The sequence below is a fragment of the Rhodopseudomonas sp. AAP120 genome (assembly GCF_001295845.1).
In the GTDB taxonomy this organism is placed as follows: Bacteria; Pseudomonadota; Alphaproteobacteria; order Rhizobiales; family Xanthobacteraceae; genus Rhodopseudomonas.
The window spans coordinates 1-57,671 of the sequence record NZ_LJIC01000016.1 but is presented as its reverse complement, the minus strand read 5'-3'; the positions used below and the strand labels follow the sequence as shown (position 1 = coordinate 57,671).

The 57,671-nt window shown below is 65.1% G+C and carries 48 protein-coding genes (1 of these 48 running past the window's edge); 27 read left to right on the top strand and 21 right to left on the bottom strand.

All coding sequences use genetic code 11. The features are described 5' to 3' along the window. From IP86_RS03405 to IP86_RS03390, 5 genes are all read left to right on the top strand, one after another. Nucleotides 1-981: the 3' portion of a heme lyase CcmF/NrfE family subunit gene (locus tag IP86_RS03405; RefSeq protein ID WP_054161111.1), read on the top strand. The gene continues 1,002 nt to the left of window position 1, outside the view; only the last 981 of its 1,983 coding nucleotides appear in the window; its start codon lies beyond the left edge, outside the window; its stop codon occupies nt 979-981. A gap of 4 nt (nt 982-985) precedes the next feature. Further along, on the top strand, nt 986-1,480 hold the full coding sequence (locus IP86_RS03400) for a cytochrome c-type biogenesis protein (RefSeq protein WP_054161110.1): 495 nt from the start codon (nt 986-988) through the stop codon (nt 1,478-1,480). Nucleotides 1,481-1,694: 214 nt separating this feature from the next. Then, nucleotides 1,695-1,955 (top strand): hypothetical protein, encoded by a 261-nt coding sequence (locus tag IP86_RS27930; protein ID WP_245290519.1) that lies wholly within the window; start codon nt 1,695-1,697, stop codon nt 1,953-1,955. Further along, nucleotides 1,942-2,481, top strand: coding sequence for a helix-turn-helix transcriptional regulator (locus tag IP86_RS03395; RefSeq protein ID WP_054161109.1), 540 nt, complete (start codon nt 1,942-1,944; stop codon nt 2,479-2,481). The genes IP86_RS27930 and IP86_RS03395 overlap by 14 nt, the downstream gene beginning before the upstream one ends. Before the next feature lie 149 nt (nt 2,482-2,630). After that, nucleotides 2,631-3,815, top strand: a complete 1,185-nt coding sequence (locus IP86_RS03390) for a YihY/virulence factor BrkB family protein (protein ID WP_245290518.1) — start codon at nt 2,631-2,633, stop codon at nt 3,813-3,815. Between the two features lie 12 nt (nt 3,816-3,827). Here the strand turns inward: IP86_RS03390 and cyoD are convergent, their stop codons facing one another. Genes cyoD through cyoA form a run of 4 tightly spaced genes read right to left on the bottom strand, consistent with a single transcriptional unit; the run spans nt 3,828 to nt 7,706 of the window. Beyond that, the gene (gene cyoD, locus IP86_RS03385) at nt 3,828-4,223 is read right to left on the bottom strand and encodes a cytochrome o ubiquinol oxidase subunit IV (RefSeq protein WP_054161108.1); all 396 of its coding nucleotides are present in this window, start codon (nt 4,221-4,223) and stop codon (nt 3,828-3,830) included. Beyond that, entirely contained in the window at nt 4,220-4,867 is a 648-nt protein-coding gene (locus tag IP86_RS03380; RefSeq protein ID WP_054161107.1) for a cytochrome (ubi)quinol oxidase subunit III, read from the bottom strand. Before IP86_RS03380 ends, cyoD begins: the two co-directional genes overlap by 4 nt. After that, a complete protein-coding gene (gene cyoB, locus IP86_RS03375) occupies nt 4,864-6,867 on the bottom strand; it encodes a cytochrome o ubiquinol oxidase subunit I (protein ID WP_054161106.1) in 2,004 nt (667 codons plus the stop codon). The genes IP86_RS03380 and cyoB overlap by 4 nt, the downstream gene beginning before the upstream one ends. After that, the gene (gene cyoA, locus IP86_RS03370; RefSeq protein ID WP_156332380.1) at nt 6,813-7,706 is read right to left on the bottom strand and encodes a ubiquinol oxidase subunit II; all 894 of its coding nucleotides are present in this window, start codon (nt 7,704-7,706) and stop codon (nt 6,813-6,815) included. The genes cyoB and cyoA overlap by 55 nt, the downstream gene beginning before the upstream one ends. Nucleotides 7,707-8,004: 298 nt before the next feature. On the opposite strand from cyoA, the gene IP86_RS03365 reads away from it, so the two are divergent. Continuing rightward, nucleotides 8,005-8,865 (top strand): hypothetical protein, encoded by an 861-nt coding sequence (locus IP86_RS03365; protein ID WP_054161105.1) that lies wholly within the window; start codon nt 8,005-8,007, stop codon nt 8,863-8,865. A gap of 49 nt (nt 8,866-8,914) precedes the next feature. Continuing rightward, the gene (locus IP86_RS03360) at nt 8,915-9,259 is read left to right on the top strand and encodes a hypothetical protein (RefSeq protein ID WP_054161104.1); all 345 of its coding nucleotides are present in this window, start codon (nt 8,915-8,917) and stop codon (nt 9,257-9,259) included. 102 nt (nt 9,260-9,361) lie between these two features. Here IP86_RS03360 and IP86_RS03355 read toward each other — a convergent pair whose 3' ends face one another. Then, nucleotides 9,362-9,850 carry a ferritin-like domain-containing protein gene (locus IP86_RS03355; RefSeq protein WP_054161103.1) on the bottom strand — a complete coding sequence of 163 codons (489 nt, stop codon included), beginning with the start codon at nt 9,848-9,850 and terminating at the stop codon, nt 9,362-9,364. A 67-nt stretch (nt 9,851-9,917) separates the two neighbouring features. After that, on the bottom strand, nt 9,918-10,838 hold the full coding sequence (locus tag IP86_RS03350; RefSeq protein WP_054161102.1) for a ferritin family protein: 921 nt from the start codon (nt 10,836-10,838) through the stop codon (nt 9,918-9,920). Between the two features lie 398 nt (nt 10,839-11,236). Between IP86_RS03350 and IP86_RS03345 the strand changes: the two genes are divergently transcribed. The 8 genes from IP86_RS03345 (at nt 11,237) to IP86_RS03310 (ending at nt 24,230) form a co-directional block, all read left to right on the top strand. Continuing rightward, complete coding sequence (locus IP86_RS03345) at nt 11,237-12,196, top strand: NAD-dependent epimerase/dehydratase family protein (protein WP_054161101.1); 960 nt, start codon at nt 11,237-11,239, stop codon at nt 12,194-12,196. Further along, the gene (locus IP86_RS03340; RefSeq protein WP_082363806.1) at nt 12,193-13,641 is read left to right on the top strand and encodes an FAD-dependent oxidoreductase; all 1,449 of its coding nucleotides are present in this window, start codon (nt 12,193-12,195) and stop codon (nt 13,639-13,641) included. Before IP86_RS03345 ends, IP86_RS03340 begins: the two co-directional genes overlap by 4 nt. Nucleotides 13,642-13,730: 89 nt before the next feature. Next, nucleotides 13,731-15,134, top strand: a complete 1,404-nt coding sequence (locus IP86_RS03335; protein ID WP_156332379.1) for a hypothetical protein — start codon at nt 13,731-13,733, stop codon at nt 15,132-15,134. A gap of 240 nt (nt 15,135-15,374) precedes the next feature. Continuing rightward, nucleotides 15,375-16,958, top strand: a complete 1,584-nt coding sequence (locus tag IP86_RS03330) for a Do family serine endopeptidase (RefSeq protein WP_054161098.1) — start codon at nt 15,375-15,377, stop codon at nt 16,956-16,958. Between the two features lie 272 nt (nt 16,959-17,230). Next, nucleotides 17,231-17,911 carry a response regulator transcription factor gene (locus tag IP86_RS03325; protein ID WP_082363811.1) on the top strand — a complete coding sequence of 227 codons (681 nt, stop codon included), beginning with the start codon at nt 17,231-17,233 and terminating at the stop codon, nt 17,909-17,911. 286 nt (nt 17,912-18,197) lie between these two features. Beyond that, nucleotides 18,198-19,484, top strand: coding sequence for a methyl-accepting chemotaxis protein (locus IP86_RS03320; RefSeq protein WP_054161096.1), 1,287 nt, complete (start codon nt 18,198-18,200; stop codon nt 19,482-19,484). Between the two features lie 307 nt (nt 19,485-19,791). After that, a complete protein-coding gene (locus IP86_RS03315) occupies nt 19,792-21,264 on the top strand; it encodes a sensor histidine kinase (protein ID WP_054161095.1) in 1,473 nt (490 codons plus the stop codon). Then, a complete protein-coding gene (locus IP86_RS03310) occupies nt 21,261-24,230 on the top strand; it encodes a bifunctional [glutamine synthetase] adenylyltransferase/[glutamine synthetase]-adenylyl-L-tyrosine phosphorylase (protein WP_054161094.1) in 2,970 nt (989 codons plus the stop codon). Before IP86_RS03315 ends, IP86_RS03310 begins: the two co-directional genes overlap by 4 nt. A 12-nt stretch (nt 24,231-24,242) precedes the next feature. Here the strand turns inward: IP86_RS03310 and IP86_RS03305 are convergent, their stop codons facing one another. Continuing rightward, entirely contained in the window at nt 24,243-24,518 is a 276-nt protein-coding gene (locus IP86_RS03305) for a hypothetical protein (protein WP_054161127.1), read from the bottom strand. Nucleotides 24,519-24,598: 80 nt separating this feature from the next. After that, the gene (locus tag IP86_RS03300) at nt 24,599-25,600 is read right to left on the bottom strand and encodes a helix-turn-helix domain-containing protein (RefSeq protein ID WP_054161093.1); all 1,002 of its coding nucleotides are present in this window, start codon (nt 25,598-25,600) and stop codon (nt 24,599-24,601) included. A 453-nt stretch (nt 25,601-26,053) separates the two neighbouring features. Here IP86_RS03300 and IP86_RS03295 point away from each other — a divergent pair, with 453 nt between their 5' ends. Then, on the top strand, nt 26,054-29,446 hold the full coding sequence (locus IP86_RS03295) for an autotransporter domain-containing protein (RefSeq protein WP_245290517.1): 3,393 nt from the start codon (nt 26,054-26,056) through the stop codon (nt 29,444-29,446). Nucleotides 29,447-29,803: 357 nt separating this feature from the next. On the opposite strand, the gene IP86_RS03290 is transcribed toward IP86_RS03295, so the two are convergent. The 9 genes from IP86_RS03290 to IP86_RS03250 all read right to left on the bottom strand — a co-directional run bounded on the left by IP86_RS03290 (nt 29,804) and on the right by IP86_RS03250 (nt 41,957). After that, the gene (locus IP86_RS03290) at nt 29,804-32,116 is read right to left on the bottom strand and encodes a sensor histidine kinase (protein WP_054161091.1); all 2,313 of its coding nucleotides are present in this window, start codon (nt 32,114-32,116) and stop codon (nt 29,804-29,806) included. Between the two features lie 221 nt (nt 32,117-32,337). Then, nucleotides 32,338-33,717: a cation diffusion facilitator family transporter gene (locus IP86_RS03285; RefSeq protein WP_054161090.1), complete on the bottom strand. Its 1,380-nt coding sequence runs from the start codon at nt 33,715-33,717 to the stop codon at nt 32,338-32,340. Nucleotides 33,718-33,849: 132 nt separating this feature from the next. After that, nucleotides 33,850-34,818 (bottom strand): quinone oxidoreductase family protein, encoded by a 969-nt coding sequence (locus IP86_RS03280; RefSeq protein WP_054161089.1) that lies wholly within the window; start codon nt 34,816-34,818, stop codon nt 33,850-33,852. 33 nt (nt 34,819-34,851) lie between these two features. Beyond that, on the bottom strand, nt 34,852-35,847 hold the full coding sequence (locus tag IP86_RS03275; RefSeq protein ID WP_054161088.1) for an NAD(P)H-dependent flavin oxidoreductase: 996 nt from the start codon (nt 35,845-35,847) through the stop codon (nt 34,852-34,854). 281 nt (nt 35,848-36,128) lie between these two features. Then, on the bottom strand, nt 36,129-36,914 hold the full coding sequence (locus IP86_RS03270) for a fumarylacetoacetate hydrolase family protein (protein ID WP_054161087.1): 786 nt from the start codon (nt 36,912-36,914) through the stop codon (nt 36,129-36,131). Between the two features lie 313 nt (nt 36,915-37,227). Continuing rightward, nucleotides 37,228-38,202, bottom strand: coding sequence for a 2-dehydropantoate 2-reductase (locus IP86_RS03265; RefSeq protein ID WP_054161086.1), 975 nt, complete (start codon nt 38,200-38,202; stop codon nt 37,228-37,230). Between the two features lie 96 nt (nt 38,203-38,298). After that, a complete protein-coding gene (oxlT, locus tag IP86_RS03260) occupies nt 38,299-39,588 on the bottom strand; it encodes an oxalate/formate MFS antiporter (protein ID WP_054161085.1) in 1,290 nt (429 codons plus the stop codon). Nucleotides 39,589-39,763: 175 nt separating this feature from the next. Continuing rightward, nucleotides 39,764-41,041, bottom strand: coding sequence for a formyl-CoA transferase (gene frc / locus IP86_RS03255; protein WP_054161084.1), 1,278 nt, complete (start codon nt 41,039-41,041; stop codon nt 39,764-39,766). A gap of 184 nt (nt 41,042-41,225) precedes the next feature. Further along, on the bottom strand, nt 41,226-41,957 hold the full coding sequence (locus tag IP86_RS03250; protein WP_054161126.1) for a GntR family transcriptional regulator: 732 nt from the start codon (nt 41,955-41,957) through the stop codon (nt 41,226-41,228). A 389-nt stretch (nt 41,958-42,346) separates the two neighbouring features. On the opposite strand from IP86_RS03250, the gene pqqA reads away from it, so the two are divergent. From pqqA to pqqE, 5 genes are all read left to right on the top strand, one after another. Further along, nucleotides 42,347-42,427, top strand: a complete 81-nt coding sequence (gene pqqA / locus IP86_RS03245; RefSeq protein WP_054161083.1) for a pyrroloquinoline quinone precursor peptide PqqA — start codon at nt 42,347-42,349, stop codon at nt 42,425-42,427. A 79-nt stretch (nt 42,428-42,506) separates the two neighbouring features. Next, the gene (pqqB, locus tag IP86_RS03240) at nt 42,507-43,433 is read left to right on the top strand and encodes a pyrroloquinoline quinone biosynthesis protein PqqB (RefSeq protein WP_054161082.1); all 927 of its coding nucleotides are present in this window, start codon (nt 42,507-42,509) and stop codon (nt 43,431-43,433) included. Continuing rightward, nucleotides 43,430-44,194 (top strand): pyrroloquinoline-quinone synthase PqqC, encoded by a 765-nt coding sequence (gene pqqC, locus IP86_RS03235; protein ID WP_054161081.1) that lies wholly within the window; start codon nt 43,430-43,432, stop codon nt 44,192-44,194. The genes pqqB and pqqC overlap by 4 nt, the downstream gene beginning before the upstream one ends. A 7-nt stretch (nt 44,195-44,201) precedes the next feature. After that, nucleotides 44,202-44,507, top strand: a complete 306-nt coding sequence (pqqD, locus tag IP86_RS03230; protein ID WP_054161080.1) for a pyrroloquinoline quinone biosynthesis peptide chaperone PqqD — start codon at nt 44,202-44,204, stop codon at nt 44,505-44,507. After that, complete coding sequence (gene pqqE / locus IP86_RS03225) at nt 44,504-45,676, top strand: pyrroloquinoline quinone biosynthesis protein PqqE (RefSeq protein ID WP_054161079.1); 1,173 nt, start codon at nt 44,504-44,506, stop codon at nt 45,674-45,676. Before pqqD ends, pqqE begins: the two co-directional genes overlap by 4 nt. 460 nt (nt 45,677-46,136) lie before the next feature. On the opposite strand, the gene IP86_RS03220 is transcribed toward pqqE, so the two are convergent. From IP86_RS03220 to IP86_RS03210, 3 genes are all read right to left on the bottom strand, one after another. Beyond that, on the bottom strand, nt 46,137-47,246 hold the full coding sequence (locus IP86_RS03220; RefSeq protein WP_054161078.1) for an S-(hydroxymethyl)glutathione dehydrogenase/class III alcohol dehydrogenase: 1,110 nt from the start codon (nt 47,244-47,246) through the stop codon (nt 46,137-46,139). Nucleotides 47,247-47,342: 96 nt separating this feature from the next. Next, nucleotides 47,343-48,866, bottom strand: a complete 1,524-nt coding sequence (locus IP86_RS03215) for a helicase HerA domain-containing protein (RefSeq protein WP_054161077.1) — start codon at nt 48,864-48,866, stop codon at nt 47,343-47,345. 141 nt (nt 48,867-49,007) lie between these two features. Continuing rightward, nucleotides 49,008-49,631 (bottom strand): TetR/AcrR family transcriptional regulator, encoded by a 624-nt coding sequence (locus tag IP86_RS03210; protein ID WP_054161076.1) that lies wholly within the window; start codon nt 49,629-49,631, stop codon nt 49,008-49,010. 93 nt (nt 49,632-49,724) lie between these two features. On the opposite strand from IP86_RS03210, the gene IP86_RS03205 reads away from it, so the two are divergent. The 6 genes from IP86_RS03205 to IP86_RS03180 all read left to right on the top strand — a co-directional run bounded on the left by IP86_RS03205 (nt 49,725) and on the right by IP86_RS03180 (nt 57,070). After that, nucleotides 49,725-50,804: an efflux RND transporter periplasmic adaptor subunit gene (locus IP86_RS03205; RefSeq protein WP_502693984.1), complete on the top strand. Its 1,080-nt coding sequence runs from the start codon at nt 49,725-49,727 to the stop codon at nt 50,802-50,804. Next, nucleotides 50,801-51,874, top strand: a complete 1,074-nt coding sequence (locus IP86_RS03200; protein WP_054161074.1) for an efflux RND transporter periplasmic adaptor subunit — start codon at nt 50,801-50,803, stop codon at nt 51,872-51,874. Before IP86_RS03205 ends, IP86_RS03200 begins: the two co-directional genes overlap by 4 nt. Continuing rightward, entirely contained in the window at nt 51,871-54,927 is a 3,057-nt protein-coding gene (locus IP86_RS03195) for an efflux RND transporter permease subunit (protein WP_054161073.1), read from the top strand. The genes IP86_RS03200 and IP86_RS03195 overlap by 4 nt, the downstream gene beginning before the upstream one ends. A gap of 53 nt (nt 54,928-54,980) precedes the next feature. Next, nucleotides 54,981-55,199, top strand: a complete 219-nt coding sequence (locus tag IP86_RS03190; protein ID WP_245290516.1) for a hypothetical protein — start codon at nt 54,981-54,983, stop codon at nt 55,197-55,199. Between the two features lie 26 nt (nt 55,200-55,225). Further along, entirely contained in the window at nt 55,226-56,416 is a 1,191-nt protein-coding gene (locus tag IP86_RS03185) for a patatin-like phospholipase family protein (RefSeq protein WP_156332378.1), read from the top strand. Nucleotides 56,417-56,512: 96 nt separating this feature from the next. Then, nucleotides 56,513-57,070, top strand: a complete 558-nt coding sequence (locus IP86_RS03180; RefSeq protein WP_156332377.1) for a hypothetical protein — start codon at nt 56,513-56,515, stop codon at nt 57,068-57,070. Nucleotides 57,071-57,113: 43 nt separating this feature from the next. On the opposite strand, the gene IP86_RS03175 is transcribed toward IP86_RS03180, so the two are convergent. Continuing rightward, the coding region (locus IP86_RS03175) for an LLM class flavin-dependent oxidoreductase (RefSeq protein ID WP_197279604.1) at nt 57,114-57,671 on the bottom strand (558 nt) is incomplete at its 5' end.

Below are 57,671 nucleotides of genomic sequence, written 5' to 3'. Positions count from 1 at the left end.
TCGCTGAAGCAGGGCGGACTGTTCGCGCCGATCTCGCGCGAAGGCGCGCTGGTGCTGAACAATCTGTTTCTCACCACCGCGTGCGCCACGGTGTTCGTCGGCACGTTGTATCCGCTGGCGCTGGAAGTCGTGACCGGCGACAAGATCTCGGTCGGCGCGCCGTTCTTCAATCTCACTTTCGGGCCGCTGATGGTGCCGCTGATGCTGGCGGTGCCGTTCGGTCCGCTGCTGGCGTGGAAGCGCGGCGATCTGCTCGGCGCGGCGCAGCGGCTGATCGCCGCCGGCGTCGTCGCACTGATGGCGATCGCCTTCGTATTCGCCTGGACCACGGGCGGCGCGGTGCTGGCGCCGCTGGCGATCGGGCTTGCGGTGTTCGTGATCATCGGCGCGCTGGTCGATATCATCGAGCGCATTGGCCTGCTGCGGAATCCGGTGTCGATCGCCTGGCGCCGCGCCACCGGCCTGCCGCGCTCGGCCTGGGGCACGATGTTCGCCCATGCCGGCCTCGGCGTCGCGCTGATCGGCATCGTCTGCGAGACCACCTGGAACAGCGAGCACATCGCCGCGATGAAGGAAGGCGATGCCGCGCGGCTCGCCGGTTACGAACTCAAGTTCGAAGGCGCCGTGCAGCGCCAGGGCCCGAATTATCGCGAGTTGCAGACGGTGTTCTCGGTGAGCGAGGCCGGCAAGCCGATCGGCACCATGACGCCGTCGAAGCGCAGCTTCTCGACCCGCGGCACCTCGACCACCGAAGCGGCGCTGATGAGCCGCGGCTTCAGCCAGCTCTACGTCTCGCTCGGCGATATCAACACCGAAGGCGCCGTGACGGTGCGGATCTATCACAAGCCGTTGGTGCTGCTGATCTGGTACGGCCCGCTGCTGATGGCGTTTGGCGGTTTGCTGTCGCTGTCCGATCGCCGCCTGCGCGTCGGCGCCCCGAAGCCAGCCAAGCCGCAGCGCGCGCTGCAGCCGGCGGAGTAGGGCGATGCGCAAGCTAATCGCCGCACTCGGGATCGTCCTTGCTGTTGCTGTCTCGGCACCGATCGCTTACGCGGTGCAGCCGGACGAGGTGATGACCGATCCAGCCAAGGAAGCGCGCGCCCGCGAGCTGTCGCGCGAGCTGCGCTGCATGGTCTGCCAGAACCAGTCGATCGACGATTCCGACGCCACGCTCGCCAAGGATCTGCGCCTCTTGGTGCGCGAGCGGATCGCGGCCGGCGACAGCAACAAGCAGGTGCTCGACTATCTGGTGGCGCGCTACGGCGAGTTCGTGCTGCTGAAGCCGCGGTTCGAAGCGCACACGCTGATCCTGTGGCTGATCCCGCCGCTGGTGCTGATCGGCGGCGGGCTCGGACTGTGGCTGCACATCCGGCGGCGTAGCCGAGCAGCCGAAGCCGTGGCTGACACCCCGGTGCCGCTCAATGCCGAAGAGCAGGCGCGGTTGGAAGGGATTTTGGCGGAGACCAATCCCAAGGCGTGACGCCGACTGCCTTGTCGTCGGAATTGCACTCGCCATCAGCCGAACTAGCAGCCCTGCGAACCGGCGAGCGGCTCGATATGATTTCAATCGGATGTCCGACGAAAGTCGACGCGCGAGCCTGCGTGCCCTGTGGTTGTTTACCAGCTTCAAATTTGAAGATGATTGCATCCTATCCGAGAACCAATTGTGTTGACATTTGTTAACGGCGCGCTAAATGTTGGCTGTCAGCATGCCGGATAGGCCGCGACACCCCAACAAAGAAGTCGAGGCAGCAGTCGCGGCGGCAGAGGCCAAAGGCTGGCGATGGCGGAGCATGGGGCATTGGGGGCGGCTCTTCTGTCCACACGCCGATCGTGATGGATGCCAGATCGGCGTCAACGGCACGCCACGCAATGCCGAGGACCATGCCAAACAGATCGCACGGGCCGTCGATCGCTGCCCGCACGGGAAGGAGGACACCAATGAAAAAATTTGAGTTCAGCATCATTGCGTCCGGCCTTGATCCGGAGGCGGACGATTTCGAACAGCGTTTTTACGACGCGGGCTGCGACGATGCGACGATCTCGTTTCAGAAGGGACGCATCATCGTCGATTTCGCGCGAGATGCGGCCTCCATCTCCGCCGCGATTTCGTCCGCCGTTGCGAACGTCCAAGCGGCCGGCGCGACGATCGACCGCGTCGAGCCGGATCCTCTGGTTTCCTTGTCCGATATCGCGACGCGCACCGGCCTCAGCCGAGCCGCCGTGACGCAGTACGCGAAAGGGCAACGTCGGGAGAACTTCCCGTCCCCAGTCGCGCGCGTCACCTCGGATAGTCCGCTTTGGGAATGGTCCGAAATCACCCGCTGGCTGTTCAAGCACGAGAAGATTGCAAAGGACGTGGCCATCGACGCAGAAGCGGTGAGGATCGCTAATGCGGAGATCCAGTGCAGCCACGGCGGATTTGAGAAGGCGCTGCGCGATCAGGTGGCGCGCTATGAGGACGAGCTGAAGGCCGCATAAAAACTGGCCTGCACCCCCGATCGCACCAAGTTCGGTGTCTTATTCGAGTGCCGACGATTTCCGACCGTGTTGGTGCTCGCTGCCGCCCCAAAGGAACTATCTACCCGCGTCCGCCGTTGCCGGTCATCCTGCTTCACTGATGAGGGGCGATGTCCGACTACCAAGTCACCAGTTCCGCGCGCGGCTCGCGGCTGGAAGGGATGAGTCTCGGTCGCGTTGCGCTGGTGATCGCATTCTCCGTGGCAGCCAATCGGCTGCTGCCGCCTTCTGCCGAGACACGGGGACGTTCTCGGCTGCTGCCGACTGCTGATCGACAGATCGGGCGCGAAGGGCAGAACGATCAGTTCGAGTCGCCTGCCGACGATCCCCAGACTGCCGCACCGGAGCACGGCGATCGTGGCCGGACGGCCTCGGCACCTTCCGAAATCCCGGCGCGCGGCTGGAAGGACATCCTGCTGCGGGTCGTTCAGAATTTCTCGGCCCACCGCATCATGTCGCTGGCAGCCGGCATGACGTACTACAGCCTGCTGGCGATCTTCCCTGCGCTGGCGGCGCTGGTGGCAATCTACGGCGTGTTCTCCGATGCATCGAGCATCACCAAGCATCTCGATCAGTTCAGCGGGTTCTTGCCGGGCGGAGCGATCGACGTTGCCCGCGATCAGCTCACGCGGGTCGCCTCGAAAGGCGCCGAGACGCTTGGTTTCACCTTCGTCATCGGCCTGGTGATCTCGCTGTGGAGCGCGAATGCGGCGGTGAAGTCGTTGTTCGACACCCTCAACATCGTCTACCGCGAAGAGGAGAAGCGCAGTTTCATCAAGCTGAACGCGATCTCGCTCGGCTTTACGCTCGGCGGCATCGTGCTGGCCGTGGCGGCGCTGACATCGATCGTGATCGTTCCGGTTGTGCTCGAATGGGTTGGACTGTCCAGTTTCGGCGATCTGCTGCTGCGGATCGGGCGTTGGCCATTGATGCTGCTCGTGCTCGCGTTAGCGCTCGCCGTGGTTTATCGCTACGGGCCGAGCCGGGAAGCGCCGCGCTGGCGCTGGATCTCATGGGGCAGCGGCATCGCGGCCGTGGCCTGGCTGCTGGCGTCTGGCTTGTTCTCGTTCTACGCGGCCAATTTCGGCAATTTCAACGAGACCTACGGCTCGCTCGGCGCCGTGATCGGCTTCATGACATGGTTGTGGATCTCCGCCATCGTTATCCTGCTCGGAGCAGAACTCGATGCCGAGATGGAGCACCAGACGGCGCGCGACACCACGACTGGGCACCCGAGGCCGATCGGCACCAGAGGTGCCCGCGTCGCCGACAGCGTCGGCCCGGCGCAAGGCTGAGCGCTGGGCCGATCACCTCATCATCCGCAACAAGTGCTCCGTCGGCATCATGTTGGCATTAAGGTGCCCCATGATCCAGATCGAGCCGCCGACGACCAGCACCACGATCAGAGTGCCGAAGGCCAGCGCCAGCACGTTGTTAGTATTGTCCGGGCCGGTGGTGAGGTGGAGAAAGAACACCAGCTGCACTCCCATCTGGGCGATCGCCAGCACGCCGAGCGCCACCGGAATGCTGGGCTGCCAGACCAGATCTGTGCCGGCGATGAAGAACGATGTCGCGGTCAGCAGCAGCGACAGGCCGAGGCCGGCCACATAGCCCCACAGCCGCGGCGCGATGCGGACCTCGTCCTCGTCGCCCGGCGCGACATCGGCGTTGTGGCGGATGTCGTGGAGTTGCGGCTCGTTCATGCACGGCTCCCGAGCAGATACACCATCGAGAAGATGGCCACCCAGATGATGTCGAGCGCGTGCCAGAACAGCGAGAAGCACAGCAGCCGACGACAGATGTCGGCGCGGAAGCCCTTGGCGAAGACCTGCGCCATCATCGTCAGCAGCCACAGCAGCCCAATCGTAACGTGCACGCCGTGGCACCCGACCAGCGTGAAGAACGCCGACAGGAATGCGCTGCGGGTTGGACCGGCGTCGCGTGCGATCATGTCGGCGAACTCTCGGAATTCCAGACCGAGGAAGCAGGCACCGAGGACCGCCGTCGCAAGCATCGCCAATTGAAACCAGCGCCGGCTGCCGACCGTGGCGGCGATGCTGGCGAGCCCGCAGGTGAAGCTGGAGAACAGCAGCAGCACGGTTTCGATCGCAACGTTGCGCCAGTCGAACAGCTGCGCGCCGGTCGGGCCGCCGCTGGTCGCGCCGGCCAACACCGCGTAGGCCGCGAAGAAGCACGCGAACATCACGATGTCGGACAGCAGGAAGATCCAGAAGCCGTAGCCGGTGACGATCCGCTTGGGTGCCGGGCCGGTCTGGTCCGAGGCGGCCTGCAGGCCGCGCAGATGGTGCGGGTCCGAATGTCCGTGCGAGAGGGCTGCGTCGGTCATGCAGGGCTCCCGGCCGGTTTCAAAGCTCGGCGGCGCTCCTCAAGATTCTGAGCATCGATGCGCGCCACGTCGTCGGCCGCAATCACGTACTCCTCGCGGTCGCGCCAGGCGAACACCACGAAGGTGGCGAACGCGCCAATGAGTCCGAGAATGACCAACCACCAGATGTGCCAGATCAGCGCGAAGCCGGTGAGCGTGGCGAAGAACGCGCAGACGAAGCCGGTCGGCGAGTTGCGCGGTATCTCGATGTCCCGGTAGTTCCGCTTGGGCTGCTCCTCGCCGTGTTCGCGCGCAGTCGACTTCGCCGTCCAGTAGGCGTCCTCGCCGGTGACATCGGGATAGACGGCAAAGTTGAACACCGGCGGCGGCGATGCCGTCGCCCATTCCAGCGAGCGGCCGTCCCAGGGATCGCCGGTGTGGTCGCGCAGCTCTTCGCGGCGCCGGATGCTGACGACGAATTGGACGAGTTGCAGCATGACGCCGATCGCGATGATTGCGGTGCCGATGCCGGCCGCAATCATCCATGGCCGCCATTCCGGGACATCGTAGTGCTGCATGCGCCGCGTCATGCCCATCAGGCCGGCGATGTAGAGCGGCACGAAGGTGATGTAAAAGCCGGCGAGGGTGAACCAGAACGCTGCCTTGCCGAGGCCCTCGTGCAGGCGAAAGCCGAACGCTTTGGGAAACCAGTAGGTGTAGCCGGCAAATGCGCCGAACAGCACGCCGCCGATGATCACGTTGTGGAAGTGCGCGACCAGGAACAGGCTGTTGTGCAGCATGAAATCTGCCGGCGGCACTGCCAGCAGCACGCCGGTGAGGCCGCCGAGGATGAAGGTGATCATGAAGCCGACCGCCCACAGCATCGGCGTCTCGAACCGCACCCGGCCGCCATACATCGTGAACAGCCAATTGTAGATCTTCACCCCGGTCGGCACGGCGATGATCATGCTGGCGATGCCGAACACGGCGTTGACGGTCGCGCCGGCCCCCATGGTGAAGAAGTGATGCAGCCACACCATGAACGAGATCAGGCAGATCGCCATCGTCGCCAGCACCATCGAGCGATAGCCGAACAGCGGCTTGCTGGAGAAGGTCGAGACGACTTCCGAGAACACGCCAAACGCCGGCAGCACCAGAATGTAGACCTCGGGGTGGCCCCAGGCCCATATCAGGTTCATGAACATCATCATGTTGCCGCCGGCCTCGTTGGTGAAGAAGTGAAAGCCGAGGTAGCGGTCGAGCAGCAGCATCGTCAGCGTTGCGGTGAGGATCGGGAACGCGGCGACGATCAGGAGGCACGACGCGAGCGTGGTCCAGCAGAACATCGGCATGCGCAGATAGGTCATGCCCTTGGTACGCAGTTTGAGCACGGTGGTGACGAGATTGACGCCGGCCACCAGCGTGCCGATGCCGGAGATCTGGATCGCCCATAGATAATAGTCGACGCCGACGCCGGGTGAGTAGCTCAGCTCCGACAGCGGCGGGAACGGCAGCCAGCCGGTGCGGGCGAATTCGCCGACCACCAGCGACAGGTTGACGAGCAGGGCGCCGCTCGCGGTCAGCCAGAAGCCGACTGAATTCAGCGTCGGAAAAGCGACGTCGCGGACGCCGAGTTGCAGCGGCACGACGAAGTTCATCAGACCAATGATGAACGGCATGCCGACGAAGAAGATCATGATGGTGCCGTGCGCGGAGAAGATCTGGTTGTAGTGCTCCGGCGGCAGATAACCCTGGGACTGGAACGCGATCGCCTGCTGGGTCCGCATCATGATCGCGTCGGCGCCGCCGCGCAGCAACATCACCATGGCGAGCAGCACGTACATCACGCCGATCCGCTTGTGATCGACGCTGGTGATCCATTCGTGCCAGAGGTAGGGGAAGTAGCCCTTGATCCCGGCCCAAGCCAGCACGCCGAGCATCACCACCAGCACGACCGCCGCAGCGATCAACGGGATAGGTTGATCAATTGGTATGGCCGACCAGTCGAGCTTGCCGAGCATATTGCATTGGCTCCGAAGTTGGCTTGCAGATAGGGAGGCGCAGCTTCCTTGGAGGGCACCGGGCCCGGTTGCGGCGGGATCTTCTGTGTGCTGATCGCGTCGAACAGCAGCGGGTCGCCGAGCCGATAGGTCGGCCTGCCGCTTTCCGTGGTTTGCTTGAACAGCGCTTTGTAGCTGTCGCTATCCAGCATGCGATCGCTTTTGCTGGTCGCCTCGACCCATTCGGGAAAGGCCAGTGGCGAGACGACGTGGATGTCGAACATCATGTCGGGAAAGCCGTCGCCACTGAAATGCGACGACAAGCCTTGCAGCGTGCCTTCGCTGTCGGCGCGCAGGTTCAGCCGTGTCACCATGCCGTTCATGGTGTAGATCATGCTGCCGAGCTGCGGGATGAAGAACGCGTTCATCACGCTGGCGGAGGTCAGCTCGAATTGCAGCGGCGCGCCGAGCGGAACGGTGATCGAATTGATGGTGGCGATGCGCTGGTCCGGATAGATGAACAGCCACTTCCAATCCAGCGAAACGACCTGAATGCGGATCGGGCTGCCGGTGCCTTCGACCGGTGCGGCGGGATCGAGCTGATGCGCGCCGATCCAGGTGACGCCGCCGAGCAGCATGATGGTCAATAGCGGGATCGACCACACGACCAGTTCAATCCTGCCCGAATAGGCGAAGTCAGGACGATACTTCGCGCGCGTGTTGGTGTGCCGAAACCAGAACGCGAACACCAGGATGGCAACAATTGTCGGCACCACGATCGCCAGCATGATGACCACGGAGTCGAGCAGGATGGTCGAATTTCCGTACGCCACCGGCCCTTTGGGGTCGAAGATGTTCATGGCCGCGACAACGGGCTGTGCATCGAAGTGTCCCCGTGAGACAGCCCGTCAACCGTCGTGGGCGGGTAGGGTTCCTGACGTGTCGCAGGTGATGTCGCAGCGAAGCCGAATCCGCCGACTGGCCGACGGCAGCGCGCAGCAAGCTGCGCAGGCTGTTGATGGCTAGGCCTGTTGGGAGCTGACGGGCGCCTGCTGCTGGTGTCGAGATACTAGCCAAGATTCTGCTTGCCGAACATCGATGGCGTGCTCTAGGTTGTAATCGCAATCTAGAGTTGCGTATTTTCGGAGGAAGTCAGTCATGGCTACTGTTGTGACGTTGGACGTATTTTCCGGCATGCCGAATCCCACCTGGCACCTCTCGCCCGCCGAGGAGAAAGAACTCGACGAGCGAATTCAGGCATCATCGACCTTCAGCGATGCGCGCCCCTCCGGCGTCGTCGGCGGATTGGGGTATCGCGGTTTCCACCTCACCAGGGACGTCGAGAACGCCGCGGCGTCGACCCGACTGTTCGTTCACGAAGGCATCCTCGACCGCGGGCTCGGCTTTCCCAATTACGTCGCCCAGCCCGATATCGAGACCTGGCTGCTGAAGACGGCCGGCAGGGCTGCGTCTGACAATGTGCTCGAGCACGTCAGCTCCCGGATCGCCGGTCACCCGCAAAACAAATTCATCGGGAATCTGGAGGCGGCGGGGAGTTGTCCGACGTGCCATGCCGCCGATGCGCCGGCGTACAACCCGGGCGCCTGGAACGTGCCCGCGGTTCAGCCCTACAATAACTGCTACAACTACGCGAACAATCAGCAGACCAACACCTTCGCTCAGCCTGGGCGGGCCAGCGGCCATCCATTTGCCGCCTTGACCTGTCCAGATGTCGGATCGGCTGCGCAATCGGACGGGCTGCGGAACTCTGCGAATTTCTCCGCCCCGCTGGCTCCCGGCGCCGGCTGGTACGTCGCCCTGGTGATCTGGCCGAGCCAGGACTATCACTGGTACAGGCAGGATAACGTCGGCTGTTGGTCGCACAAGCCGGGGCAAACGGCGGTGAGGAACGTCGACAATGCGGGGCAACCGATCACTGATCCGCAGACTTGCAACCGCGGCCCTTATACTGTGTTCTGCACCTACATGGTCACGAACCGAGGCGTTCATATCCAATAGGTCGGCGGACGCAGATCACCAGCTTCAGCCGAAGGAAACCGCAGGCCCGATGCAGCAGACGCCGGGAAGCGCCGAAGTCGTGGCGGACGTGTATTCGGGCCGCCCCAACCCGTCTTGGCAACTGAGCGGCGCAGACTTCACTGCGCTGCTCAGGCTGCTGGATCTGGCCGAGGAGGCGAACACGGCCTCCGAGGACGTCGGCGGGCTGGGCTTTCGCGGCTTCGAGGTGAAGTTCGTCACCGCAGGGGCGCCCCGGCGCCTGTATGTGAATGGCCAGTCCGTCTCCGACGGCGCGCGTCGGCTGTTCGATCGATCACGGTCGATCGAACAGCTGCTTGTGGCGACGATGCCGGCCAATGTTCGGCGTGACCTCGCGGATGTCCTGCCCCGTTAGCTGATGATGGACCAATGTGCGGCCCGGCGGCACGGATCGCGCCGCCGGCTTCCCGAGGCCGGGGCCCGGCAACCCTTGGCCCGATGATCAGCGCGCTTCGCCTCAGAACGGCACGATTTCTTCCGGCAGCGGCTTGCCGGCCTTGTGCAGGGCGATCCAGCGATGCAGTTCGGCGACGTGGCCGCTTTCCTCGGCGACGAACTCCTTGGCCAACGCCTTGATTTCCGGATCGGCGGTGGTGTCGAGCACGTTCTTGTACCAGTCGTAAGCGCCGGTCTCGGCTTCGAGTGCGATCTGCAGCGCGAGGTCACGGCCGATAAAGGGATCGGTGCCCCAGATTGCCGCGGCCTCCGGACTCTCGATGCCGGGCCATTTGAAATCACCGGCCTCCATCTGCGGGATATCGCGGAAGCCGGCGCGCGCCTGCGCATCTGCCTGATGCATCCGCGAGTAGTCGGCTAGCTGACGAAACAGCTTCGAGACTTCCTTGTTGCCGCAGCTGTCCATCGCGTCGGCGAGCTGACCGAACCGCAGCGCCGCTTCCTGTTCGAGACGGATGGAGTGCGCCAGAAACTCTTCGACCGTTTCCATGTGAGATGATCCTTCGCTGTTCGGCCGCCGCCGGTGCGACGGCGGCCGTCTTCGTTGGGGGGCGTGCTCAGGCGTTCTCGGCCGTCCTGGTTTCCGAAGCCTTGGCGTGTTTCAGCGCCCATTCCTCCTGGGTGATCCAGGCCTCCAGAATCCGAACGTGCTCGGCTTCCTCGCCGACGAACTCCTTCGCCGCCGCGGCGACGTCCGGCGATTTGGTGGTGGCTTCGACCGCACGATAAAATTCGTAGCCGCGGCGCTCGCCCTGCAGCGCAGCCTTCAGTGCGCCGAGCCGGGTCAGCGTGGTGTCCGAAGCCCACACTGCGGCGCGCTCCGGTGTCGCGTGGTCCGGCCACGCGTAGTCCGGCGGCACGTTCTTGCTGAGGTCGATCGACCCGGCGCGCGATTTCACTTCGGCGAGATGCAGGCGTGAAAACTCGGCGAGCTGGGCGAACAGCTTGGCGACCGGCTCGTTGCCGGCCTCGGCCATCGCCTTGGCGAGATCGTCATAGTGCGTCGCCGCGTCTTGTTCGAGCTTGGCGGCGTAGCTGAAGAAGTCCGGCAGCGTGTTGATCTCGAGGCCGCCTTTGTAGTGCGCGGCGGCGGGCGTCACCGCCATCTTCTGCGGCTTCGTTTTGTCGCCCTCGAACCGCACCAGGATGTCCTCGTTGCGCACGAAGCACTGGCAGGCGAGGCGATAGCGCGGCGGAATGTCGTTGACCTCGGCATTGGCGATCTCGTCCTTGGTGATCTTGCCGAGTTGTCGAAGAACTTCCTTTTCCTTCTCGGTCAGCGCGACCGCCGACTTCGCCTTCGGGTTGAAGTGCTCGACCTGTACCAGGCAGGAGCCGCATTCACCGTCCTGGCAATCGAATGGGATCGGAATCTTGTGCGCTTTCGCGACGGCGAGAATAGTACCCCGGTCGCCGGCGACGGCGTAGACGGTGACGTCCTTCGCCATGACGGGCGAAGAGAAGGTGATGTTGGCCAAGGCGCGCTCCTGTTACCTGGTAATGACCTAGGTTGGTAATCGACGCCGATCGGCGCCCCGACCAGCGCCTTGGCAAGAAGCAGGCCAAGAGAAATCGTCTTATGTTTCAGTTGTTTGGGCCTGCGGCCGGGGGGCGCGATGAGGTTGGCTGGGGATCGGATTCCCGACAACAATGTTGGAGTGTTGACAAAACAGGTGAGCGGCGCGCTGTTGCGCAAGCGATCGATTGCGCTAGCAGATACCGCAGAAATGAGCCGCCTTCCCATCTCCGCAGAGTGCCCGCCCAACGACCGGCCGCCGCCAGCGGTTCGGCCGGCATGCGCTCGCGCATCCCGTTTGCGCCGATTTGCGGTATCGATGAGATCTAGCGTTCAGACGTTTGGGCGGCGGGGCAGCGGATGGTGAGAGTGTTAGTGTCGGGCGGAGCGGGCTTTCTCGGATCGCACCTCGTCGACAGATTGCTCCAGCGCGAGGCCGTTTCGGCCCTGACGGTGGTGGACAATTTCTGGACCGGCCGCCCCGGCAATCTGGCCCACGTCCGCGATGGTCGGCTGCGGCTCGTCGAAGCTGCAGTGGAGCATTTCTCCCCGGCTGGCCGCTTCGACGAGATCTATCATCTCGCATCTCCGGCTTCGCCACCTTGGTACATGGCAGAACCGCTGCGGACGATCTCGGCCAATGTGATGGGCGCGGCCCGCCTTCTGGAATGTCTCGAGCCCGGCGGCCAGATCGCCTTCACGTCCACATCCGAAGTCTACGGCGATCCACTGGTGAGCCCGCAACCCGAAACTTATCGCGGATCGGTGGATTGCACCGGTCCCCGTTCCAGTTACGACGAGAGCAAGAGATGCGTCGAGGCGATGCTGTTCGCCGCGCACCGCACCCGGCAAACGCGCATCAAGGTCGCCCGCTTGTTCAATGTCTACGGCCCGCGGACACGGCCGGACGATGGACGCGCAATGTCGAATTTCATCACACAGGCGCTGCGCGGCTTGCCGCTGACGGTCCACGGTGACGGATCCCACAGCCGCAGTTGGGGCTATGTGGACGACATCATGGACGCGCTTGAGCTGTATTTCTGGAAAGCCGGTCTGGACTACCCGGGGCCGCTCAATATCGGCAACGATCGCGAAGTGGCGGTGCTTGAGGTCGCGCGCCATGTTGCCCGGCTGGTGCCGGGCAGCCGCATCATTCATACGCCGCCGGTGCCGCAGGACCCGACCAACCGCCGCCCGGACCTCACGCTCATTCGCAAGCTCCTGCCGGAATGGGCCTGCCGCGTGCACTATGAAGAGGGCGCCGCGCGGGTGCTGTCCTGGTTCGAGAATGAGTTCGAGTCCTTGGCAGCAGGTTCATGAGAGTTGCCGTCGTCGGAGCCGGTCCGGCTGGATTGACGGCGGCCTACCGGCTCGCTGTCGCGGGCGCGGACGTCCACGTGTTCGAGGGGAGCGACGCCGTCGGCGGCATGGCCCGCAGCCTGGATCTGTGGGGGCAGCGCGTCGATGTCGGGCCGCATCGCTTCTTCAGCAAGGATCCCAGGGTCAACCAGCTCTGGCTCGAACTGATCGGCCGCGACTACTGCATGATTGATCGTCAAACCCGGATTCTCTATCGCGGACGGCTTTACGACTATCCGTTGCGTGCCGGCAACGCGCTGGCGAATCTGGGCGTCGCGCAAGCCGCCGCGTGCGTCGCCAGCTACGCGTCGGAACGGACCAAGGCCGCGTTCGTCCGCCGATCCGCGGAGACGTTCGAGGACTGGATCGTCGCACGCTTCGGCCGACGCCTGTTCGAGATGTTCTTCAAGACCTACAGCGAAAAGCTCTGGGGTCTTTCGTGCCGTGAGTTGAGCGCCGATTTCGCCGCGCAGCGCATCAAGTCGTTTTCGCTCGCCGAGGCGGTGTTCGCCATGACCGGCCTCGCGCGGCGGAAGCACCGCACCCTCGCGGATGTCTTCGCCTACCCTTGCAACGGCAACGGCGAGCTCTACGAGCGGATGGCGCGCGCGATCACCCGGGCGGGCGGCCGAATCCGGCTGGCGACGCCGGTGCGACGGATCAGGGTCGAGCAGGGGGTCGCCAACGGGCTTGTGCTCGGCAACGGCGAGACCGAGGGGCCTTACGATCACGTGGTCTCGACGATGCCGCTGACCGCCATGGTCCTCGGTCTGCCCGACGTGCCGGAGGCGGTCGCGCAGGCAATCGAGGGATTGAGATTCCGCAACACCATTGTGGTGTATCTGCTCGTCGATCAGGCGGAGATCTTCTCCGACCAGTGGCTCTATGTGCATTCGCCGGAGTTGCGGATGGGGCGCGTCACCAACTTCAGGAATTGGGCCCCGCAGATTTGCCGTGACCGGCCCGGCAGCATCCTGGCGCTGGAGTACTGGTGCAGCGATGCGGACGCCGACTGGACTGCGCCGGACGACGTCCTCGTCGATCGAGCCCGACAGGAGATCGCGGCTACGGGTCTCGTCGCGGGCAGCGCCATCGCGGATGGAAAGGTGGTGCGGGTCCCGCGCTGCTATCCCGTCTACGGCCCGGGTTATAAGGATCGTCTGGCGGTCATCAGCGCGTTCCTGCGCGAGACCGGCAACCTCTGGCCGATCGGCCGGTACGGCTCGTTCAAATACAACAATCAGGACCACAGCATCCTGATGGGGATCCTGGCGGCGGACAACATCCTTGGTCGGGGCGCGCACGATCTCTGGGAAGTTAATGTGGACGACGCCTATCATGAGAGCTCTGTCATTACGGCGGACGGCCTGTTGATCGAGCAGGCGGGCGGACCGCCGGCGCGATGAGAAGCTGGGATCGGCGTCTCACGACAGCCAGAGCCGGTCTGCGCCGCGCCGCGGTGTGGTTCGACTCGCCGCCGTCACGGCGCTTCTGCGTGATCCTGTTCGGCCTCTATGCGCTGCACGTGGTGACCGGGCTGATGGCGCACGCGATGTGGCATGATGAATTGCAGGCCTGGTTGATCGTCCGCGACAGTGCGACTCCCGCAGAGCTCGCGCGTCGCCTCGCTTATGAAGGGCATCCCCTCGGTTGGTATCTGCTACTATGGCCCTTCCGCTTCCTCGGGCGCGATCCGGCATGGATGCAGGTGGTCGCCGGCGCATGTGCCCTCGGCGCGATGGCTCTGCTCCTCGCGCGTGGTCCGTTCAGCCGGCTCGAACTGCTGCTGCTGCCGCTGAGCTATCCGCTCGTCTTCGAATATGCCGTCAAGAGCCGCAGCTACACGCTGGGCAATCTCGTGCTGTTCGCCTTTTGCGCGGCCTTCGTGGCACGTCGATCGACGTTCTTGCTGGCGCTGCTGCTCGCCGTATTGGTCAACGTGCACGCGATGTTCGGCCTGATCGCGCTGGGCGGCGTGTCTGCCGTGGTCGTCCGGCGCTGGCAGGAGACCGGCTGGCGAAGCATTCTGCAGCGCGCCGATGGAGCAGCTGTCATCGTGCTCACGATCGGCGCGGTGCTGGCGGTTGCGGTCGCATGGCCCCCTCCGGACAGCGGGTTTGCGATGGGCTGGGCGTTTGATCTCGATCGAGCGCATCTCGACCGAACCATGTCGGCCCTGGTTGCTCTGGTCGGCGGCGGGGCGATCTGGCAGGGGCTGGCCCCGAACGCTCCCTTCCTCGGACTGATGCTGTGCGCGCTGTTCCTTGCGCGCGGGCCGCGAGCGCCCGCGGCCGCTGCGTTCTTTGGCACGGCGGTGCTTGGCCTTCTCGCCTTCATGCACGTGAAGTGGGGTCTGGCACCCTGGCACAGCGCTCTGCTCGTCGTTGTTTTGGTCGCAGCGGTCTGGCTGGGACGCGGTGAGCAAGGGCCCTCAGGCCCGGCACTGCTTCCTCGCCCGGTGTTCGCGGCGGTCCTGGTCGTGCAGGCCTGGGTGGGTGTGAATGCGGCTGTCAAAGACCGGTCCATTCCCTTCTCGGCGGCAAGGGAAACAGCGCACATCCTGATCGATGCGGGTCTGCGCGACGCGCCAGTGTTCGCGCTGCATGATGAAGCTGCCTCGGGGGTGATCGCCTATCTGGGGGTACCAACGGGGTTCTATGGTCCCGGCTGGCGCGAGGGCAGCTACGTGATCTGGGATAAGGCGCGGCTTGTCCCGGTGGACGTCGCCGCTCTGGTCGATCGCGCTGCCGCGGTCCCGCGCGCCGTCGTGCTCGACTGCAAGGCTACCATCACTGAGGCGCCGCCCGATCCACGCCTTGTGGAATTGCGCCGCGTCGAGGGGGCCGCCGAATCCTGCGTCATCTACCGCGTCGCGTTGTCGCGGCCGGGTAGCCGCTGACGGCACGCCTGACGCCCGGATAGTCGGGATCACCCCTAAAGGCCCGACGCTGCGCGTCCTTTCGGATCGATTGCTGTCGATCGCCGGCCCTGGTCCGATCGCTCCGGTGAGTGCCAAGCGACAATCTTACGGAAGTTTAATGCCATCTCCAGCGCGCCGTAAGGCTGCGCGCCCCATCTTGAGATGGAGCGGTGCGAACCATCCGCATCATAGAAATTCAAAGACCCTGGAGACCCTCGCATGTTCGAACGCGTTCCCGATCTCAACAATCAGCCGTCGAGCCGGCCGGTTCGCCGCTCGCTGCTGTCGGCGCGCAAATTCGCGCTGATGGCGTCGGTCGTGGCCGGCGTCGGCGCGGGCGCGTTCGGTCTGTCGCAATATCCGGGGCATGTCGACCTGTTCAGCACGCCTGCGCATGCGCAGGTCGGCAACGAGGTCCACAAGGCTCAGCAGCCGGTTGGCTTCGCCGATATCGTCGAGAAGGTGAAGCCCTCGGTGATTTCGGTGAAGGTGAACATCGCCGAGAAGGTCGCCAAGAACGACGACCGCGGCGAAGATTCACCGTTCCCGCCCGGCTCGCCGATGGAACGCTTCTTCCGCCGCTTCGGAGGCGAGCTGCCGCCGGGTCTGCGTGGTCATCGCGGTGGCGGTGGCATGATGACCGGGCAGGGCTCGGGCTTCTTCATCACCGCGGACGGCTATGCGGTCACCAACAATCACGTGGTGGACGGCGCCGACAAGGTCGAAGTCACCACCGACGACGGCAAGACCTACAAGGCCAAGGTGATCGGCACCGATCAGCGGACCGATCTGGCGCTGATCAAGGTCGAAGGCCGCACCGACTTCCCGTTCGCCAAGCTGTCCGACGGCAAGCCGCGGATCGGCGATTGGGTGCTGGCGGTCGGCAACCCGTTCGGTCTCGGTGGCACCGTGACGGCCGGCATCGTCTCGGCGTCCGGCCGCGACATCGGCAACGGTCCGTATGACGACTTCATCCAGATCGACGCGCCGGTGAACAAGGGCAACTCCGGTGGCCCGGCGTTCGACACGAATGGCGAAGTGATGGGCGTCAACACCGCAATCTACTCGCCGTCCGGTGGCAGCGTCGGCATCGCGTTCTCGATTCCGGCCTCGACCGTGAAGCAGGTGGTGCAGCAGCTCAAGGACAAGGGGTCGGTCAGCCGCGGCTGGATCGGGGTGCAGATTCAGCCGGTGACGCCGGAGATCGCCGACAGTCTGGGCCTGAAGAAAGCCGAAGGCGCGCTGGTTGCCGAACCGCAGAAGGACGGCCCGGCCGCCAAGGCGGGCATCGAATCCGGTGACGTCATCACCGCGGTCAACGGCACGCCGGTGAAGGATGCGCGCGAATTGGCGCGGACCATCGGCGGCTTCGCGCCGGGCAACACGGTGAAGCTGACGGTCGTGCACAAGGGCTCCGACAAGGAGCTCAGCCTGACTCTCGGCCAGCTGCCGAACCAGATCGAGGCCAAGGCCAATACCGACGACGACAGCGGCCGCAGCTCCAGCCGGGGCACTGAAGTGCCGCGGCTCGGCCTGACGATCGCGCCGTCGAGCTCGGTCGCAGGCGCCGGCAAGGACGGCGTGGTGGTCACCGACGTCGATCCGAAGAGCGCCGCCGCCGACCGCGGATTCAAGGAAGGCGACGTGATCCTCGAGGTCGCGGGCAAGACCATCGCCAGCCCGGGCGACGTGCGCGACGCGATCAACGCCGCCAAGGCCGACAACAAGAACAGCGTGCTGATCCGGGTCCGCTCGGGTGGCTCGTCGCGCTTCGTCGCGCTGCCGATCTCGGCCAAGGGCTGATCGGCCCGACGAGCAGAGTTGGAGAGAGTCGCCGGCAACGTCGCCCCCGCCGACGGCCTTTCCGGGGGACGGGTGAACAGCTCGTCCCCACCTTCTACCTTCCGGCCGGAGTAAGCCCCCCTCCGTCGGAAGGACCAGGCGGGCGGTGGAGTTCCCCCAGCTCCATCGCCCGCTCTCGTTTCCGGAGGGCGTATCCTGCCGCCTTGCATGGAGGCTGAAGTCCCGCCATGGTGCCCGAAACCGTCAAGTCTTCGAGCGAATCCGATTCCAATATGCGCCTGCTGATCATCGAGGATGACCGCGAATCCGCCGATTATCTGGTTAAGGCGTTTCGTGAAGTCGGCCACGTCGCCGATCTCGCCAGCGACGGCGAGGAAGGCCTCGCGCTCGCCGACAGCGGCGACTACGATGTGCTGGTGATCGACCGCATGCTGCCCAAGCGCGACGGCCTCTCGGTGATCGGCACGCTGCGCGACAAGGGCAATCGCACCCCGGCGCTGATCCTGTCAGCGCTCGGCCAGGTTGACGACCGCATCAAGGGCCTGCGCGCCGGCGGCGACGACTATCTGCCGAAGCCTTACGCTTTTGCCGAATTGCTCGCCCGCGTCGAAGTGCTGTCGCGCCGGCACGGCGGGCCGGCGGAGGAAACCAGCTACCGGGTTGGCGATCTCGAACTCGACCGGCTGTCGCACCGCGTCACCCGCGGCGGCGAGGAACTGACGTTGCAGCCGCGCGAATTCCGGCTGCTCGAATATCTGATGAAGCACGCCGGCCAGGTGGTGACCCGCACCATGCTGCTGGAGAACGTGTGGGACTATCACTTCGATCCGCAGACCAACGTGATCGACGTCCACATCTCCCGCCTGCGCGCCAAGATCGACAAGGGCTTCGACCGGCCGCTGCTGCACACCATCCGTGGGGCTGGATATATGATCCGAGACGGCATTAGGTAGTCGCTGACGATCGCTAAGCGCCGCGACGATTGTGACCGCTGCGTTGGCGCGGGAGGCGCTCGCTTGGCGCGGACCGACTCACGCTGTGCGGCCCCACCCATGCGGGCGAATTACATGATTACATCAGCTTTCGAAGGCAGCTTTGTTTATTACGCATGATCGCCGGTTCCATCGCGATCGCGGGGTCCTTCCTTGCTAGGGAGCAAGCCCGCCGCAACACGGACTTTTAATCCTCCGGTTTCATAGTACTCCGCTAGTCCAATGAGAAACAGCGGAGGAGACCGGGATGTTCAAGGGGCGGGTTGCAAGGCAGGAATTGCAGCACAAGGCGGAATGGCTCGATACGCTGTCGCTCCATTGCGGAATCGGCTTGTGGGACGCAATTCTCCACGAGGGCGACGCGATGCACCCCAAGGCGCGTTGGACATGGTCTTCCGAGTTTCGGCGCCTGTGCGGCTACACGACGGAAGCCGAATTTCCCAACGTCGTGCAATCCTGGTCTGACCGCCTCCATCCCGACGATGTGGCTGGGACGTTCGCCGCTTTCGGAGCCACCTGCCAGTCGGGCATCGGCTACGACGTCAAGTACCGCTTGAAGGTCAAGGACGGAAGCTATCGCTGGTTTCGAGCCACGGGCGGCGTCGTGCTCGATGAAAATCGCAAGCCGCGCCGCGCCTGCGGATCGCTTGTCGATATCGATGATCTGGTGCGGGCGGAAGAAGAAAAGCGGGCCGTAATTCACCAGCTCGCGGCGGATTTCGAAAGCGCGATCGGCAAGATCGTTGGGACGGTGTCGTCCGCTTCGGCGGACCTCGAGGGCTCGGCACGTCAATTGGCGGCAACGGCTGAAAGTTCGCAGCATCTGGCTTCCACCGTCGCCACCGCGTCCGAAGAGGCATCCACTAACGTTCAATCAGTTGCGTCCGCCACGGAAGAGCTGTCGTCCTCCGTCAGGGAGATCAGCAGGCAGGTTCAGGAATCTGCGCGGATCGCCAACGAAGCGGTGGGGCAGGCGCGCAATACGACCGACCGCGTCAGCGAACTGTCAAAGGCCGCGACCCGCATCGGCGATGTCGTCGAACTGATCAACACGATCGCCGGGCAGACCAACCTGCTGGCGTTGAACGCGACGATCGAGGCTGCGCGTGCCGGCGAAGCGGGCCGTGGCTTCTCGGTGGTCGCCGCCGAGGTCAAGGCGCTCGCCGAGCAGACTGCGAAGGCCACCGGAGAGATCGGCCAGCAAATCAGCCGGATTCAGTCGGCGACCCAGGAGTCGGTTGGTGCGATCAGCGAGATCAGCGGCACCATCGAAAAGCTCTCGGAGATTTCGTCGACGATCGCCGCTTCGGTCGAGCAGCAGGGAGCGGCGACGCAGGAGATTTCCCGCAACGTGCAGCAGACGGCTGAAGGTACCGGGCGTGTGTCCGCCAGCATTCTGGATGTCAAACGTGGCGCCGTCGAAACTGGTACGTCCTCCGAGCACCTTCTTTCCTCGGCTCAGTCGCTGTCGAGCGAAAGCCGACGGTTGGAAGACGAGGTCAGCCGCTTCCTGAAGACGGTCCGCGCGGCCTGATCCCAGCCTGCCATGGCCGTGTTGACGGCGGTTGCCGATGCCGTTGATCGGTGTGAGCGACGGTGCTTGCGCAGAGTGCTTGAATGCTCTGCCGGGGCCTGATTCACAGCCGGCATGCGACCCGTTGTGTGCATGTCAAGCTGCCCTCGCGGCCGTGGAATGACCCCGGCCGCGGAGCTGGCCAAAGTGGGCCGCTCGTTCTCAGTCCTTACTTGAACGATTTGTCACTTTAGGTTCTGGGAACAAGTGGTTACCGTGTCCAGCATGGACGCTTTAAGACGACATCGATGCCGACGGGATTTGATCAGTGACCGCATTCGGTAAGCTGATCCGAACTACGGCGTTTCGGCTGACGCTGGTCTATCTGTTTCTGTTCGGGCTGTTCGCCGCCTCGCTGCTCGGCTACTTCGCCTGGAATACGCGGCGGCTGATCACCGATCAGATCACCACCACGGTGAACGCCGAGATCGGCGAGATCGACGACATCTACACGCGGCGCGGTCTGCGCGGGCTGGTTTTTACGATCGAGAACCGGGCGCTGCGGCCGGGCGCGAACCTCTATCTGGTGACGACGCCGGCAGGGCAGGCGGTGGCCGGCAATGTCGGCGCGCTGGCGCCGGGCGTGATGAGCAAGACCGGTTGGAGCGAGACCTTCTATCGCCGGCTCGACGATCAGGACCGCGGCGACCATCGCGCGCTGGTGCGCGTCACCGAACTGTCGAGCGGATTTCGCCTGCTGGTCGGGCGCGACCTCGAGGAACGGCGCCGGCTGTTCAAGGTGGTGGCGTCCGCGGCGCAATGGTCGGTGCTGATCGTGGTGGTGCTCGGGCTCGGCGGCGGCATCTTCGTCGCCCGCCGCGTGCTGCGCCGCATCGATGCGATGACCGGGACAACCCAGCGGATCATGGCGGGCGATCTGTCCGGCCGGCTGCCGGTCGGTCGCAGCGGTGACGAACTCGACCGCCTGGCGGAAAATCTCAATGCGATGCTGGAGCGGATCGAGGCGCTGATGAATGGCCTTAAGGAGGTCTCCGACAACATCGCGCATGATCTGAAGACGCCGTTGACCCGGCTCCGCAACCGCGCCGAGGAGGCGCTGGCGCTGTCCGGCAGCGAGGCCGACTACCGGGCGGCACTGGAGCGGACCATCGAGGAGTCCGACGGGCTGATCCGGACGTTCAACGCGCTGCTGATGATCGCCCGAGCCGAGTCCGGCCATGCCAGCGGCGAGATGGACGCGTTCGACGCCGCCGACATCGCGCGCGACATCCACGAGCTGTACGAGCCGCTGGCGGAAGACAGCGGGCTGACTTTGAAGATCGCGGCGGAGTCCGCGCCGGTGCGTGGCAATCGCGAATTGATCAGCCAGGCGCTCGCCAATCTGGTCGAGAACGCGATCAAATACGGCCAGCCGCAGCTCGCGCTGGCGGCGCCGGGCGCGGAGCCGCAGGCGGCAGCATCGCCGGAGCTGGCCTCGATCCTGATCGAAGCCCGACGCGACGGGGACCGGGTGATGCTCAGCGTGACCGACCATGGCCGCGGCATCCCGGAGGCCGACCGCAAGCACGCCGTGGAGCGCTTCGTGCGGCTCGAAGCCAGCCGGACCCTGCCGGGTTCCGGGCTCGGGCTCAGTCTCGCCTCGGCAGTGGCGACGCTGCATGGCGGCGAACTGCGGCTGTCCGACGCGCAGCCGGGTTTGCGTGCCACGCTTGCAATTCCTGCGCACACAGGCGAAGGACTGGCTCCAACCCATACGATCCCAGAACCGACGCCGGCATGACTTCTTCCGCGATTGACGCGGACATCCCATCTTCCGCACTGGCTGCGCGCTTCGCTGCCGGACCGCAGTTGCATGCGCCGGAGGAGGCGCAGAAAAAGCTTGCCGGCTGGCTGGCCGATCTTCCGGCCGAGCAGGCCGGCGCGATCCGGGATATTGCCGGTCGCTATCCACTCATTGATACGCTGCTGCAAGCGCTCGCAGAGTCGTCCCCCTATCTGTTCGACCTGATCCGGGCCGACCCGGCGCGGCTGCTGCGCGTGCTGCGCGGCGATCCCGACGTCGGCTTCAGCACGCTGCTCGACAGCACCGCCGGTGCGGTGGCGGCGGCCGCCGACGAAGCCGAGGTGATGACCATCCTCCGCAAGATGAAGGCGGAGGCCGCTCTGGCGATCGCGCTGTGCGATATCGGCGGGCTGTGGCCTGTGATGCAGGTGACGCAGGCACTGACCGATCTGGCGGTCAATTCGGTGCAGATGGCGCTGCGCTTCCTGCTGCGCCAGGAGGCTGCGCGTGGACGCATCAACCCGCCCAACAGCGACGCCCCGGAACAAGGCTCCGGCATGGTCGTGCTGGCGATGGGCAAGATGGGCGCCGGCGAACTCAACTACTCAAGCGATATCGACCTGATCGTGTTCTACGATCTCGACGCGCCGACGCTGGCCCCCGACATTGAGCCGCAGCCGTTCTTCGTGCGCGTGACGCAGGGTCTGAGCCGCATCCTGCAGCAGCGCCGGCACGACGGCTATGTGTTCCGCGTCGACTTGCGGCTCCGCCCCGATCCGGCGTCGACGCCGGTGGCGCTGTCGACCGTCTCGGCGCTGAACTACTACGAGCGCGAGGGCCGCACCTGGGAGCGCGCGGCGATGATCAAGGCGCGCGCCTGCGCCGGCGACCTCGTCGCAGGCGAAGCGCTGCTGGCTGACATCGCGCCGTTCGTCTGGCGCAAGCATCTCGACTTCGCCGCGCTGTCCGACGTTCACGACATGAAGCGGCAGATGCAGACCTTCCGCGGCCAGACCGAAATCGCGGTCGAGGGCCACAACGTCAAGGTCGGCCGCGGCGGAATCCGCGAGATCGAGTTTTTCGCGCAGACCCAGCAGTTGATTGCGGGCGGGCGGCATCCGGAACTGCGGGTGCGGCCGACGCTGGTGGCGCTCGACATTCTGGCGGCGCGCAACTGGATCACCTACGAGGCGCGCGACGAACTGACCGCCGCCTATCAGTTCCTGCGCCGCGTCGAGCATCGCATCCAGATGATCGCCGACGAGCAGACCCACACACTGCCCGACAGCGTCGAGGGCATCGAGCGGTTCGCGCGCTTCTTCGGCTACGACAACCGCGCCGCGTTCGCGCGCGACCTGCTGGCGCATCTTGAATGCGTGCAGGGTCACTACGCCAAGCTGTTCGAAGGCGATCCGGCCGGTACTGCCAAGGAGCCGATCGATTATGCGGGGGGAGCCGAAGATACGCGGCTGCTCGATCACCTGGTTGCGCTCGGCTACAAGAAGCCGCTGATGGTCGCGACCACGCTGCAGCAATGGATGGCGGGCGGCTACCGCGTGCTCAAGGTCGAGGCGACGCAGCGCGCCTTCCGCGATTTCGTGCCGGCGCTGATCGAAGAGCTGGCGCGCGCGGAGGAGCCGGACAACGCCGTCAATTCGTTCGACAGGCTGCTGCAGGCGCTGCATCGCGGCGGCCGGTTGATCTCGCTGCTGAGCCAGAATCGCGAATTGCTGACGCTGGTGGCGCTGGCGCTCGGCGCCGCGCCGCGGCTCGGCGACATGCTGGCGCGCCAGCCGCAGATCCTCGACGGCCTGATCGATCCGCGCTTCTTCGGCGCCATGCCGGACCGCGCCGAACTGTCGACTCGTCTCGCCGCAACGCTGGTCGACGCCGGATCGTATGAGGAATTTCTCGACCGGCTGCGGCTGTTCGGCCAGGAGAGCCTGTTCCTGATCGGCACGCGCATTCTGTCCGGCACGGTATCGACCCAGCAGGCCAGCGTTGCCTTCGCCGACGTCGCCGAGGGGATTGTCGGCACCGTCCATCAGCTCGTCAGCGCCCAGTTCGCCTCGCAATATGGCCGGATCAAAGGACAGGAGACGGCGATCCTGGCGATGGGCAAGCTTGGTAGCCGTGAGATGACGGCGTCGTCCGATCTCGACCTGATCCTGATCTACGATTTCGATCACGACGAGCCGGACAGCGACGGCGAACGTTCGTTGCACGGCGCGCAATATTTCGCGCGCTTTACCCAGCGGCTGATCTCGGCGTTCACCACGCGGACCAACTACGGCGTGCTGTACGAGGTGGACATGCGGCTGCGACCGTCGGGCCGCGCCGGTCCGGTCGCCTCGCGGCTGGACGCCTTTGCCGAGTATCAGGAGAGCGAGGCCTGGACCTGGGAGCACCTGGCGCTGACGCGGGCGCGGGTGATCTCGGCGTCACCGGAATTCCGTGCACGGATCGAAGCGGTGATCCGCGCCGTGCTGACGCGGCCGCGCGACGCGATGATCATCGCCAACGACGTCGCCGAGATGCGCCAGGCGATCGCTCAAGAGAAGGGCGAGGACGACGTCTGGGATCTGAAATACGCCGCCGGCGGCATGGTCGATATCGACTTCATCGCGCAGTATCTGCAGCTCGTGCACGCCCAAGCCAAGCCCGACATCCTCGCCGTCAACACGCTCGCCGCAATCGACAATGCGGCGCGCCTCGGTGTGCTCGCTCAGTCCGATGCCGACGTGCTGCGGCCGGCGGCGCGGCTGTATCACGACCTGACGCAGATTCTGCGGCTGTGCGTAAGCGAGAGATTCAAGCCGGAAGCGGCCGGCGACGATCTTCTGCGGGTGATGGTGCGGGCCGGCGACGCACCGGACTTTTCCTCGCTCGAAGCCCGGGTGAAGGAAACTCAGGCTGAGGTGCGGGCGATCTTCAACCGGCTGATCGGCGGCGGCAGCGAGTAGGACGAAGAGGTCTTAGTTGGCGTTCGCCGCCGGACCAAGAGCGGGCGCGGCGGCAGGCAGCGTCTCGCAGTCCATCGAATACACCAGCTCACCGGTCGCGGTTTGGCCGATCGGCTGGCAGGGCACTGCCTCAGCGGCCGACATCGCGCGCTGCGCAGCAACGAGTTGTGCGCCAGGCATGTCGACGTCGCCACGCATGGCCAGATAGATCACGCCGACGATGCCGCCGGCGATCGCGGCCCGGAACGTCCATGTCGCGAATTGATGGAAGATCGCACTGAAATTCAACGCCTCGACCTCCGTCGTCGCCTCGCTCTTACACGCGGTCAAGACGGCCGCACAATACGGACTTCGGCTAAGCGGTACGACTAGGCAGCGACCGTGGTCCACCATTGCTGCACCACGGCGGGACTGGTGAGCTGGATCGTCGCTGAGGCTTCGAGCTGGGCCTGCCGATAGGCGCTGGCTGTGACGCCGAAACGAGCCCGGAAGCTTCGGCTGAAATGCGCCTCGCTCTTGAAACCGAGATCGGCCGCCAGACGCGACAGCCGTCGGGTATCGAGCGGGTCGCTCAGCGCGGCCTGGACTGCGAGCAGCCGCCGTTCCTGCACGTAGCGCATGATGCCGCCGCGGTCGGCAAACAGTCGATACAGCGAGGCACGGGAGACGTCGAGCCGCTGCGCCAGCCAGTCCGGGGACAGCTCCGGTGCCGCCAGGTTCTCGCGGATCAGCGCCTCGGTCAGCGTCAGGATCGTATCGTCAGTGTCTCTCTGCGGCTCCAGCGTGTCGGGGGCCGTCGGCGCGAGCAGGCGCCGGAGGAAGTCCGCGGTGTCGGCGACCGTGCTGGCCACATCATCGGTCGTCAGTTGTGCGCTGCGCTCCTGCAGCGACAGCATGTGCGCGGCGAGCAGGTCGTTGCGCAGCGGGTCGAGCCGCGGCTTCAGTGTCTCGAGCGGCAGGTCGCCCAGCAGCTTGCGCGGCACCACTAGACACACCGTCCGCGAGGCGAAGGCGCGGGTCGCGAGCGGGTAGGCGAGGTCGATCAAGGCGACCTTGCCGGGGCCGATCGTGGTCTGCTGCCGGGTGACAGTGCCGTTGAACCCCCCGGTCACATAGAGATGTAGCAGGAGGTGGTCCGCCGTCGCGGCGATACGCTGCTCGTCCCGGACGAAATCCTGGGCGTTGAACGCAACCTTGGCGACCACGAGATCGCCGATGATCACGCCGAACGCCGATCCGGTCGGGCTTTTGCTGCCACGCAGGCACGGGCGTGGCTCGAACAGTGGCGAGATCACCGCGCTCCAGGTTGCGAAGGCGTTGGCTTCGTCGAGACCGGAGGTGACGTAGAACAGGCGAGGAAGGGCAGCCATGAACGAGTTTTGTGAAAAGTCCTGATCCGGTGGCCGGCAGGCTCCGGATCGAGAAGCCCATACTACCGCATTTCGCCGCCGGATACGAATCGCCACGCCGATAGGCACTGCCGTCCCCCTCCCCGAGGGGGTCGGCATCGGCTGAGATCTCTTGCGGCGTGGACGCGCTATCCCCAACAGCCGGGGCGTCGCGGTCATTGAGACGCTCGGTCAAAGGAAACGGCTGTGACCCTGCCGGATGGAGCGATCCCGCACTGTCGCGCCGCTCGAGGGCTGTTTTACAACGACGCCAGACACATCGCGTTGCGAACGCGAAGCGTGAAGAAACAGAGGAGAAGCCACGCACGAACCGCGCGCGTGGCCACGGGGGCTGCTTTCATGACGCACGGATTTGGTAGGTATACGGCTTTGTTGCTCTGCACCACGTTTCTGGTGAGCGCTTCCGGAGCAATCGTGGCCGCAGCGGAACCCGCCGCAAAATTCAGGTCCGCTTCAACGGCCACGGTCTCGACCCAGCTTCGCGCAACGCTGGCCGAGGCGCTGCGTCAGGGCGAGCGCGAACTGATCGCCAAAGCCTACGACAGCACCTATCGCAATCCGGCGCTGCGCAACGCGGTCGTGGAGTTTGCGGCCGGGCTGTCGCCGGTCGCGGCACGTAATGTCGCGACGGCTGCCGATCTCGGCGTGATGACGGCGGGGCAGCCGCTGGCATTGGCACCCAATGCCGCACAGACGATCGCCGCCAGGACGACCGCGGCCTCCGGCCTTACGCTGACGTCGTACCAGAACGTCGCGATGGCGAACAACACTTCGCCGAACCTGCCGAGTCCGCTGCCCAGCGTCCGCGACCAAACCTGGAACCTGGACATGATCGGCGCCCAAGCCGCCTACAATCGCGGCTTCACCGGTGCAGGCGTCAACGTCACCGTCGCAGATACCGGTTTCGACCTCACCAATAACGGCCTTGCCAATAAGCTGGTGACCAACCTTGGGCGGAACTATGTGGTCAAGGACGGCGAACTGTTCGACCAGACTCAGCTTACGCCGTTGTATGGCACCGATATCCACGGCTCGCACGTTGCCGGCATCGTTGCGGGCGAGAAGTTCGACAACGTCGCGGCGCATGGCGTCGCTTACGACGCCAATGTGATTCCGCTTCGCGTTCTGACCGGCAAGGTCGACTCCGGTTACTCCGCGGCGGCTAACACCGATCCCACAGTCGATGCGCTGAACTATTTCGCGGGTCTCAGCGGCACCATGGTTTACAACGCCAGCTACGGTCCGAATTTCGACGGCTCGACCAATCTCAAGGAATGGACGGTCGGAGACGTCACGGCCGAAGCCAATGCCGCGCTGAACGCGCTCAAGGCCGGCAAGATCATCGTCGCAGCGAACGGCAACGACCGCGAGTCGAATCCGGACGCCGCGCGCAATCCGTCCGGACTGGCGCTGCTGCCGTTCCTCAATCCGGCCCATGCCGGACTCGGCGTCTATGACGATCAGGGACAGAAGCTGGATGCGACGGCTCTGCAGAATCAGAGCGGTCAGATCATCGGTGTGATGTCGGTCGGCATCACCAAGGCGCCGGCCTATTACTCCAATCTGTGCGGCGTTGCCGCGAGCTGGTGCGTTGCCGCGCCGGGCGGCGACGACCGCACCGGCCCGGAGGTCTATTCGACGATCCCCGACAACACCTATGGGTTTGCGGGGGGCACCTCGATGGCTGCGCCGACTGTTTCGGGCGCAATCGCCGTTCTGATCCAGGCCAATCCGACCTACGATGCGCAAGACCTGGTGCATCTGTTGTTTTCGACCACCGAGGATCTCGGGGCGCCCGGCATCGACGCCGTGTTCGGCCAGGGCCTGATCCGCCTCGATCGCGCGACGGACGGACCGACCACGCTGGCTGCGAACACCACGGTCACCGTCGCTGCCGACCAGACGACGTATTGGAGCCGGCTGCTGACGACGCAGGGGGACTTCAGCAAGGCAGGCGCCGGCATTCTGACCGTCTCCGGCCGCACCAATGCGGGCGGCAACGTGTTCGCGCAGCTCGGTACCCTGGCGGTGGACGGCACACTGACAATGAGCTCCGGCAAGCTCTCGGTCGCACAGCCTGCGACGCTGGCGGGCTTCGGCACAGTGACCGGCGACTCGGTGATCGCCGGCACATTGTCGCCCGGCAAGATGCCGAACATCGGCGACCTCGTGGCCAACAACTCGGTCGCGCCCGGCACGGTGCTGACCGGCAATTCGGTCGGCTCCCTGACCTTCAACGGCAACGTGACGCTGACCTCCACAGCGACGACGCGGATCGACATCGACGGCACGCTGATCGTCCCCGGCGGCCCCGGCACCTACGACAAGATCTACGTCACGGGCGCCGGCAACGTGTTCTACGCGGCGGGCAGGCTGACGCCGGTGCTGCGCGGCAGCGTCTGCACCGTCAGTAACTATACGCCGGCCCTCGGCACCGACTTCGCCATCGTGCAGGCGCAGAACGGCGCCAGCACCGCCGGCAGCTTCTCCTCGCTGTCGCAACCGACCGCAGGGCTCGCGGCGAACACCCGGTTCGATCTGGTGTACGATCCCGCGGCGCTGACGCTGGTCGTCACGCCGGCGAGCTTCAGCAGCTTCGCGGCCAGCGGCCAGCTCGGCGCCAACCAGCGCTCGGTCGCCGGCGCGCTCGACGGCGCGCGGCCGGCGGCTGGTGTACTGCCCTCGGCTCGCGAAAAAGCGCTGTTCGACTCGCTGTACCGGCTCGACACCGAAGCGCAGTACGACAAGGCATTGAGCCAGCTGGCGGGGCCGGGGCAGCCAGCCGTGTCCAGTTCGTCGCTGCAGGCGTTCACCGGCTTCCTGGGTGCGATTGGTGACCGCCAGGAGACGATCGTGCTCGGCGGCGAGCAGGGGCAGAACGGAGCCGCGCAATCGTTCGCGCTGTCTTATGCGGGACGCAACACGATGACCGCCGAAACCTCTTCGGCAATGAACGCGTTCGCCGCAGTCACGCCGGCGGAGCGCGTGCAGGATGGTTGGTCGGCTTGGGGGCAGGGCTTCGGCCGCGACGCCCGTGTTCGCGACAGTGCGGATCTCGCTGGCTCCAAGGCGACCAGCGGCGGCTTCGTCGTCGGTGCCGATCGCCGCTTCTCCAACAGCTTCGTGGCCGGCGGTGCGTTCGGCTATGCCCGCACGACCGCTACCAGCGCCGACACGCAAGGCAAGTCGGATACTTATGCTGGCGCGGCCTATGCGAGCTGGACGCCGGGCGCTGCCGTCATCGACGTCAGGGTGGCGGCCGGTCCGAGCCAGATGTCGACCAGCCGACAGATCATGTTCTCGCCCGCCAGCCTGCAGGGCAGTGCCAATGGTGTCGGTGTCGGCACCGCGCTGGAAGCCGGCTATCGCTTTGCGGTCGCGCCCAACGTCACGCTGAAGCCGTTCGCCGGCCTGAGCTGGCAGGGCTTCCGCCGCGATGCCTATAGCGAGAACCAACCGTCGTTCGGCCTCGCCTATGAGGCGAGGACGTACGACAAGCTGACCACCACACTTGGCACCGCGTTGAGCGCGCGTCTAAGGACAGTCGACGGCGTCACCGTGATGCCGGAGCTCAAGGTCGGCTGGGGTTACGATCTGCGAGACACCACCCTGGTCAGCCAGGCGGCGCTGCTCGATCAGCCGTTCCTGGTTCAGGGAGCGCAGCTCGGCCGCAATGCGGCGTTGGTCGGCGCCAAGATCTCTGGATGGCACACCGAAACGTTCCGGATGTTCGCCGCCTATAACGGCGAGTACCGCAGCAACGCGACCAGCCATCAGGTCTCCGCTGGCGCCCGCGTGAATTGGTAAGCGCCAACAGCGTTGGGATGATACGTGGCCGCTGCTGAACGAAACGCGTTCTGCAGCGGCACGTCTATCTGTGCCGACTTGAGAGCGTGGTCGCGACGTCGCAGCGGTTTTGCTGTGGATCGATGGGCTGCGGGACACTGCGACGGCGACAATTGCGGGGGCGTGGGGAGGCGCCAGGCGCCGTCTCGAACCGTGCGCGGCCGGGACCTGTGTCGGTCTCCCTCGACGCGGCGGCTTCGAGGACTCTCAGGATGAGGACGGGGCGCCTTGGGAAGGGCGTTGTCGCTTCGCGGCATCGATGAGGCGCGATCAAATCCACGACGACAGGCGAGACCCGGGGCTCGACCAGGCCCGAGTTTAGGCGGCCATCTGCCGGGCGCGGCCGTTGCGTGGGAGCTTGACCATCACCACCGTGCCGGCGCCGAGGGTCGAACGCAGCCGCATCGAACCGCCGTGCAGCTTTGTTAGGGACTTGGCGATCGCCAGTCCGAGGCCCGAGCCGTGATAGCTCTTGGTGAGCTGGCTCTCGACCTGCTCGAACGGCTGACCGAGCCGCCGCAGCGATTGCGGCGCGATGCCGATGCCGGTGTCGGCGATCATCAGGACGATCGAATCCCGCCGTGTCCGGCTGCGCACCTTCACGCGGCCGCCGTCGGGTGTGAACTTCACCGCGTTGGAGAGCAGGTTGATCAGGATCTGCTTGATGGCGCGCCGGTCGGCCACGATCGGAATGTCGTCTTCGATCTCCGGGCGCAGTTCGAGGTGCTTGTTGTGGGCGCGGCCCGCGACCACCTTCAGCGACTCGCCGAGCGTGCGGGCGAGGTCGAGCTCTTCCATCTCCAGCCGCATCCGCCCCGCCTCGATCTTCGACATGTCGAGAATGTCGTTGATCACCTCCAGCAGATAGTGCCCGCTGGTCATGATGTCGTGGCAGTATTCTTGATACTTTTCCGAGCCGAGCGACCCGAACATGCCGCTGCCCATGATCTCCGAGAAGCCGATGATCGCGTTCAGCGGCGTGCGCAGTTCGTGGCTCATATTCGCCAGGAATTTCGACTTGGTCTGATTGGCTTCTTCGGCGCGGTTCTTTTCCTCGGCGTATTTGCGCGCGAGATCGGCGAGCTCGATCGCCTGGCGCTCGAGCTTCACCTGCGAAATTTTCAGGTCGGCGACGGTGGCACGCAGCCGCAGGTCGTTGTCGACGAGCTTTTGTTCATGTGCCTTGATGCGGGTGATATCGGTGCCGACAGCGACGTAGCCGCCGTCCTTGGTGCGCCGTTCGCTGATGTGGAGCCAGCTGCCGTCGTCGAGCTGCGCCTCGAAAGTGCGTGCGCCCGGTGCCGAGCCGCCGACGTCGGTGAGTCGGGTCCGGATTTCCGGCATCCGGCCGACTTCGATCACCGTCTCGTAGGATGTGCCCGGTGCGACCGCCGAGTCGGGCAACTTGTGCAGCCGCTGGAAATGCGAATTGCACAGCACCAGACGATTGTCGGCATCCCACAGCACGAACGCCTCAGGGATCGTCTCGATCGCATCGCGCAGCCGCAGGTCGGCCTCGACGGTACGCTCGGCAAGACTCTTCTGTTCGGTGACGTCGACCGCGATGCCGATCAGGTGCTTGTTGTCGGTGAGAGTCTCCTGGCTCAGTTCGCAGCGCATCCGCAGCCAGATCCAGTGGCCGTTGGCATGGCGCATCCGGAAGCTGTGGTCGATGTGATCGGCGTTGCCGGCGATCAGCTTGTCGCCGATCGCGAACAGATCGATGTCGTCGCCATTGACCAGCGCGTTGACCTCGCCGAACGTCAGAAGGTCGCTGCGGCTCTCGAGGCCGAGCAGTTCGAACATCGACCGCGACCAGAAGATGCGGCCGCGCGACAGATCCCAGTCCCACAAACCGCAGCGCCCGCGGTTGAGCGCGGTGTCGATGCGGCTGCGTACCGCGTCGTTGATCAGATCGCCTTCCCGGGCGCGCGTCGACTGCCAGTGAAACGCAAAGCCGAGGATCAGCACGACGAAACCGGTGGTGGCGGACAGCGTGATCTGCAGCGCGGCGTTGGAGCGCAGGAACGAGCTGGTGTCCTCCTGGATGATGATCACCTGGCCGGGCAGGGACTTGACGATGTGCAGCGTCGCCAACGCCGTGGCGCCGCTCGGCAATACGATCTCGGAGACGGTGCCTTGCTGCGCCGAACGGGTGAGCGGCGGCGCAGCGCTGATGATCTCGAGAAACTTGTTGGCGGTGCGGGCGCTGTCGTCGCCGGGCACGCGCGCCAGCACGCGCTGATCGATGCCGGTGACGATCACGTGCCGGCCGGCGGCGATGCCCCAGGACGGAATCAGGGCAGGCAGCAGATTCTGCAGACGCTCGACCGAGGCGGGGCGGTCGAGTCGAACAACGCCGATATGTTCAAGGCGTTCGGCGAGCAGATCGGCGAGCGCACACAAGTCGCGATTGAGCGCGGAGTTCTTCTGGCGCGTCTGATCGACGACCTGTACGGCGGCGCCGAAGCAGATCGTCACGAGGAATGCGATAATCAGGATCGGGACGGCGCGGCGGAGCACCGGCTCGGCCGTCAACAGCCGATGGTAGGCCGGTTTAGCGATCGACTGCGCAAGTCCTTTGATCGAATCGGACTGTACGCAGGCGCTCGCCGCCTGCACGCGCGCCATACTGTGGCCCCCACCAATGTCCGTCAGCACCCCGTTCGAGCGACATTTTCGTCGTTCGAATCATAGCTGATTTGAATCCACTTTTCGGGGGCTGTCGAGAGTCAACGATTCTGCCGGTCGGATAAATTCTTATCCAAAGGTGAATCGGAGTCTCATTTGTGTGTGAGGATGAGTCCGAAACGAGAACGAGACTCGTAGTTCACACAGGCGGGAGGTTCGGCTCACTCGGCGTTCGGTGGCTCGGCATGACTGATGACGCGCTTCACGGTCGGGAACGCGCGGCGCAGCCGCCGTTCGATATCGTCGACATGCTCGTGCACCGAGATCACGCTGAGCGAGGGGGCGGCGTAGCAATGGAAATTGACGATCTCGCCCGCCTCGGTGTCGCGGACTCGGACATTGTGGATGTGATGGATCATGCCGTCGCCGGCGAGTTCGATCAGGGCGCAGCGGATCTCCTCGGTGCGGCGCGGCGCCGCGTCGGAGCCGTGCGGCATTTCCGGCTCGAGCGGCTCGATATGGGTGTCGACCTCGACGTCCGTGCCGAAGTCGGCGCGGATGTGCCGTTCGAGTTCGTGTGCGATATCGTGGGCCTCGATCAGCGGCATGTTGCCGTCGACTTCCAGGTCGATGCTGACGGTGATCTTGCAGCCGAGATCGTGGACGGTGACGTGGTGGATGGCGAGGCCGGAGTTGCGTGCGATCACCATGACGCGCTCGCGCACCGTCTCGTTGTCGCGGGCTACGGGAATCGCCGTGAAGGTGAGGTCGGCGTCTTCGAAAACCTGCTTCAGGGCGTCGTCGGCGCGGCGCTTGATCTCGTCGATGCGATCGATCGGATAGGTGCGGGGGACCTCGACCAGTGCGTCGATGAAATGCGTCGGTCCGACCATGCGGGCGCGCAGCCGCTCAACACCGACCACACCGGGGACCGAACTGATCACGTCGCGCGCCTTTTCCGAAACACCCTCCGGGGCGCGATCGAGCAGCGTCTGGATGGTCGAACGGCCGAGCCGCAGACCGAGAATCGAGATCATCACCGCGACGCCGATCGCTGCCGCAGCGTCGCCCCAGGCGAAGCCCAGCGCCGACAGCGACAGACCGGCGATCACCGCGAACGATCCGAGTACGTCGGACGAGAAATGCAGCGCGTCCGCCGCCAGCGCCTGGCTCTTGGTCGCGACCGCGGTGCGATGCAGCGCCCACGCCCGCCACGAGTTCACCACGATATCGACGCCGAGGATGCCGAACGCCAGCCAGGAAAACGCCGGCGGCGGCGCGCCCTCGCGAAGCCGTCCGGTCGCCTCGACCAGAATGCCGCCGGCCAGCACATACAACAGCGCGATGACGCCGAGCGCCGACAGGCTTTCGATCTTGCCATGACCGTAGTGATGCGCGTCGTCGGCCGGCCGGTCCGAGATGCGGACCACGAACCAGGTGATAATCGTTGCGACGAGATCGATCGAACTGTGCAGAGCTTCGGAGATCAGCGCCAGCGAACCGATGGCGATGCCGATGGCGAATTTCGCCGCGGCCATGCTGGCGCTTGCCAGCACGGACACCGCAGCCACACGCGATTTGGTGCTGGCGTAGTTACTCATGAGCCGGGGTTTAGCAGCCCGGTCCTGAACAGAAAAGCCGACGAATCCGAGAATGCGCGCGCAATTGCGCGAGGTGCGCTATTGCGAACTATTCTTAGTTTTTCGGCGTCGCTGTTGTGGTCGCGGAACTCGTTACAGCGTCACGACAATCTTGCCGAGATGTCGGTTGGCTTCCATGTGGGCGAACGCCTTGTCGATCTCGGCGAAGGGGAACACACGGTCGATCGGCAATTGCAGTTTGCGGTTTTCGACGGCGGGCCAGATATCTCCGCGCACTTGCCGGAAGATCTCGCGGATTTCCTCGATGCTGCGTGACCGGAAGGTGACGCCGACGTAGTCGATCCGGCGCGCCGCGTGCAGGTCGAAGTTGAAGTCGGCATGTGTGCCGCCGAGCCGGCCGACATTGACGATGCGGCCGAGCACACGCGTGGCTGCAAGAGTCTGGTTGGCGATGGTGCCGGAGATCTGGTCGATAACGAGATCGACGCCTGCGCCGCCGGTGGCTGCGAGCACTTGATCGACCCAGCCGGCTCCAGACGTATCGATCGCGAGGTCGGCGCCGAACTCGGCCAGCCGATCGCGGCGGCTTTTGTCGGTCGACGAGCCGATCACCAGCTTGGCGCCTTTGAGCTTGGCGATCTGCAGCGCCATCAGCCCCACGCCGGAGCTGGCGCCCTGGATCAACACCGACTGTCCGGCGCGCAGCTTGCCGACCGCGATCAGCGCATTGTGCATCGTGGTCAGGGCAACGGGGAGGGTGGCGGCCTCTTCGAAGCTGATGCTGTCAGGAATCGGAAACAACCGGCCGTGGTCGGCGAGGGTGTACTCGCCGAATGCCGCGGCGCCGGAGCCCATCACCCGATCGCCCACCTTGCAGCCATAGGCCTCGTCGCCGACCGCTTCGATCTCGCCGGCCCATTCCATCCCCAGCACGGTGCCGACGCCGCCGGCCGCACCGTGGGCATGGCCTTTGGTCATGCCCAGATCGGCGCGATTGAGGCCGCAGGCGCGGACCCGGATCAACACCTGCGGTCCGGTCGGAGCCGGCTTGTCGACGTCGGTGACGGCGGCGCCATTGGCGCCATAGACATAGGCCTTCATCTGGCTGCTTCCCGTGTGGGCGCTCGCCGGCGTCTACTCCGCCGCTTGGCGCGCGCCACCCGATAGCATCGATTCCAGCCGGGCGCGAATGATCGCTTCGGCGTCGCGGACGATGCGCGAGACGAGTTCGGCGCAGCTCGGGATGTCGTGGATCAGGCCTTGCACCTGACCGGCCGACCACACGCCCTCGTCGGTGTCGCCATTGACGTACACCATCTTGCCGCGGGCGCCGGCGACCAGTTCCTTAACCTGCTCGAAGGTCGCTCCCTGCTTCTCCAGCGCAATCACCTGCTGGCTGACCGCGTTCTTGGCGACGCGCGAGGTGTTGCGCATGGTGCGGAAGATCAGGTCGGTCGAACGCTCGTCGTTGGCGACGATCTTCTCCTTCACCGCCTGATGGATCGGGCTCTCCTTGGTGCACATGAAGCGCGTGCCCATGTTGATGCCGTCGGCGCCGAGCGCCAGCGCCGCGACCAGGCCGCGCGCGTCGGCGAAACCGCCGGAGGCGATCATCGGCACCTTGATCTTGTCGGCGGCGGCCGGGATCAGGATCAGGCCGGGGGTATCGTCCTCGCCCGGATGGCCGGCGCATTCGAAGCCGTCGATCGAGATGCCGTCGACGCCCATCCGCTCCGCCGACAGCGCGTGGCGGACGCTGGTGCATTTGTGCAGCACCTTGACGCCGGCCTTCTTGAATTCGTCGACGTGCTCCTGCGGCTTGTTGCCGGCGGTCTCGACCACCTTGACGCCCGCCTCGATGATCGCCTGGCGATACTCGGCATAAGGCGGCGGCTTGATCGCCGGCAGGATGGTGAGATTGACGCCGAACGGCTTGTCGGTGAGATCGCGGCAGCGCGCGATTTCCTTGGTGAGATCTTCCGGCGTCGGCTGCGTCAGCGCAGTGATCATGCCGAGCGCGCCGGCGTTGGCGACCGCAGCCACCAGTTCGGCGCGGCCGACCCATTGCATGCCGCCTTGCACGATCGGGTGCTCGACGCCGAAGGCTTCGGTGAAACGCGTCTTGATCATGATGGAAACCTCGGACGTTCGCGGCGCCTCACGCGCCTGTTGCTGTTATGGTGCGGGCGCAGGATGCCGAAGCGAGCGCGAAATGTCCAATGCGGAGCAGGGCACGGTCTCTCCGCGAGACGCACTGCCCCACCGCGGGTCATTCCGGGGCGCTCGCGAAGCGAGCGAACCCGGAATCTCGACGTGCGCAACAACGTCTGGATTCCGGGTTCGCGCTGCGCGCGCCCCGGAATGACGTGCTTGGGGCGAGGTAGTCGCGCGTCAGGACGCGCGAGTCGGCGTCAGCCTTTCACCGTCTGGCGGAATTCATTGTGCAGCTCGCCGATGCCTTCGATCGCGATGGTGACGCTGTTGCTGGCTTCCTTCATCACGCCGACGCCGACCGAGGTGCCGCAGCAGATCAGATCGCCGGGCTCCAGCGTCATGTCGTGCGACAGCAGGCTGACCAGCTTGTGCGGGGCGAAGATCATGTCGGCGACCGGGTAGTTCTGCCGCTCCGCGCCGTTGAGGATCGTCCGGATCGACAGCGACTGCGGATCGAACCCGGTGGCGATCGCCGGGCCGAAAGGACCGAAGCCGTCGAAGCTTTTGGCGCGAGCCCATTGCGGGAAGCTCGGATCGCGGTTGAGAATGTCGGCTGCGGTGATGTCGTTGACGCAGGTGTAGCCAAAGATGTGCGACGCAGCTTCGGCTTCCGAGATGTTCGTGCTGCGTTTGCCGATGACGATGCCGAGCTCGCCTTCGTACACCACCTTGCCGTCGTAGGACGCTGGGCGACTCACCACCGCGCCGTGCGCCGCGACACTGGTGGTCGCCTTGAGAAAGTACAGCGGCTCCGGCGGGATCGATTGATTGAGCTTGGCCGCCAGCGCGCGAAAATTATTCCACAGCCCGATGATCTTGCCGGGCGCGCAGGGGCTGAGCAACTCGACGTCGCCGAGCTGCAAAGTCTGACCGGTCGGCTTATTGGCGCCGAACATGTCGCCATCGTGCACGGTGATATCCGAATGCGCAATCGTGCCGAACCCGATCGCGCCCTTGGCGCGGAAGCGAACCCATTTGGTCACGGCGTATCTCCTTGATGAATTTGAACGAGACTTCTCCACCCGTCATTGCGAGGAGCACCCGGATCGGCGCTTCGCGCCGTCCGAGTACAGGCTCCACGACGAAGCAATCCAGCCCCGTGCTCGGTGCTCCTGGATTCCTTCGTTGCGCTCGCAATGACAGCGAGAGGTGGATGTATTGCCGCCGACGTTGTCATTCCGGGATGCGCCCCGTCTTCGGGGCGCAGGCCCGGAATCCATACTCCCGGCGGTGGTTATGGATTCCGGGCTCGCGCTTCGCGCGCCCCGGAATGACAAAGGTTAGGAGTGCGCTCGGTTAGTACAGCCCCGCCACCTTGGCGCGCTGGATCACCAGGCCGAGCACCGCGTCGATCGCCGGCGTGGCAATGCCGGTCATCTTGCCCATTTCCTGCACCACGGTGACCAGCGGATCAATCTCCATCGGGCGGCCACGCTCGAGGTCCTGCAGCATCGAGGTCTTGTGCGCGCCGACCTTGCGGGCGCCTTCGATGCGGCGTTCGACGTCGACGCGGAACTTGATGCCGAAGGTCTCGGCAATCTGCTGCGCTTCCAGCATCATCGCCTTGGCCAGCGCGCGCGTCGCCGGGTCGGAGGCGATCACATCGAGCGTGGCGTGGGTCAGCGCGCTGATCGGGTTGAAGCAGACGTTGCCCCACAGCTTCAGCCAGATCTCGTCGCGGATGCGGTCGAGGATCGGCGCCTTCAGGCCGGCGGCCTCGAGCAGCTTCGACAGGTTCTGCACGTCCGTGGTGGTTTCGCCGGAGGCTTCGCCGACCGGGAATTTGTCACCATAGACGTGGCGGATCACGCCGGGGCCTTCCAGCTCGGTCGCCGGATAGACGATGCAGCCGATGCCGCGCTCCGGACCGAGCTCGGTCCACTGCCGGGCTCCGGGGTCGATGCTCTCCAGCGTGCGGCCCTCGAACTGATTGCCGTGCTTGTAGAAGTACCAATACGGCACGCCGTTGACCGCGGTGACGATGCGGGTGTGCGACCCGAGCAGCGGCTTCATCGCGTCGATCGCGCCGGTGATCGAATGCGCCTTGAGGCAGATGATGATGAAGTCCTGCACGCCGAGTTTGGACGGCGTGTCGGTGGCCTTGACCTTGACGACGCGTTCCTCGTCGCCGATCAGCAGCTTGAGGCCCTTATCTTTCATCGCCGCCAGATGCGCGCCGCGCGCCACCAGGCTGACATCGGCGCCGGACTGCGCGAGCTGGACGCCGAGATAACCGCCGATCGCGCCGGCGCCATAGATACAGACTTTCATCGATTTCCCATCAGACTGACGACAAACAAAGACGTGGCCGCAGCGGCCACGCCGGAGGAAGAGCAGGCGGCGGCGCTGTGGCGCCGCCGCGATTTGTCATGCCATGCTGTTGGCCACGACGGTTCGCCGCCACGGCTTCAGCACGAATAGAGCGAGCAGCGACGCCAGAATGTTGGCGCCCGCCGCGATCAGAAACACGCCGTCCCAACTGCTGGTGGATTGTTGCAGCAAGTTGGCGGCCGGCACCAGCAGCGCCGCGGTGCCCTTGGCGGTGTAGAGCAGGCCCGCATTGGTGGTGGCGAACTTGTTGCCGAACGTGTCGGTGCAAGTCGACGGGAACAGCGAGTAGATCTCGCCCCAGGCGAAGAACACCAGGCCCGACAGCAGCACGAACCACACCGGATCGTGGCCGTACATGTACAGTGCATAGATGCCCACACCCTCGAGACCGAACGCGATGAACATCGTGTTCTCGCGGCCGATCTTGTCCGACACCCAGCCGAAGAATGGCCGCGTCAGGCCGTTGAGGATGCGGTCGAACGTCGCCGCAAAGGTGACCGCCGTCATGGTCATCGCCATCAGCGTCACCGGCGTATCGGCGATCTTCCAGTCGGCCGCGATCGGCTTGAGGTTGGCGGTGATCATCAATCCGCCGGCGCCGACGATCACAAACATGAAGTACATCAGCCAGAAGATCGGCTGGCGTAGCACTTCGGTCGGCTGATAGTCGCGCCGGGTCTGGATTACGTTGGCGTTGTGGCCGGGTGACGGCACTTGGCCGGGCCGCGGCGCGAGCAGCAGCAGCGACAGGAACACGATCACGATGCCCTGGCCAAGACCGAAATACATGAAAGTAGTCTGAAAGCCGGAATCCCGGATCATCGCCTGGATCGGTGCCACCGTCAGCGCCGAGCCGGCACCGAAGCCCGCGGCCGTCAGTCCCGCCGCCAGTCCGCGCTTGTCCGGAAACCATTTCAGCGCATTGCCGACGCAGGTGCCGTAGACCCCGCCGGCGCCGATGCCAGCCACGATCATCCCCAGATAGTAGCCCGACAGCGTCGTCGCATGAGCGTTGATCACCCAGCCGATCGCGCACAGCACGCCGCCGATCAGCACGACCGGCCGCGGCCCGTATTTGTCCACGAACCAGCCCTCGATCGGCACTAGCCAGGTCTCGAACAACACGAAGAGGGTGAATGCCCATTGGATCGATGCGCGGTCCCAGCCGAAGGTCTTCTGTATGTCGGGGACGAAGAACGTCCAGCCGTATTGATAGTTGGCGATCATCACCATCGCGCCGACGCCGATGGCGAGCTGCGTCCAGCGATAGCTTTCACTCACGCGCCGCGTTTGCGCGGCCGTCACGGCATGCACAGTGTCTGTCATGTTTCCTCCGAGGCCGGCGCCTCTGACGGGAGCCGTTACCAACGCGCGACATTGTGATCATACTAATGACCGCGCGCAAGGACAGATTAGTGACAAGACGTGTTGACGTTCGTGAGCGTTACCCCCGATGGAGATGCTTACCGCGCTCGCAGGCGCGAGCGCGGTAAGGTGCTGACTACTCGGCTGCCTGCTTGCGCGGTGGGGTGGTGGCGCCGGACTCGTGAATTTCGGCGACGTGGGCGTCGCTGAAGCCGAGCACGTCGCGCAGGATTTCGTCGGTGTGCTCGCCGAGCAGCGGCGAGCGCTTCACCTCGGTCGGCGAGTCCGACAGCTTGATCGGGTTGCCGACCGACAGATACTTGCCGCGGGTCGGGTGATCGACCTCGACCACCGTGCCGGTGGCGCGCAGCGACTGATCTTCTGCCAGTTCCTTCATCGACAGGATCGGCCCGCACGGGATGTCGTCCTGGTTGAGGATCTCCATCGCCTCGAACTTGGTCTTGGTCATCGTCCACTGTTCGATGCGTGCGAAGATCTCGTTGAGCCGGGACAGCCGGGCCGGCGGCGTCGCGTAGTCCGGGTGGGTCTTCCAGCCGGTTTCGCCGATCACGTCGCAGATCTTCTCCCACACCGGCGCCTGGGTGATGAAGTAGATGTAGGCGTTCGGGTCGGTCTCCCAGCCCTTGCACTTGAGGATGCGGCCGGGCTGACCGCCGCCGGAATCGTTGCCGGCGCGCGGCACCGCGTCGCCGAACGGGATGCCTTCGCCGAACTGGCTGTATTCCTTGAGCGGGCCGTGGGCGAGGCGCTGCTGATCGCGCAGCTTGACGCGCGACAAATTGAGCACGCCGTCCTGCATTGCAGCGGTGACGCGCTGGCCGCGGCCGGTGTGCTGACGCTGATACAGCGCGGTGACGATACCGAGCGCAAGATGCAGGCCGGTGCCGCTATCACCGATCTGCGCGCCCGTGACCAGCGGCGGGCCGTCACGGAAGCCGGTCGTCGAGGCGGCGCCGCCGGTGCACTGCGCGACGTTCTCGTAGACCTTGCAGTCTTCATACGGGCCCGGACCGAACCCCTTGATCGACGCGACGATCATGCGCGGGTTGATCTCCTGGATCTTCTCCCAGGTGAAGCCCATACGGTCCAGCACGCCGGGGCCGAAGTTCTCCACCAGCACGTCGCAAGTGCGGATCAGCGCGGTGAGGACTTCCTTGCCCTTCGGGTTCTTGGTGTCGAGCGTGATCGAGCGCTTGTTGTGGTTCAGCATGGTGAAATACAGGCTGTCCACCTTCGGGATGTCCTGCAGCTGACCGCGGGTGATGTCGCCGGTGCCCGGCCGTTCCACCTTGATGACGTCGGCGCCGAACCACGCCAGCAACTGCGTGCAGGTCGGCCCGGACTGAACGTGGGTGAAGTCGAGAATGCGAACGCCGTCGAGCGCCTTGGTCATTGGGTTACTCCGTGTCTGACCGTCCAGCCATCAGCGGCTGAGTGAATGGTTGAATGCGATACGCCTCCGCCCGTCATTGCGAGCGCAGCGAAGCAATCCAGCGCCGTGCACCGGGCTGGATTGCTTCGTCGCTGCGCTCCTCGCAATGACGGGGATGGGGTACGTTTCAGAAGGCGAGTGGGTGTCACGCGAACAACTCCTGTCCGTGCGCCTCGACATAGTCGGCGAGCCGCAGCGTGTGATCGCGGGCGAGTTTCTCGGCGAGTTCGGTGTCACGCGCTTCCAGCGCCTCGATCATCGCGAGGTGTTCGGGCAGCGACGCGGCGATGCGTTCCTTGCGGCCGATGGTGAGCTGGCGATAGCCGCGCACGTGGAGCAGGATGTCGCCCGTCATGTCGACCAGCACCTGCGATTCGCTGAGCGAGATCAGCGCCTGGTGGAACACGATGTTGGCGCGGGAATATTCCTCGATGTGATCCTGCGGCAGCCGGTCCGGGCCGAAATCCTTGAACACGTCGCGCAGCGCGGTGATGTCGCGCTTGCGGGCCATTGTGGTGATCAGTCGCGCCGCCATGCTTTCCAGCGCCGCCCAGGCACGGATCATGTCGACGATCTCGGCTTTGGTCCGCCGCACCACGACGATACCGCGGCGGGGCAGGGCTTTCACCAGCCCGTCCTGCTCGAGCATCGCGATCGCCTCGCGGATCGGCGTGCGGCTGACGCCGAGCTTGTCCGACAGCGCGCGCTCGTCGAGCATCACCGGCTCGGGCGTGGTGTAGATGTCCATCTTGAGGATGGCCTGCTTCAGCGCCTGATAGGCCTTGGCCTTGTAGCTGACCTCCGGCGCGAGCCGCGTCACCGCCAGATCCGGCTCGCGGACAACGTCGACAATCTTGGCTCGGGCGCGTGCGATCATCGCTGCGGACTGGTCCATGCCTGTTAATGGGCCTGATCTGGCATACCAGATGCCACGGGTCAAGCCCGCCTACTTCGCATCTGCGATATGTCACGTTATCCACAGCAGCTTCTGGCATGCCAAGCTTTCGGAGGGGTGTCGTCACACGCGGGGCAGCCGTCGTGGTTGAACCCGCGACGTTCGGGCAGCTCGGCCATCGGCACGGCGGGGTCGTGAACTAATCGCTGGCTCTGCGACACTTCATCCTGCGCTGCAGCAGGCATCGTGCTGCGCCTGCTCACCTCGAGTTGATAGGGCAATGCGCAACCACGCCGCGCTTGCGCGCGTTTCGTCCGAACTCTATCTTCGACTTATTGCGACGTCAGTTCTGCAATCCTCGGGAGGACATCATGGCCTGGAAGAAACCTGCGATCGTCGAAATCTCCGTCGGCATGGAAATCAACATGTACGCCTGCGCGGTGCGCAAGTAATCAGCCGCAGCGAGGCTGTCGAGTTCCGAGCAGTCGGCGTTTCACGCCGGCTGCTTTATTTTTGCGGCGGAGGGGCTGAATGATGCGCGTCGTCGTGCTGGGCGCTGCGGCGGGCGGCGGCGTTCCGCAATGGAATTGCGGCTGCGCCGTGTGCCGCGCCGCCTTCGCCGATCCGGCGTTACGCCGCACCCAAGCCTCGATCGCGATCAGCGCCGATGGGGCGCACTGGTTCCTGATCAACGCGTCGCCCGATCTGCGCCAACAGGTGATCGCGACCCCGCAGCTGCATCCAAAGGAGGGCGCGCTGCGCCATAGCCCGATTGCCGGCGTCATCCTCACCAATGGCGAAGTCGATGCGGTGGCCGGGCTGCTGTCGATGCGCGAAGGCTGGCCGTTTACGATCTACGCCCATGCTAAGGTGCTGGCGGTGCTCCGCGCCAACAGCATCTTCAACGTCCTGAATGAGCAGTTGGTGCGGCGACAGCCGATCGACATCGATCAGCCGTTCGAGCTGGCGCTGCAGGATGGCACGCCCTCAGGCCTCGTCGTCACCGCGTTTGCGGTGCCGGGCAAGGCGGCTTGGTATCTCGAAGGCCAGGTGCATCCCGGCGGCGATGCGGCAGACGGAGACACGCTCGGTCTGACCGTCACCGACAAGGTCACCGGCACGTCGGTTCACGTGCTTACCGCCTGCGGGCGGGTGACGGACGAGCTCAAGGCGCGGCTTGCCGGCGCGGCGCTCGTGTTGTTCGACGGCACGGTGTGGCGCGACGACGAACTGATCGCCGCGGGCCTCGGCCACAAAACCGGGCAGGCGATGGGCCACATTGCGATGTCAGGAAACGACGGCGCCATCGCCGCACTGCACGACCTCGGCATTGCGCAAAGACTGTTCGTGCATATCAATAATTCGAACCCGGCGCTGCTGGCGGACACCGCCGAACGCAAGGCTGTGGACGAGGCGGGCTGGACGATTCCGTCGGACGGGATGGAGGTGACGCCGTGAACGCGATGACGGCCTTTTCGATCAACGGCTCCGCGCCTCTGCAGAATGCGGACGAGTTGGAAGCGGCGCTGCGCCAGATCGGCGCAACGCGCTATCACAATCTGCATCCGTTTCATCGCCTGCTGCACGGCGGCAAGCTGAACAAGGGCCAGGTGCAGGCCTGGGCGCTCAATCGCTACTATTATCAGAGCACGATCCCGATCAAGGACGCGGTGGTGATCTCCCGATTCCGCGACCGCGCGACACGCGTCGAATGGCGGCACCGCATCGAGGATCACGACGGCGACCTCGACAGTGAGGGCGGCATCGAGCGCTGGCTGAAGCTGACCGAAGGGCTCGGCCTCGACAGCGCCTATGTCGAGTCGACCGAGGGCATCCTGCCGGCGACGCGGTTCGCAGTCGATGCTTACGTGCATTTCGTCCGCGACCGCACGCCGCTGGAAGCGATCGCGTCGTCGCTGACCGAGCTGTTCGCGCCGAATCTGCACGAGGAACGCATCTCCGGCATGCTGGCGCATTACGATTTCGTCAATCCGGACATCATGAGCTATTTCAAACGTCGCCTGACCCAGGCGCCGCGCGATGCCGATTTCGCGCTTGATTACGTCAAGCGCCATGCCACCACGCCGGCCGAACGCGAGGCGGTGTGCAACGCGCTGATCTTCAAGACCAACGTGCTGTGGGCCCAGCTCGACGCGCTGCATCATGCTTATGTCGACGGCCACATTCCGCCCGGCGCCTTCGTGCCGCGAGCCGGGTGAGGCGGCGATGGCGCGGAAGATCACCGTCAGCGAGACCAGCCGGCCGGTGCTGCCGCGCCACGCCAAGCTGCGCTTCGACGAGACGCGGCAGCGCTGGGTGATCCTGGCGCCGGAGCGCGTGCTGGCGCCGGACGACATCGCGGTCGAGATCCTGCAACTGTGCGACGGTACGCGCAGCGTCGCGAGCATTGTCGATGAACTCGCCGCTAAGTACACGGCCGATCGGACCGAGATCGGCGCCGACGTCCTGGCGTTGCTGCAGGATCTCGCCGACAAGGGCTTCTTGACCGAGGCGCGGGAGCCGGCGCCATGAGCGACAGCGACCTGACAACTGCTGCGGCGGGCGCGGCGGTGCTGGATCAGCCCGGCAGCGTCGCGGAGAGCTACGGCATCCCGCTTGCGGTGCTACTCGAGCTGACGCATCGCTGCCCGCTGCAATGCCCGTATTGCTCCAATCCCGTCGAATTGGAGCGCGGCGGCGCGGAGCTGTCGACCGACGAATGGAAGCGCGTGCTCAGCGAACTCGCCGCGATCGGCGTGCTGCAGGTGCACTTCTCCGGCGGCGAGCCTACGGCGCGCAAGGATCTGGTGGAACTGGTGCGACACGCCAGCGACCTCGGCCTCTACACCAATCTGATCACATCAGCCGTGCTGCTGACCCGCGAGCGTCTCGCTGCGCTGGCCGATGCCGGCCTCTGTCACGTCCAAATCAGCTTCCAGGGCAACGAGCCGACGCTGGCCGATCGCGTCGGCGGCTATGCCAATGGTCACGCCAAGAAACTCGACGTGGCGCGCTGGACGCGCGAGCTCGATCTGCCGCTCACCGTCAACGCGGTGATGCATCGTCAAAATCTGCATCAGTTGCCCGATATCATCGAGATGGCGGTCGCGCTCGACGCCGACCGGCTCGAAGTCGCCAATGTGCAGTACTACGGCTGGGCTCTGAAGAACCGCGCCGCGCTGATGCCGACGCTGCAGCAGATCGAGGAGTGCACGGCACTGGTCGAGGCCGCGCGCGAGCGGCTCAAGGGCCAGCTGTCGATCGATTACGTCGTGCCGGATTACTATGCGCTACGGCCGAAGACCTGCATGGGCGGCTGGGGCCGGCAGTTCTTCAACATCTCGCCGAGCGGCAAGGTGCTGCCCTGTCACGCCGCCGAGACGATCACCGGCTTGGCGTTCGACTCGGTGCGCGGCGGCGCGTCGATCGCGGAGATCTGGCGGAATTCCGAGGCGCTCAACCGCTATCGCGGCACCGGCTGGATGCAGGAGCCGTGCGCCAGCTGCGCTTTCAAGGAAATCGATTTCGGCGGCTGCCGCTGCCAGGCTTTTGCGCTCGCCGGTGACGCGGCCGCGACCGATCCTGCGTGTGCGCTATCGCCGTTGCACGAGGGGATCTTCAAGACGGCCGAGGCCGAGGCAGAGCAGGGCGGCGAGAAGTTTGTGTACCGCAACTTCGCCGGCGGCACGGCTGAGACGTAAGCCTCTCGTTCGTCATTGACCTCGCGTTCGTCATTCCGGGGCGCGCAACGAAGCTGCACGAACCCGGAATCTCCACGACGCGCACGAACGCTACTTTTGTCATTCCGGGGCGCCGCGAAGCGGCGAGCCCGGAATCCATATCCCCTGTCATTACCCACTACTACGCGTTGCGAGTGCCCGGGTGCGTCATCGCGAGTGTAGGGCGTATGGATTCCGGACTTGCGCTGCGCGCAATCCGGAATGACGAACGAGAGGATGTTCATGAATTGCAACCCCGGTTGGCGCTACGCTGGCGCCCTGGATTGACGTGGTTGTTTGTTCGTCATTGCTAGGAGGCGAAGCCGACGAAGCAATCCAGCGGAGTGCTTGGGGCTGGATTGCTTCGCTTCGCTCGCAATGACGGGGAGAGGTTGAGGCGAGAACGTGCGCTTGCACGGGACGACGAACGAGCGGGGCTTTCTCAGAATACCACCACCGACCTGATCGACTTGCCCTCGTGCATCAGATCAAACGCCTTGTTGATCTCCTCGAGCTTCAGCACGTGGGTGATCATCGGGTCGATTTCGATCTTGCCGTTCATGTACCAGTCGACGATCTTCGGCACGTCGGTGCGGCCGCGGGCGCCGCCGAAGGCACTGCCTTTCCAGACGCGGCCGGTGACCAGCTGGAACGGGCGGGTGGAGATTTCCTTGCCGGCTTCGGCAACGCCGATCACCACCGAGACGCCCCAGCCGCGATGGCAGGCTTCCAGTGCCTGGCGCATCACGGTGGTGTTGCCGGTGCAATCGAACGTGTAGTCGGCGCCACCGTCGGTCAGCGCCACCAGATGCTGAACGATGTCGCCGTCGATTTTCTTGGGGTTGACGAAGTCGGTCATGCCGAAGCGGCGGCCCCATTCGGCCTTGTCGTCGTTGATATCGACGCCGACGATCTTGTCGGCGCCGACCATCTTGGCGCCCTGGATGACGTTGAGGCCAATGCCGCCGAGACCGAACACCACGACGTTGGAGCCGGGCGTCACCTTGGCGGTGTTGACCACCGCGCCGACGCCGGTGGTGACGCCGCAGCCGATGTAGCAGCTCTTGTCGAACGGCGCGTCGTCACGAATTTTCGCCACCGCGATCTCCGGCAGCACGGTGAAGTTCGAGAACGTCGAGCAGCCCATATAGTGAAAGATCGGCTGGCCCTTGTAGGAGAAGCGCGAGGTGCCGTCCGGCATCAGGCCTTTACCCTGCGTCGCGCGGATCGCGGTGCACAGGTTGGTCTTCTGGCTCAGACAGCTTTTGCACTGCCGACATTCCGGCGTGTACAGCGGGATGACGTGATCGCCGACTTTCACGGACGTCACGCCCGGGCCGACCTCGCGGACGATGCCGGCGCCTTCATGGCCGAGGATCGACGGGAAGATGCCTTCAGAGTCGAAGCCGTCGAGCGTGTAGGCGTCGGTGTGGCAGATGCCGGTCGCCTTGATCTCGACCAGGACCTCGCCGGCCTTCGGCCCTTCGAGATCGACTTCGACGATTTCGAGCGGCTTCTTGGCTTCGAACGCGACGGCGGCCCGTGTCTTCATGGCGATCCTCCTGGCAGGCAACATGCGAGTGCCACCCGGTATCGCAAATCGGCGCGCCGACTTGAACCGTTTTCTGACCGGTGCGGATGCGAGGGGTCAGGCGGAGGCGGCGCGAACTTCGTCGTCGATCGGCAGATCCTCCGCCGCATTCGGGTCACCCGGTGCCGTCGCCCAGGCGAGTTCGACCAGCGTGACGATGCGGCGGCCGGTGCCGTCGAACTGGCAGACGATCAGCCCTTGCTCTTCGATATAAGTCAGCAGCCGGCGCGCCCGGCGCAGCGAGTGTGTGCCGTAGGCGCGGGCGATGGCGGCGTCGCCGGGGCAGGGCCAGCCTTCCTTGGCGGCGCGCGCGATCATCATGAACACGCCCTGCATGTCGTCGGGCAGAATCGACGCGCGCAGCGTGACGTCCTGCCAGCCGTCGTCGGCCGCCATCTCGGCGGTGAGGCCGGCGCGCGCATGCGTCAGCATCCGGCGGAATTCAACCATGTCGGGGATGGTCGCGGCGAGCCCTTCGATCCGGCAGCGCACGATGAATTCCTGATACAGCACGCCGATGGCGCGGAAGCCGGCATCCGGCTCGGCGAGGATCGCGCGCAGAATGCGGTCGAGCCGCTCGCGACGCTCGGCGAGTTGCTCCTCGGTCAGCGGCACGGCTTCCGGCTCGGGGCGGGCATCGATCGCGGCCGACTTCGCGGCCATGAGCTGGCTCAGCAGATCAGGTGCGGGTTGCCGGCGCTGCGGCCGGTTGATCGCGGCGTCCGGCGGCGGCGCGGCGAGGATCACGGCGCGGGCGTCTTCCAACGCGGCTTCCGGCAGCGGCATCAGCTTCGGCGAGGCGTTGCGCGGATGGGTCTCGGTCGCCCCGATGCGCAGGCCGAGCGGCCGGCGCGACAACGCCGGGCCGAGCGCCATGAATTGCCCGCGCTCGAGATCGCGAAACGCTTCGGCCTGACGCCGCTCCATGCCGAGCAGATCGGCGGCGCGCGCCATGTCGATGTCGAGGAAGGTGCGGCCCATCAGAAAATTCGAAGCTTCGGCAGCGACGTTCTTGGCGAGCTTGGCAAGCCGCTGCGTGGCGATGACGCCGGCGAGGCCGCGCTTGCGGCCGCGGCACATCAGATTGGTCATCGCCCCGAGCGACAATTTGCGCGCGTCGTCCGAAACTTCGCCGGCGACGGCGGGCGCGAACAGCTGCGCCTCATCGACCACCACGAGCATCGGGTACCAATGATCGCGCGCGGTGTTGAACATGCCGTCGAGAAACGCGGCGGCGCGGCGCATCTGGTTCTCGGCATCGAGCCCTTCGAGGTTGAGCACCACCGAGACGCGATGCGTGCGGGTGCGCTCTCCCGCAACCTGCAGGCCGCGCTCGGTGTGATCCTCGGCGTCGATGACGAGATGGCCGAAGCGCTCGGCCAGCGTGACGAAATCGCCTTCCGGATCGATGATCGCCTGCTGCACCCACGGCGCGCTCTGCTCGAGCAGGCGGCGCAGCAGATGGGATTTGCCGGAGCCGGAATTGCCCTGCACCAGCAGGCGGGTGGCCAGCAGTTCCTCGAGGTCGAGAGTTGCCGCGCCGCCGCCGCTGGTCTGCCCCATCTCGATCGCAACGGTCATGTCGGCCCGACTCTCCTTTCGGAGGAGGGGGCTTAACAATCCGGCGCCACCCCGTCGAGCGCTCCGGGCACGAATACAGGTCGTTATGCACCGGCGGGTGGGGCAGGGAACTGGCCTCCGGACCCGGCCGTGCCGGACGCGTTATTTGGCGAGGCCGTGTAACAGCAGGTCGGTGCTGGCTTCGGTGAAGCGCCCGATGTCGAAGTGCTTGCGAGTTCCGAACAGCATCGACCACAGGCAGACCAACAGCGACGGGCTCATGATCACCTCGATGAATTCCGTCGCCGGCGTGGCCCGAAATTCGCCTGCAGCCACCCCGCCGTCGATCACCGTTTTGAATTGCTCCAGCATCGGCATGACGAACTCGTCGTAGTGACGCTCGACCAGCTCCGGAAAGCGCCCCCCCTCGGAGATGAGGAAGCGTAAGACTTCGCGAGATTCGCGGTTCTCGGCGATGTGGCGATAGGTAAAGGCCACTAACGCGCGCAGCCGCTCCGTATAGGACCCCTGCAGGGTGCCGACGTAATTCGCCAGGTCGGGCAGGAAGGTCTGCGACTTGTGTCGCACCATCTCCTCGAACACGCGCTCCTTGGCGTCGAAATAGAAATAAACCGTCCCCTTGGTTACCCCGGCCCGAGACGCCACATCCTCCAGCCGAGTGGCCGAATAGCCGTGCTGCACGAATTCTTCGAAAGCGGCGTCGAGAATCTCGGCGGGCCGCTCGGCTTTACGTCTGCTGCGCGTCTTCTTGGTTTGGGGAGACATTGCGAACTCCAATCAACCGAACCTTATTATTGACTTTCGAGTCAGTCAATAATACTGAGGGCGTACCGAGTTGATGAAATGGACCAATCGGTGATGCTCTCTTCGTTCCGGACCATCCTGTTGGTCCCGGTCGTGCTGTGTCTGGCGGCGTGCGGCGGCGAGAAATCCCAGCCCGCGCCGCAAGTGACGCTGGTCAAGACCGAGGTTGCCCAGCTGCAGCCGTGGCAGACCGTGATTCGGTTGACCGGTGACGTTCAGGCGCGGGTGAGCACCGAGTTGTCATTCCGTGTCAGCGGCCGGGTCACCGAGCGGTTGGTCGACGTGGGCGCTCACGTGAAGGCCGGGGACGTGCTGGCTCGGATCGACCCGACCGAGCAGCAGGCGGACCTCGCCGGCTCCCAGGCCGCGGTCGCTGCGGCCGAAGCGCAATTGCGCGTCGCCACGGCCAATTTCGATCGTCAGAAGTCGCTGATCGACAAGGGCTTCACCACCCGTGTCGCGTATGACCAGGCGCAGGAGGCGCTGCACACCGCGGAAGGCTCGCTGGAAACCGCCAAGGCGCAGCTCGGCAACGCCACCGACGCCTTGAGCTACACCGAGCTGCGCGCCAGCGCCTCGGGCATCATCACCGCACGCAATATCGAAGTCGGGCAGGTCGCCCAGGCCGCGCAATCGGCCTACACGCTGGCCGAAGACGGCGCGCGCGATGCCGTCGTCGACGTGTACGAGTCGATCTTCCTGACGCCTTGGGAGGGACGCGTCGCGAAACTGACGCTGCTGTCCGATCCCTCCGTCACCGCGCTGGCGACGCCGCGCGAGGTCTCGCCGACCGTCGATCCGAAAAGCGGAGCGGTGCGCGTCAAGATGTCCATCACCGACCCGCCCGCCGCCATGACGCTCGGCAGCGTGGTGGCGGCCGAAGGGCGCAGCAAGCCGGTTCAACGGATCGTCCTGCCATGGAGCGCCCTGACCTCCGACGCCAGGGGGCCCGCAGTCTGGGTGGTCGATCCGCAAAGCCACGCCGTTTCCCTGAAGGCCATCGTGGTTCAGACCTACGAAACCAATTCGGTAATCGTCGCCAGCGGTCTGGCGCCCGGCGATCGCGTCGTGACCGAGGGCGGCAAGCTGCTGCGCCCGTCGCAAATCGTCACTTACGATGGGCTCGGCGCATGACGGTGCTTCGGATTGCCGGCGTGGTTGTCGCCTGCGTGCTGGTCGCCGGCTGCGGCAAGAAGGCGGAGCAGCCGGAGCCGATCCGGCCCGTGCTCTCGATGGTGGTGGCGCCGCTGGAGGCGACCAGCCTCGCCGTGGTCGGTACCGTCGAGCCGCAGTTCAGGACCGATTACGGATTTCGGATGTTGGGCCGGCTGATCGCCCGCCCCGTGAACGTTGGTGACACGGTCGAGAAGGGGCAGTTGCTGGCCGCGGTCGACCCGTTCGCGGCGGAACTGGCGGTGCGCTCGGCGTTGGCCGAGCTGTCGACGGCGCAGGGCCAGTTCGCCAATGCCAGCAATACGGCCAACCGCCAGCGCACGCTGATCGAATCCGGTGCCACCACCAAGGCGACGCTGGATTCCGCCGAACAGAGCAGTGCCGCCGCGCAAGCCGCCGTCACGCGCGCGCAATCCAACCTGACCAAGGCGCGCGAGCAACTCAGCTACACCAAGCTCGAGGCGGAGTATGCCGGCGTGGTCACGGCTGTCGGCGTCCAGGTCGGCCAGATCGTCAATCCCGGCCAGACCGTCGTGACGGTGGCGCGACCGGACATTCGCGAGGCGGTGATCGACGTCGCCGACGAGCTCGCCGGCATGCTCAAGATCGGCACGCCGCTCACGGTCAGGCTGCAGCTCGATCAGCGGATTCAGGCCGCCGGCAAAGTGCGCGAAGTGGCGCCCCAGGCCGATGCGGTCACGCGGACGCGCCGGGTGCGCATCACCCTCGAAGCGCCGCCGGACACGTTCCGTCTCGGCTCGACGATCACCACGCTGATTCCGGACAAACCGCGGCGCGGCTATCCGCTGCCGGCGACGGCGATCCTGACCGAGAACGGCCAGTCCAGCGTCTGGGTGATCGATCCTGCGACCAAGTCGGTCAGCAAGCGCAAGGTGCAGGTCGTGCGGGATGACGACAATTCCGTCGAGGTGACGGACGGGATCAAGGCCGGGGAGCGCGTGGCGAGAGCGGGGGTGCATCAACTCAAGGAGGGCCAGCGGGTCCGCCTCGAAGGGGAACCGCAAGCGTGAAGAAGTTCAACCTCTCCGACTGGGCACTGCACCATCGTTCGATGGTCTGGTACTTCATGATCGCCTTCATGGCGGCCGGACTGTTTTCGTATTTGGAGCTCGGCCGCGAAGAAGATCCGGCGTTCACCATCAAGACGATGGTGATCCAGGCCAAGTGGCCGGGCGCTTCGGCTGAAGAAACCACCCGCCAGGTTACCGACCGGATCGAGAAGAAGCTCGAAGAGCTGGAGTCGCTCGACTACACCAAGAGCATCACCACGGCTGGTGAAACCACGGTGTTCGTCTATCTGCGCGACACCACCAAGGCGCGGGACGTCGTTCCCACCTGGGTGCGCGTCCGCAACATGATCAACGACATCAAGGGCGACTTTCCGCAAGGCGTGGTTGGGCCGGCGTTCAACGATCGCTTCGGCGACGTGTTCGGCAACATCTACGCTTTCACCAGCGACGGTCTCACCCAGCGTCAGCTCCGTGATCAGGTCGAGGACGTGCGCGCCAAGGTGCTGCAGGTGCCGAATGTCGGGCGCGTCGACATCGTCGGTGCTCAGGACGAGGTCATCTACCTGGAGTTCTCGCCGCGCAGGGTGGCGGCGCTGGGGCTCGATCAACGCTCGATCATCGCGTCGCTACAGGCGCAGAACGCGATCACGCCGTCCGGCGTGCTGCAGGCGGGCCCGGAACGGATCGCGGTTCGCGTCAGCGGGCAGTTCACCTCGGAAGAGAGCCTCAAGGCGATCAATCTGCGCGTCAACGATCGGTTCTTCCCGCTCACCGACATCGCCACCATCCGGCGCGGTTACTCCGATCCGCCCACATCGCTGTTCAGGTACAAGGGTGAACCCGCGATCGGTCTGGCGATCGGCATGAAGGCCGGCGCCAACCTGCTGCAGTTCGGCGAAGCGCTCAAAGAAAAGATGAAGCACATCTCGGCCGATCTTCCGGTCGGCGCCGAAGTGCATCTGGTATCTGACCAGCCGCAGATCGTCGACGAGGCGGTGTCGGGCTTCACTCGGGCGCTGTTCGAGGCAGTCGCGATCGTGCTGGCGATCAGCTTCATCAGCCTCGGCCTGCGCGCCGGCCTGGTGGTGGCGATTTCGATCCCGCTGGTGCTGGCGATCACCTTCCTGGTGATGCAGTATTCCGACATCTCGCTGCAGCGCATTTCGCTCGGCGCGCTGATTATCGCGCTCGGCCTGTTGGTCGACGACGCCATGATCGCGGTCGAGATGATGGTGGCGCGGCTCGAGATCGGCGACTCGCTCGAGAAGGCGGCGACCTACGTCTACACCTCGACGGCTTTTCCGATGCTCACCGGCACGTTGGTGACGGTGGCGGGCTTCATTCCGATCGGCCTCAACAGCAGCGCGGCGGGCGAATTCACCTTCACGCTGTTCGTCGTCATCGCGGTATCGCTGGTGACGTCCTGGATCGTCGCAGTGCTGTTCACGCCGCTGCTCGGCGTCACCATCCTGCCGAAGAAGATGAAGGGACATCACGAAACCAAGGGATGGTTCTCCAACGTCTTCAGCCGCACGCTGTCGTTCTGCATGCGTTGGCGATGGTTGACGATCGGCGTGACGGTGGCGGCATTCGCGCTGTCGCTGGTCGGCATGGGCTTCGTGCAGCAGCAGTTCTTCCCGTCGTCGGATCGCAACGAACTGATCGTCGACTGGAACCTGCCGCAGAACAGCTCGATCGCCGAAACCAGCGCCCAGATGGCGCAGTTCGAGCGCGAGGCGCTGCAGGGCAAGGACGGCATCGATCACTGGTCGACCTATGTGGGGCAGGGCGCGCCGCGCTTCGTGCTGTCGTTCGACGTGCAGCCGGCCGACAAGTCGTTCGGCCAGATGGTGATCGTGACCAAGAGTCTCGCCGATCGCGATCGGCTGCAGCCTGAACTGCAGGCCTATCTGAAGAAGACATTCCCGGGCACGGACGCACTGGTGAAGCTGCTCGACATCGGTCCGCCGGTCGGCCGGCCGATTCAGTACCGCGTCAGCGGGCCGGACATCGGAAAGGTGCGCGAGCTGTCGCGGCAACTCGCCGGCATCATGGCGACCAACCCGCATCTCGGCGAGGTGGTGTACGACTGGATGGAGCCGGCGCGCGTCGTCAAGGTCGACGTGCTGCAGGACAAGGCGCGGCAGCTCGGCATCACCTCCGAGGACATTGCTTCGACCCTGAACGGCATCCTCGACGGCGCCTCGGTCACCCAGGTGCGCGACGACATCTATCTCGTCAACGTGCTCGGCCGCGCCAATGCGTCGGAACGCGGTTCGATCGAGACGTTGCGGAACCTACAATTGTCGGGCAGCGGCGGGCAGTCGGTGCCGCTCGCGGCGGTGGCGACCTTCCGCTACGAGCTCGAGCAGCCGACGATCTGGCGCCGCTCGCGCCTGCCGACCATCACCCTGAAGGCGGGCATCGTCGGCGGTGTGCAGCCGGCCACCGTGGTCGATCAGTTGAAGCCGAAGGTCGCCGAGTTCAACGCCAAGCTGCCGTTCGGCTACGCGGCGGTGGTCGGCGGCACGGTCGAGGAGAGCGCCAAATCGCAGGCGCCGATCGCCGCGGTCGTGCCGATCATGCTGTTCGTGATGGCGACGATCCTGATGGTGCAGTTGCAGAGCTTCCACCGGCTGTTCCTGGTGTTCGCGGTGGCGCCGCTGGCGCTGATCGGCGTCGTCGCCGCGCTGCTGCCGAGCGGCGCGCCACTCGGCTTCGTCGCGATCCTCGGCGTGCTGGCGCTGATCGGCATTTTGATCCGCAACTCGGTGATCCTGATCGTGCAGATCGAAACGCTGCGCGGCGAGGGCAAACCGCCTTGGGAGGCGGTGATGGAAGCCACCGAGCATCGCATGCGGCCGATCCTGCTGACCGCAGCGGCGGCCAGCCTCGCGCTGATCCCGATCGCGCGTGAAGTGTTCTGGGGGCCGATGGCCTACGCGATGATGGGTGGCATCATCGTCGGCACGGTCCTGACTCTTCTGTTCCTCCCCGCGCTCTATGTTGCGTGGTTTCGTATCAAGATGCCGGAAGAAGGCGCCCGTTCATGAAAATGACAGATCATGCTTCCTCCTCGCCGCTGTGCCGTGGTGCTCGCGTTCGGATGAGTCCGCTCGGGCGCTCGCGTCATCCGAAATACGGCGATCGTGAAGGATTGATCGTCGGGCAGGGCTCGCCGAGCAGCTGGCGCGTGAAGTTCGACGATCGCAAGACGATCCAGGCGATCCATCAGGACTATCTCGAGCGGGTTCCGCGTTCGAGCCAGCCGCATCATTCTGTGGATACGACCGCCGACCGACACTGCGACGCCTCAAATCCCTAATTGGTTGTCAACCCTTTGGAAGCACCATGCGTCGCATGTCCCGGCCGCTCGTCGTTTCGCTTGTCATCGTGTTGAGTTGGATGCTCGCGGCGTGCGCGTCGCCGCCGCGCGTGCCGTACACGGCTGCCGAAGCGAATGCCGCGCGGGTCCTTAACATGAACGATCTGCGCCGCTATGCCGACGAGCCGGCGTCCGCGTTCGTCCAGATGAAACTCATCGCAGGCCCGCGGAACTATCTGGCGTTGTCTGGCGGCGGTGCCGATGGTGCCTACGGGGCGGGGCTGCTCAATGGCTGGACCGCGGCTGGCACGCGCCCGTCGTTTTCGATCGTGTCGGGCGTCAGCACCGGCGCGTTGATCGCGCCGTTCGCGTTCCTCGGGCCGCAATACGATCCGACGCTGCGCGAATTCTACACCAGCGGTATCGCCGAAACGCTGCTCGACTCGCCGAACCCGCTGAACGCGATTTTCGGGTCCGGCCTGTTCGGCAACAAGCGGCTGCGCGAACTGGTGGCTCAATACATCAACGAGCAGTTCGTCGCCTCCGTCGCCGCTGAATACGCCAAGGGGCGTATGCTGTTCGTGGTGACGACCAACCTGGATTCGCAGCGCTCGGTGATTTGGGATCTTGGCCGTATCGCGTCGCTGCGGACGCCTGAATCGCTGGATCTGTTTCGCGACGTCGTTGCGGCCTCGGCGAGCCTGCCGGCGGTGTTTCCGCCGATGCTGATCAACGCCGAAGCCGGCGGCGCACGGTTTCAGGAGATGCATGTCGACGGCGGCGTGATGGCGCCGGTGTTGACGCTGCCGGAGGCCTATCTGCTGCGCAATGCTTCGGGCAAGTCGCTCGATCTGCAGCTTTACATCCTGATCAACAACAAGATCGAACCGGAATTCCAGGTCGTTCCCGACAGGACTCTCGAGATCGCCGGGCGGTCGTCGTCGACGCTACTCAAGACGCAGACGCGGTCGATCCTGTTCACCACCTACGACTTCGCCCGCCGTAATAAGTTCGGCTTCAACCTCAGCTACATCGAGGCCGATCGTCCGCTGTCGCCGGCGGGCTTCAACACCGCCTACATGCGCGACCTGTTCCAGTACGGCTACGACAAGGCGCTGTCCGGCCACGCATGGACCAAAGCGCCGCCGGCGGATGCGCCGGCTGTGGAACCGATGCCCGAAGCGAGTGCGGCGCGACGGGTGGCCGGAGCTAACTAACAGCGCGACACGGCCGCAATTGCCGCGTCGACGATCAACGAGGCGGCGATGTCTGCACGGAGCCTGCTGGCCCAATCTGTGATGGTCCTGTGTCTGATGGGCCAGGCGATGCCGGGCGCGCAGGCCGCCCGCGAGTCGGAGGCGATCGAGTCTCCGCCTGCAGCGGCCGGCGAGTCCGAGCCGGACATGACGGTGGGAAGCCTCTCGTCGGGGACCGATCTCGTCGCCATGGTCGAGCGCCGGCTCGGCGACGCGCGCGTGTACGACATTGCGCTGAACGATCAGGGCGGGGCGCCGTTCTTCGAGATCAAAGCCATCAAGGACGGCCAGGTCTGGGACACGGTGGTCGATGTGAAAACGCGCCGGATCGTCAGCTCGATGGCGGTCATGCCGGTGGCTGACCTGCAGGGTGACGACAAGCGCAACGTCGAGGCGTTCGAACGATCGCGGATGCCACTCACCGAAGCCATCGGAATCGCCGAGAAATACGGCGCCGGCCGGGCCGTCAGCGCCGGGCTTCACATCACCGACGGCAGGCTGGTGATCGTCGTGGACGTGGTCTCCGATGGCGCGCTGAAGGAGATTCAAGTCGAGCCGGACAAGCGTCCGGCACGACAGCGTTCGCGCGACGGCCGTCAGCGGAGCCCGCGCTAGGCGGGCTCACCGCCGTTCATGACCGGATCGAACGCGGCCGCACTCAGCGCCAGCCGAGCGCGGGGGCGACGTGGGTGAGCAGCGCTTCGATCACGTGGGCGTTGTAGTCGACGCCGAGCTGGTTCGGAACGGTCAGCAGCAGCGTGTCGGCTTCGGCGATTGCCTCGTCCTGCTTGAGCTGCTCGATCAGCTTGTCGGGCTCGGCCGCGTAGGAGCGGCCGAAGATCGCCCGTGTCTGCGCGTCCAGATAGCCGACCTGGTCCTGCTGGCCGTCGTCGCGGCCGAAATAAGCGCGATCGCGATCGTCGACCAGCGCGAAGATGCTGCGGCTGACCGAGACGCGCGGCGTCCGCGTATGGCCGGCCTCCTGCCATGCCGCCCGATAGGCGCGGATCTGCGCCGCCTGCTGGACGTGAAACGGCTCGCCGGTCTCGTCGTTCTTCAGCGTCGAGCTCTGCAGGTTCATGCCGAGCTTGGCGGCCCACACCGCCGTGGCGTTGGAGCCGGCGCCCCACCAGATGCGATCGCGTAGCCCTTCGGAATGCGGCTCGAGCCGCAACAGGCCCGGCGGATTGGGAAACATCGGCCGCGGATTCGGCTT

Excerpts from the sequence above, each read along its gene's own strand:
- IP86_RS03200 (WP_054161074.1), top strand. The coding sequence starts at position 50,801 with ATGACGGTGCTTCGGATTGCCGGCGTGGTTGTCGCCTGCGTGCTGGTC.
- IP86_RS03390 (WP_245290518.1), top strand. The coding sequence starts at position 2,631 with ATGTCCGACTACCAAGTCACCAGTTCCGCGCGCGGCTCGCGGCTGGAA.
- IP86_RS03220 (WP_054161078.1), bottom strand. The coding sequence starts at position 47,246 with ATGAAGACACGGGCCGCCGTCGCGTTCGAAGCCAAGAAGCCGCTCGAA.
- pqqE (WP_054161079.1), top strand. The coding sequence starts at position 44,504 with ATGAGCGACAGCGACCTGACAACTGCTGCGGCGGGCGCGGCGGTGCTG.
- pqqB (WP_054161082.1), top strand. The coding sequence starts at position 42,507 with ATGATGCGCGTCGTCGTGCTGGGCGCTGCGGCGGGCGGCGGCGTTCCG.
- IP86_RS03310 (WP_054161094.1), top strand. The coding sequence starts at position 21,261 with ATGACTTCTTCCGCGATTGACGCGGACATCCCATCTTCCGCACTGGCT.
- IP86_RS03365 (WP_054161105.1), top strand. The coding sequence starts at position 8,005 with ATGGCTACTGTTGTGACGTTGGACGTATTTTCCGGCATGCCGAATCCC.
- IP86_RS03400 (WP_054161110.1), top strand. The coding sequence starts at position 986 with ATGCGCAAGCTAATCGCCGCACTCGGGATCGTCCTTGCTGTTGCTGTC.
- IP86_RS03180 (WP_156332377.1), top strand. The coding sequence starts at position 56,513 with ATGGGCCAGGCGATGCCGGGCGCGCAGGCCGCCCGCGAGTCGGAGGCG.
- IP86_RS03250 (WP_054161126.1), bottom strand. The coding sequence starts at position 41,957 with ATGATCGCACGCGCCCGAGCCAAGATTGTCGACGTTGTCCGCGAGCCG.
- IP86_RS03395 (WP_054161109.1), top strand. The coding sequence starts at position 1,942 with ATGAAAAAATTTGAGTTCAGCATCATTGCGTCCGGCCTTGATCCGGAG.
- IP86_RS03355 (WP_054161103.1), bottom strand. The coding sequence starts at position 9,850 with ATGGAAACGGTCGAAGAGTTTCTGGCGCACTCCATCCGTCTCGAACAG.
- IP86_RS03190 (WP_245290516.1), top strand. The coding sequence starts at position 54,981 with ATGAGTCCGCTCGGGCGCTCGCGTCATCCGAAATACGGCGATCGTGAA.
- IP86_RS03360 (WP_054161104.1), top strand. The coding sequence starts at position 8,915 with ATGCAGCAGACGCCGGGAAGCGCCGAAGTCGTGGCGGACGTGTATTCG.
- IP86_RS03380 (WP_054161107.1), bottom strand. The coding sequence starts at position 4,867 with ATGACCGACGCAGCCCTCTCGCACGGACATTCGGACCCGCACCATCTG.
- oxlT (WP_054161085.1), bottom strand. The coding sequence starts at position 39,588 with ATGACAGACACTGTGCATGCCGTGACGGCCGCGCAAACGCGGCGCGTG.
- IP86_RS03285 (WP_054161090.1), bottom strand. The coding sequence starts at position 33,717 with ATGAGTAACTACGCCAGCACCAAATCGCGTGTGGCTGCGGTGTCCGTG.
- cyoD (WP_054161108.1), bottom strand. The coding sequence starts at position 4,223 with ATGAACGAGCCGCAACTCCACGACATCCGCCACAACGCCGATGTCGCG.
- IP86_RS03210 (WP_054161076.1), bottom strand. The coding sequence starts at position 49,631 with ATGTCTCCCCAAACCAAGAAGACGCGCAGCAGACGTAAAGCCGAGCGG.
- IP86_RS03290 (WP_054161091.1), bottom strand. The coding sequence starts at position 32,116 with ATGGCGCGCGTGCAGGCGGCGAGCGCCTGCGTACAGTCCGATTCGATC.
- pqqD (WP_054161080.1), top strand. The coding sequence starts at position 44,202 with ATGGCGCGGAAGATCACCGTCAGCGAGACCAGCCGGCCGGTGCTGCCG.
- IP86_RS03340 (WP_082363806.1), top strand. The coding sequence starts at position 12,193 with ATGAGAGTTGCCGTCGTCGGAGCCGGTCCGGCTGGATTGACGGCGGCC.
- IP86_RS03320 (WP_054161096.1), top strand. The coding sequence starts at position 18,198 with ATGTTCAAGGGGCGGGTTGCAAGGCAGGAATTGCAGCACAAGGCGGAA.
- IP86_RS03280 (WP_054161089.1), bottom strand. The coding sequence starts at position 34,818 with ATGAAGGCCTATGTCTATGGCGCCAATGGCGCCGCCGTCACCGACGTC.
- IP86_RS27930 (WP_245290519.1), top strand. The coding sequence starts at position 1,695 with ATGTTGGCTGTCAGCATGCCGGATAGGCCGCGACACCCCAACAAAGAA.
- IP86_RS03215 (WP_054161077.1), bottom strand. The coding sequence starts at position 48,866 with ATGACCGTTGCGATCGAGATGGGGCAGACCAGCGGCGGCGGCGCGGCA.
- IP86_RS03345 (WP_054161101.1), top strand. The coding sequence starts at position 11,237 with ATGGTGAGAGTGTTAGTGTCGGGCGGAGCGGGCTTTCTCGGATCGCAC.
- pqqA (WP_054161083.1), top strand. The coding sequence starts at position 42,347 with ATGGCCTGGAAGAAACCTGCGATCGTCGAAATCTCCGTCGGCATGGAA.
- cyoA (WP_156332380.1), bottom strand. The coding sequence starts at position 7,706 with ATGAACATCTTCGACCCCAAAGGGCCGGTGGCGTACGGAAATTCGACC.
- frc (WP_054161084.1), bottom strand. The coding sequence starts at position 41,041 with ATGACCAAGGCGCTCGACGGCGTTCGCATTCTCGACTTCACCCACGTT.
- IP86_RS03330 (WP_054161098.1), top strand. The coding sequence starts at position 15,375 with ATGTTCGAACGCGTTCCCGATCTCAACAATCAGCCGTCGAGCCGGCCG.
- cyoB (WP_054161106.1), bottom strand. The coding sequence starts at position 6,867 with ATGCTCGGCAAGCTCGACTGGTCGGCCATACCAATTGATCAACCTATC.
- IP86_RS03275 (WP_054161088.1), bottom strand. The coding sequence starts at position 35,847 with ATGATCAAGACGCGTTTCACCGAAGCCTTCGGCGTCGAGCACCCGATC.
- IP86_RS03205 (WP_502693984.1), top strand. The coding sequence starts at position 49,725 with ATGCTCTCTTCGTTCCGGACCATCCTGTTGGTCCCGGTCGTGCTGTGT.
- IP86_RS03325 (WP_082363811.1), top strand. The coding sequence starts at position 17,231 with ATGCGCCTGCTGATCATCGAGGATGACCGCGAATCCGCCGATTATCTG.
- IP86_RS03185 (WP_156332378.1), top strand. The coding sequence starts at position 55,226 with ATGCGTCGCATGTCCCGGCCGCTCGTCGTTTCGCTTGTCATCGTGTTG.
- IP86_RS03265 (WP_054161086.1), bottom strand. The coding sequence starts at position 38,202 with ATGAAAGTCTGTATCTATGGCGCCGGCGCGATCGGCGGTTATCTCGGC.
- IP86_RS03300 (WP_054161093.1), bottom strand. The coding sequence starts at position 25,600 with ATGGCTGCCCTTCCTCGCCTGTTCTACGTCACCTCCGGTCTCGACGAA.